At 66.4% G+C, this 57,671-nt stretch carries 43 protein-coding genes, 2 tRNA genes and 2 pseudogenes (2 of these 47 running past the window's edge); 16 read left to right on the top strand and 31 right to left on the bottom strand.

Going from position 1 to position 57,671, the window contains the following annotated elements; all coding sequences use genetic code 11:
• The 7 genes and pseudogenes from AC3X7Z_RS15085 to AC3X7Z_RS15055 form a co-directional block, all read left to right on the top strand.
• Positions 1-869 carry the 3' portion of a protein kinase domain-containing protein gene (locus tag AC3X7Z_RS15085; RefSeq protein WP_489976479.1) on the top strand. 673 nt of this gene lie to the left of the window's left edge, so 869 of the gene's 1,542 nt are visible here — the last part of the coding sequence; the start codon falls outside the window, past its left edge; it ends in the stop codon at positions 867-869.
• A gap of 641 nt (positions 870-1,510) precedes the next feature.
• Complete coding sequence (locus AC3X7Z_RS15080; RefSeq protein ID WP_489976435.1) at positions 1,511-5,776, top strand: hypothetical protein; 4,266 nt, start codon at positions 1,511-1,513, stop codon at positions 5,774-5,776.
• A gap of 561 nt (positions 5,777-6,337) precedes the next feature.
• A pseudogene (locus tag AC3X7Z_RS15075) lies at positions 6,338-6,748 on the top strand (P-loop nucleotide/nucleoside kinase family protein); the annotation flags it as partial.
• Positions 6,749-6,884: 136 nt separating this feature from the next.
• The gene (locus tag AC3X7Z_RS15070) at positions 6,885-9,494 is read left to right on the top strand and encodes a DEAD/DEAH box helicase (RefSeq protein WP_489976434.1); all 2,610 of its coding nucleotides are present in this window, start codon (positions 6,885-6,887) and stop codon (positions 9,492-9,494) included.
• 429 nt (positions 9,495-9,923) lie between these two features.
• Complete coding sequence (locus AC3X7Z_RS15065; protein ID WP_489976433.1) at positions 9,924-10,421, top strand: hypothetical protein; 498 nt, start codon at positions 9,924-9,926, stop codon at positions 10,419-10,421.
• 375 nt (positions 10,422-10,796) lie between these two features.
• The gene (locus tag AC3X7Z_RS15060) at positions 10,797-11,900 is read left to right on the top strand and encodes a DUF4062 domain-containing protein (protein WP_489976432.1); all 1,104 of its coding nucleotides are present in this window, start codon (positions 10,797-10,799) and stop codon (positions 11,898-11,900) included.
• A 261-nt stretch (positions 11,901-12,161) separates the two neighbouring features.
• Positions 12,162-13,862, top strand: coding sequence for a hypothetical protein (locus AC3X7Z_RS15055; protein ID WP_489976431.1), 1,701 nt, complete (start codon positions 12,162-12,164; stop codon positions 13,860-13,862).
• A gap of 298 nt (positions 13,863-14,160) precedes the next feature.
• Here the strand turns inward: AC3X7Z_RS15055 and AC3X7Z_RS15050 are convergent, their stop codons facing one another.
• From AC3X7Z_RS15050 to dnaA, 25 genes and pseudogenes are all read right to left on the bottom strand, one after another.
• A complete protein-coding gene (locus AC3X7Z_RS15050; RefSeq protein ID WP_489976430.1) occupies positions 14,161-14,358 on the bottom strand; it encodes a helix-turn-helix domain-containing protein in 198 nt (65 codons plus the stop codon).
• The gene (locus tag AC3X7Z_RS15045; protein ID WP_489976429.1) at positions 14,351-14,590 is read right to left on the bottom strand and encodes a hypothetical protein; all 240 of its coding nucleotides are present in this window, start codon (positions 14,588-14,590) and stop codon (positions 14,351-14,353) included. Before AC3X7Z_RS15045 ends, AC3X7Z_RS15050 begins: the two co-directional genes overlap by 8 nt.
• Positions 14,591-14,760: 170 nt before the next feature.
• On the bottom strand, positions 14,761-16,590 hold the full coding sequence (locus tag AC3X7Z_RS15040) for an ATP-dependent DNA helicase (RefSeq protein WP_489976428.1): 1,830 nt from the start codon (positions 16,588-16,590) through the stop codon (positions 14,761-14,763).
• Entirely contained in the window at positions 16,587-17,507 is a 921-nt protein-coding gene (gene mobF, locus AC3X7Z_RS15035; protein WP_489976427.1) for a MobF family relaxase, read from the bottom strand. The genes AC3X7Z_RS15040 and mobF overlap by 4 nt, the downstream gene beginning before the upstream one ends.
• Positions 17,508-18,059: 552 nt before the next feature.
• Positions 18,060-19,919, bottom strand: a complete 1,860-nt coding sequence (locus AC3X7Z_RS15030) for a DUF262 domain-containing protein (RefSeq protein WP_489976426.1) — start codon at positions 19,917-19,919, stop codon at positions 18,060-18,062.
• A gap of 8 nt (positions 19,920-19,927) precedes the next feature.
• A complete protein-coding gene (locus tag AC3X7Z_RS15025; RefSeq protein WP_489976425.1) occupies positions 19,928-23,008 on the bottom strand; it encodes a type III restriction-modification system endonuclease in 3,081 nt (1,026 codons plus the stop codon).
• Between the two features lie 4 nt (positions 23,009-23,012).
• Positions 23,013-24,935 (bottom strand): site-specific DNA-methyltransferase, encoded by a 1,923-nt coding sequence (locus AC3X7Z_RS15020; RefSeq protein WP_489976424.1) that lies wholly within the window; start codon positions 24,933-24,935, stop codon positions 23,013-23,015.
• Positions 24,936-24,943: 8 nt separating this feature from the next.
• A complete protein-coding gene (locus tag AC3X7Z_RS15015; RefSeq protein ID WP_489976423.1) occupies positions 24,944-25,645 on the bottom strand; it encodes a DUF4391 domain-containing protein in 702 nt (233 codons plus the stop codon).
• Positions 25,642-28,911, bottom strand: coding sequence for a helicase-related protein (locus AC3X7Z_RS15010; protein WP_489976422.1), 3,270 nt, complete (start codon positions 28,909-28,911; stop codon positions 25,642-25,644). Before AC3X7Z_RS15010 ends, AC3X7Z_RS15015 begins: the two co-directional genes overlap by 4 nt.
• The gene (locus AC3X7Z_RS15005; RefSeq protein WP_489976421.1) at positions 28,908-29,108 is read right to left on the bottom strand and encodes a helix-turn-helix domain-containing protein; all 201 of its coding nucleotides are present in this window, start codon (positions 29,106-29,108) and stop codon (positions 28,908-28,910) included. The genes AC3X7Z_RS15010 and AC3X7Z_RS15005 overlap by 4 nt, the downstream gene beginning before the upstream one ends.
• Before the next feature lie 620 nt (positions 29,109-29,728).
• The gene (locus AC3X7Z_RS15000) at positions 29,729-30,724 is read right to left on the bottom strand and encodes a DUF6884 domain-containing protein (protein WP_489976420.1); all 996 of its coding nucleotides are present in this window, start codon (positions 30,722-30,724) and stop codon (positions 29,729-29,731) included.
• The gene (locus AC3X7Z_RS14995) at positions 30,721-31,047 is read right to left on the bottom strand and encodes a DUF7662 domain-containing protein (RefSeq protein WP_489976419.1); all 327 of its coding nucleotides are present in this window, start codon (positions 31,045-31,047) and stop codon (positions 30,721-30,723) included. The genes AC3X7Z_RS15000 and AC3X7Z_RS14995 overlap by 4 nt, the downstream gene beginning before the upstream one ends.
• Before the next feature lie 210 nt (positions 31,048-31,257).
• A complete protein-coding gene (locus AC3X7Z_RS14990) occupies positions 31,258-32,517 on the bottom strand; it encodes a hypothetical protein (protein ID WP_489976418.1) in 1,260 nt (419 codons plus the stop codon).
• Positions 32,514-33,710, bottom strand: coding sequence for a hypothetical protein (locus tag AC3X7Z_RS14985; RefSeq protein ID WP_489976417.1), 1,197 nt, complete (start codon positions 33,708-33,710; stop codon positions 32,514-32,516). Before AC3X7Z_RS14985 ends, AC3X7Z_RS14990 begins: the two co-directional genes overlap by 4 nt.
• Positions 33,711-34,143: 433 nt before the next feature.
• Positions 34,144-34,219 (bottom strand) — tRNA-Ala (locus tag AC3X7Z_RS14980).
• Between the two features lie 26 nt (positions 34,220-34,245).
• A complete protein-coding gene (locus AC3X7Z_RS14975; RefSeq protein ID WP_222129345.1) occupies positions 34,246-34,371 on the bottom strand; it encodes a DLW-39 family protein in 126 nt (41 codons plus the stop codon).
• 35 nt (positions 34,372-34,406) lie between these two features.
• Positions 34,407-34,480, bottom strand: a tRNA-Ile gene (locus tag AC3X7Z_RS14970).
• A 70-nt stretch (positions 34,481-34,550) separates the two neighbouring features.
• Positions 34,551-35,096, bottom strand: coding sequence for a DUF3566 domain-containing protein (locus tag AC3X7Z_RS14965; protein WP_489976416.1), 546 nt, complete (start codon positions 35,094-35,096; stop codon positions 34,551-34,553).
• Positions 35,097-35,099: 3 nt separating this feature from the next.
• On the bottom strand, positions 35,100-37,850 hold the full coding sequence (gene gyrA, locus AC3X7Z_RS14960) for a DNA gyrase subunit A (RefSeq protein ID WP_186339691.1): 2,751 nt from the start codon (positions 37,848-37,850) through the stop codon (positions 35,100-35,102).
• A gap of 60 nt (positions 37,851-37,910) precedes the next feature.
• Positions 37,911-40,109, bottom strand: a complete 2,199-nt coding sequence (gene gyrB / locus AC3X7Z_RS14955; RefSeq protein ID WP_489976415.1) for a DNA topoisomerase (ATP-hydrolyzing) subunit B — start codon at positions 40,107-40,109, stop codon at positions 37,911-37,913.
• Positions 40,110-40,551: 442 nt separating this feature from the next.
• The gene (locus AC3X7Z_RS14950; RefSeq protein ID WP_489976414.1) at positions 40,552-41,148 is read right to left on the bottom strand and encodes a DciA family protein; all 597 of its coding nucleotides are present in this window, start codon (positions 41,146-41,148) and stop codon (positions 40,552-40,554) included.
• Positions 41,138-42,274, bottom strand: coding sequence for a DNA replication/repair protein RecF (gene recF, locus AC3X7Z_RS14945; RefSeq protein ID WP_186339689.1), 1,137 nt, complete (start codon positions 42,272-42,274; stop codon positions 41,138-41,140). Before recF ends, AC3X7Z_RS14950 begins: the two co-directional genes overlap by 11 nt.
• Before the next feature lie 6 nt (positions 42,275-42,280).
• A pseudogene (gene gnd, locus AC3X7Z_RS14940) lies at positions 42,281-43,264 on the bottom strand (phosphogluconate dehydrogenase (NAD(+)-dependent, decarboxylating)); the annotation flags it as partial.
• A gap of 66 nt (positions 43,265-43,330) precedes the next feature.
• Complete coding sequence (gene dnaN / locus AC3X7Z_RS14935) at positions 43,331-44,464, bottom strand: DNA polymerase III subunit beta (protein WP_186339687.1); 1,134 nt, start codon at positions 44,462-44,464, stop codon at positions 43,331-43,333.
• Between the two features lie 456 nt (positions 44,465-44,920).
• Entirely contained in the window at positions 44,921-46,363 is a 1,443-nt protein-coding gene (gene dnaA / locus AC3X7Z_RS14930) for a chromosomal replication initiator protein DnaA (protein ID WP_489976413.1), read from the bottom strand.
• A gap of 530 nt (positions 46,364-46,893) precedes the next feature.
• Between dnaA and rpmH the strand changes: the two genes are divergently transcribed.
• From rpmH to AC3X7Z_RS14890, 8 genes are all read left to right on the top strand, one after another.
• Positions 46,894-47,031, top strand: a complete 138-nt coding sequence (gene rpmH, locus AC3X7Z_RS14925; RefSeq protein WP_011758123.1) for a 50S ribosomal protein L34 — start codon at positions 46,894-46,896, stop codon at positions 47,029-47,031.
• Between the two features lie 23 nt (positions 47,032-47,054).
• Positions 47,055-47,408: a ribonuclease P protein component gene (gene rnpA, locus AC3X7Z_RS14920; RefSeq protein WP_489976412.1), complete on the top strand. Its 354-nt coding sequence runs from the start codon at positions 47,055-47,057 to the stop codon at positions 47,406-47,408.
• Positions 47,405-47,659, top strand: coding sequence for a membrane protein insertion efficiency factor YidD (gene yidD / locus AC3X7Z_RS14915; RefSeq protein WP_186339684.1), 255 nt, complete (start codon positions 47,405-47,407; stop codon positions 47,657-47,659). The genes rnpA and yidD overlap by 4 nt, the downstream gene beginning before the upstream one ends.
• Positions 47,660-48,634 carry a membrane protein insertase YidC gene (gene yidC, locus AC3X7Z_RS14910; protein WP_186339683.1) on the top strand — a complete coding sequence of 325 codons (975 nt, stop codon included), beginning with the start codon at positions 47,660-47,662 and terminating at the stop codon, positions 48,632-48,634.
• A 64-nt stretch (positions 48,635-48,698) separates the two neighbouring features.
• On the top strand, positions 48,699-49,298 hold the full coding sequence (locus tag AC3X7Z_RS14905) for a Jag family protein (RefSeq protein WP_489976411.1): 600 nt from the start codon (positions 48,699-48,701) through the stop codon (positions 49,296-49,298).
• 50 nt (positions 49,299-49,348) lie between these two features.
• Complete coding sequence (gene rsmG / locus AC3X7Z_RS14900; protein ID WP_489976410.1) at positions 49,349-50,047, top strand: 16S rRNA (guanine(527)-N(7))-methyltransferase RsmG; 699 nt, start codon at positions 49,349-49,351, stop codon at positions 50,045-50,047.
• A 313-nt stretch (positions 50,048-50,360) separates the two neighbouring features.
• A complete protein-coding gene (locus AC3X7Z_RS14895) occupies positions 50,361-51,299 on the top strand; it encodes a ParA family protein (RefSeq protein WP_489976409.1) in 939 nt (312 codons plus the stop codon).
• A 13-nt stretch (positions 51,300-51,312) separates the two neighbouring features.
• A complete protein-coding gene (locus tag AC3X7Z_RS14890) occupies positions 51,313-52,287 on the top strand; it encodes a ParB/RepB/Spo0J family partition protein (protein WP_489976408.1) in 975 nt (324 codons plus the stop codon).
• 134 nt (positions 52,288-52,421) lie between these two features.
• Here AC3X7Z_RS14890 and AC3X7Z_RS14885 read toward each other — a convergent pair whose 3' ends face one another.
• Both AC3X7Z_RS14885 and AC3X7Z_RS14880 read right to left on the bottom strand, forming a co-directional pair.
• A complete protein-coding gene (locus AC3X7Z_RS14885) occupies positions 52,422-53,225 on the bottom strand; it encodes a lysophospholipid acyltransferase family protein (protein WP_489976407.1) in 804 nt (267 codons plus the stop codon).
• Positions 53,226-53,272: 47 nt separating this feature from the next.
• Positions 53,273-54,487, bottom strand: coding sequence for a pyridoxal phosphate-dependent aminotransferase (locus tag AC3X7Z_RS14880; RefSeq protein WP_489976406.1), 1,215 nt, complete (start codon positions 54,485-54,487; stop codon positions 53,273-53,275).
• A 41-nt stretch (positions 54,488-54,528) separates the two neighbouring features.
• Here AC3X7Z_RS14880 and AC3X7Z_RS14875 point away from each other — a divergent pair, with 41 nt between their 5' ends.
• Positions 54,529-55,173, top strand: coding sequence for a GNAT family N-acetyltransferase (locus AC3X7Z_RS14875; RefSeq protein ID WP_489976405.1), 645 nt, complete (start codon positions 54,529-54,531; stop codon positions 55,171-55,173).
• 9 nt (positions 55,174-55,182) lie between these two features.
• On the opposite strand, the gene trxA is transcribed toward AC3X7Z_RS14875, so the two are convergent.
• The 4 genes from trxA to sigM form a co-directional block, all read right to left on the bottom strand.
• The gene (trxA, locus tag AC3X7Z_RS14870) at positions 55,183-55,506 is read right to left on the bottom strand and encodes a thioredoxin (protein WP_277395305.1); all 324 of its coding nucleotides are present in this window, start codon (positions 55,504-55,506) and stop codon (positions 55,183-55,185) included.
• Between the two features lie 88 nt (positions 55,507-55,594).
• Positions 55,595-56,614 (bottom strand): thioredoxin-disulfide reductase, encoded by a 1,020-nt coding sequence (gene trxB, locus AC3X7Z_RS14865; RefSeq protein WP_186339677.1) that lies wholly within the window; start codon positions 56,612-56,614, stop codon positions 55,595-55,597.
• A gap of 96 nt (positions 56,615-56,710) precedes the next feature.
• Positions 56,711-57,457 (bottom strand): hypothetical protein, encoded by a 747-nt coding sequence (locus AC3X7Z_RS14860; RefSeq protein ID WP_489976404.1) that lies wholly within the window; start codon positions 57,455-57,457, stop codon positions 56,711-56,713.
• Between the two features lie 89 nt (positions 57,458-57,546).
• Positions 57,547-57,671 carry the 3' end of an RNA polymerase sigma factor SigM gene (sigM, locus tag AC3X7Z_RS14855; protein WP_489976403.1) on the bottom strand. The gene runs 544 nt beyond the window's last position, so only the last 125 of its 669 coding nucleotides appear in the window; the start codon falls outside the window, past its right edge — the gene reads right to left on this strand; its stop codon occupies positions 57,547-57,549.

Genomic DNA, 57,671 nt, shown 5'->3' with positions numbered 1-57,671 from the left:
ACGACCCGACCGTGAGGTCAGACGTCTACTCACTCGGATGTACGTGCTATGCCGTCGCGACGGTCATCCGCCATTCTTGGGCACCGACGTCGCGGCTCAACACCGCAACCGCTGAACCCGATCTCGAGCAGATCGCTGACGAGCAGTTGGCTCAAGCCATCAGGTTCATGATGGCCAAAGACCCAGGTTCACGTCCCACTGCGCAGTGGGTAGTCGAGTTCCTCTCCGTCAACGTGAGCGATGCCGGCGACGCCGGCTTGCGGTCGCTGGCGGATGGTGCCTTGGCGCGGCAGGCGGTCCGGTCGGCGGCTGAAGCAGCGGCTGCTCGCCGCGCCCAGTGCGCAGCAGATGCGCTCGCTCGGTTTGACCACATATGGGCCAGTCCCGTGCGGTTGGTTAGCCGGGCGGCGCCTGGCGTGCAATCCGTGCGAGACGAATCAGTGTGGATTCTGACGTTCGCGGACACACGGCTGATGGCACAAATCTTTGAACCAGCCGACCGTTGTGCGGCTGTCCAACTCGGCGTCGTTTCGGTCCACACTGAGTCAGATGGGCCGCTGCAATATCAGAACGTCGCCAACATCGCCGCTTGGCCGGACGTCAACGGTGACCCTCAGTGGCGGCTGCTGATGATGGTTCGCAACGACATGGCTGTCAACCGGTTCGAGGTCTCATCAGCGCTTTCTGACGGGCTCGGTGCTGTGAGTTTCATGGACCTCGAACAAGTGCTCGCGCAACGTGAAATCAGAGTCACAGCTGCCTCAGCAACAGTCCGAAAGGAGACCGACCTGACGGCTGAGTCACTTCGAGACCTGTTCACTGCAGAGGCAGCCGCACTGCACGCCCACTCGGACATCACAGGCGGTTAGGTCGTACTGACGGGCGCGCCCCGATGACCGTCCAGCCGGCTGCGCCCTGATGGGCCGCGGGTCACATTCAACGAGGCGCCGGCCGACCAGAGTATTCAACGTGGCGCTCTCTCGGGTGTCGGTGGTCGTGCGTACGTTGCGTGTATGCATCTAGAGACAACACGGTTCACTGGCTCACGGGTTGAAGTGAAGCCAGGCGCTCGTGAACGATTCCATTCAAACTTGGAGAAGCTGGCGTTCAGTTTTTGGGCGGTGTGCGACTCCGTTAAGCCTGAGAGTTGGCATGGGGAGGTCAGGTTCGGGTCGACCACGGTGCTTGTCACAGAAGCGACGGGAGATGAGGTCGCAGCGGGTCGTCTCGCGGAGAAGGCGCTAGAGGCAAAGGTTGTGGCGCTCTTTGGTGGGACCTCAACTTAGGCCACCGGGAGGCCACCGGGAGGCCACCGGGAGGCCACCGGGAGGCCACCGGGAGGCCACCGGGAGGCCACCTTTGCGTCCAGAGAGCGATGTCGGTTCTGCAACTCACACTGTGGAATCCGTCATGGCAGACCACCGAACCCCGGCACCGTGTCAGTGCGTCTCCATATGGTGGATAGGGACACCGGCCGCCGCGATGACGATGCGGGAAGGAGATCCGATTGATGGACGACGACCGCATCTCTGAGGCCATCGCGACCGGTGAAGAGCACCTACTGGCCAAGCAGTTGATGGCTGACTTCTGCAGCCATGGTGAGGTCGCCATCGAAGGTGGCGGGACAAGCATGGTTGGCGCGATGCTTGGTTTGCCGATTGGTCTTACCCAGGTGCGCTGCGATTACGCGCCGCCGTTCGGAGTGATGTCCTTTCAAGCGTTGGACGTCGCCGTTGAGTTTCACGACACCAACTGCGTCACCTGCCCACACAGGGCAGCAACCGGGCGGTTGCCCACTATCGCGGATGAGGCGAGACGCCGCACTCAGCGCGACGAGCTCCTGGCGCAGCAGAAGGCGGACGCGGAGCAGTTGGCGGTCGATGCCTGGCAGCGTCGACGCGCCCAACGGCATCAACTACTGGCCGCTGCGTCTTACACGGTTCGCGACATTGTCGACGACCTGGACAGCCTCGACCCACGGCCAGGGACTACGCACGACGAGTCCGCCAACCGAGGCGTCCAACTGATTGAGGTCGCCCGGCGGGCCCCAGATCTTTTTGCGGGACGTCTGGCTCAGGTGGTCACGGAGATGGCGTCAGTTCAACACCATCCGGTCGCGTGCTCGATCGTGAAACACTTGGGTCGAGCGGGCCACGTTAGCCGTCGCGCCGCAGCAGCTGCAGGCGCTGCCGCTTTAACAAACAAGCCGACCCTGGAAGCCGGGCAGCTCGTAGCCGAGTTCGTCGAGTCCATCGCAGATGATGACATTGTCGGCGCCGTCGGTGGCGCCATCGCGTTGGCATGTCAACCTCGTGGCCCGTTCTCGCGCAACGTCGTGTCCGACCCGGTCCCTTTGCTGGCGCTGACATCACGTGATGTCGTCAAGGTTGCTGACACGATTTGTTCGATGCTTGCTGACGACGATCCGGATCGCCGGGCCGAAGCTGCCGACGCTGCGCATGCGCTCCTCGTCGACGATCCGAGCCGCGTCACGCTGTTGGGTCGTTCGCTGGTGTCGTCGGTCAGGGGACAAGACGGCCACTACGCCGGCGACTCCATGCCCGGGTCGAGTGCGGCACGCGCTTTGGCTGAGGCGTGGAGAGGTGCACCATCTGAGACGCGCCAGTTCGTTGAGCAGGCCAAAGGGCAACTCAGCGAAGATGGCCTCCACGAGGTGGCACACGTGGTGTGGCACCTCGAACGGTTCGAGAACGACACCCCTATCTCAGACGACGCGGCCGCAGAGGCGGTCCGGTTCTCGCTGGCGCGCTTGTCGGGTGACTGGGGTAGGGACACCGCGTATCAGGCCGCCCAGGACCTTGCGGCCTTGGCCACGAACGCTCCTGACGTTGTGAGCCCGTTCGCTGACAGTCTCATTGGGGTCCTGCTTGCGCCGCCGTCGTCATCTACGCGTACAGGGTTGATTCTTCCCGGCGACATTGGGAACGCGGACGGCGAGGCGGCTGCCGGGCGCCCCGACGACGGACTCGATTGGATGGACTCCGAGACGGACAGGATTAATCAGTCCGCGATAAGACGAGAAGTGGCGTCCGCTATTGGACGCGTCACTGAACGTGAACCGGATGGGATGCTGCCAAAGCTCGGCGCCCTGTTGACGGCAGACTCCGGAGACCCATCTGCCGACAGTCGCCTCCGGTGCGCGACCCTCGATGCGATGGCGAAAGCCGTCACGACCGAGACCGTCGCCGACGTGCTCCCAGCGATGTACACGGCACTGTTAGGTACCGATTCTGCCGCTCGCGAAGCGGCGATCGGCTTGTGGGCACAAGCCGCACGATGCACCGCCACGCTTCCTCACGACCTAAGCGAACTCGCGCCTGCAATCTTGTGCGACGAGTACAGAGTCGTTCACTCGAAAATGATCGCGACCATCCCGCAACTCGGGCTACCTGACGACACCATCCGAGCCCTCATCCCGATCGTCGAGGGATGGGTGCTTACGTACGACCGCAACCCTGATCCGTTGCTGCGTGTTGTGGAAGACGGTCTGTATGCGCTGCTTTGGGCCGCCGAACATCTTGACGACGACATCATGCGGCAGCGGGCTGCCGTTGCCGTCATGTCGTCCTCGCATTCGTTGAGCTGTCATGAGCGTGAACGGCTGCTCCTCGATCCGGGCATCGTCGATTACCGCGGCACCCGTGCGTGGGCGCGCGCGGCGTTAGACGTGCTGGGTGACCTCAACCATCACGACCGGTACAACCGGCGAGACGACCGGACCCTGGTGGCGCTACTTGCTACACCCAACGGGCTACGTGACGAAGAGTTGCAGACCTTCGTCAACATGGCGGTACAGCACCTGCCAGCAAATTTGCGTCCCGCGTCGGACCCGGTCGGGCTGCTGCAGTCGGCCGGTCGTTGGACTGACGCTGCCGAAGTTGCGCACGCCATAGCCGTGCGGGTGCCTGAGGTCCCAGAGCACGCCTACCGTCGCTGGTACCTGAACGGGTTGGCTGCCGCCGCCACCGCCGAGTCCCGAACGGTAATGGAGACGCTGCAACCCGTTCCACCACCGTTTGTCGCACAGACGAACGGTCAATCGGGTCCCGACTCCGAACCAGAGGATGAACCGTGGTTCGTCCAAGTGGCACGAGCGCGATACGACGCACGAACGCTACTTGCTGACCTCCCCACACGTTCACCGGAGAAGGCGGCTGAAGCGTGCCGAACGGCGAGCCGTCTCATGTGTGCCGCAGCACTACCCGGCCGAGACGTCTGGCTAGGCCGGGCGTTCGACATTGCTGCCGACGTCCTCGACTTCGACACCGCAACCCGTTCCGGCGCCGTCGAAGCACCTTGGCGTCATGCGACTGCGCGACGCAACGCGCAACTCCTCACCCGCGCCATTGTTGGCGCACCAGCTCACCTGCGTCCCGGCGGACCACGCGACAGCGTTGACGTTCTGAACTTCGCCGCCGCAGTAGCGAGCGACCAGTTTGGCGTCGACCGAATCGATGAAGTCCTGCAGTTGCTTCGCGACGTCCCGCATCGACTTCCCGTCTACATCAGAAGCGTGCGACACCCGATCGACCCGTCGTTCAACCATCCCGTTACCGGTGAGCCAGCAAGCATCCCTGGTTTGTCTGGATCAGCTCACCGGCTTACGGACGCCGAACACGCCGAGGAGCAGGTGGCCTCTGGTGAGGCCGCAGTCTGTGTGTTGACCGTCGACGGTCATGTCGTCGACGACGTGGTCATTTTGCGAAAAGGGCAGGTTCACGACCTTGGGGTGAGTCTTCGCCTCTCGCAGTGGCCTGAGTGGGCCGAAAGCTGCAAGGTGACGTTCCTGAGCGTGCACGGTCCGGACGCCGTGCACGTACCAACGTTCACTTTTGAGGGCCCCGATGCAATCGTCGACGCCGTCGGTATCCGTCTTGAACGTACGGGTTCGCTGCAGTGCAACTCCACGCGACGTGCCGGCGCGCCGGCCCTGGACCTCGCAGTGCACGTCCGGTTCTATGCATCCGATGGCGAGTCCCACGAGAGTGGCTCCGACATCCGGCGTAGGCGTACCGAACTTGTGCCTACCGCTGGAATGCGACGCCTGTTGGTGCGGCCCTATGACGCGACCACTGATTCACTTATCGGGCATCCCGTCGACGAACGACTGCACACCATGTACGCCCGCCTGCACGATGACCCCACTCTTGACCCGGTCGAGGTTCAAGAGTTTTGCCGCTTCTTCACCTGCCTGGCGCGGGCCGCACTCGACATCAACTATGACCAGGGATTCCGGGCAGGCACCCGCGTGAACGAAGCGAAGTTCCACAATGAGTTGGAGTCTCGACTGTTGCGAGACCCCGAGCTCGAGGGCCGGCTGACTCGCCGTGATCCGATTGCAGGCGGATTCGACGACCTCAAGCACGACCGCATCGTGGCGGAGCTGAAGGTCTTCAAACGGCGGACCATCTCGTTGGCCGACTGCGGCAAGTGGGCTGGGCAGCCAGCACAGTACGCGGCAGGCATCGGGAGCCGGCTCTCCATCCTGGTCGTGCTGGATCACTCATCGAAAAAGTCGCCAAGTGCCGTGCCGCAGAGCTATATCGGATGGGCAGTTCCTGAAGTGCATGCTGCCCCTAACACGACGTTTTCGTCGCTGGTGGGTGCGCTCATCCTGCAAACCAACTGGAAGCTTCCGAGCAGCTACTCGCGTGGCAGCGTTCCAATGAGTTCAATTGAGGGCGAGGCGTTCCAAGCGGATGCAGTGCTGCCGTCTGCCGCTAACGAAGGGCATCAGTCAGAAAGTGATGTGTGAATCGCCGGCGAGATTTACGCTTCCTCGTCAGCAGGGCGGGTCTTTTCGGGTTCGCGCAAAAACGAGTCGGTTCGACGGGCGTATCAGAAGCAACAGGACTTCGTCACGGAAACGCGTAACGATGTCGATTTGTTTGGCCATGACAGCCCATCTTAAGTAGGCAACGTCGCCTACGCGTCGAAGACATTCCATGACTTATACCGCTAGTACGGCTTGGCAGTCACAGCCTGGGGGCTGTGGCTCGTCCTGACCGGCAATGGCCCAGTCGTCGTATCAGTCGCTACTGCCACATTCGCACTGGTGGTATGTGTGGACTACAGCCTTAAATCTGCACGCACCGCGCGCGAGGTGCCCGCACGCAAGCTGCACCTGCATGCGCAGCGAGCGACAGTCCACTAGTACGTCCGCTTGGGGCCGACCTCACTCAGGGTCGCCAGAGCGCAGCCTCGCCATCGGCGTTAGTGGTCCGCCCCAACCTGACCGGATGGCAGAGAACGCAGCCCTACGACCGCGCGTAGTGATGATGTGCGGACCAGGCGGCGCCGGTAGACCACCTACGCCAAGCGCCTAGAACGCGAGGGGTGGACACGTTTGTCGTTCGAGGGGGAGTTTTGGGATCGCGGCATCAGAACGCTGCTTTCTGCCGAAGTGGTCGCTGAGGTCGCAGCAGACCTGAAAGTTCGCTTGCTGCGTCGTGTCGCGGACGGGAACGACGTCGTGCTCGACTTCGGATTCTGGTTCCGCAGACAGTGCGAAGAGTTTCGCGCGCTGCTCGCACCCCATATCATCACTCCCGAAACTGTCTACATCGCAACGAGTCGCGAGACCATTTTGAGTCGAGTCGGCCCCCGGCACGGCAAACAGGCGGACGATAAGCCACTGACTGAGCACATGGCAACGGACTACTTCGCACGGTTCGAGCCGCCGACGCCCGAGGAGGGACCACTTGAGGTGGTGAGACAGCCAGTATGAATTGCGGCAGTTGTCTCGTTAACGCTGCCGCGGCGCTTGTGCATGAATTGCTACACGTCCACGACTGCGCATCTGATCTGCGCGGGCAACCGCAAAACCCGGCGGACTTGTCGCACGTCTATGAGAACATCGTCCGATGGCCTTCAGTCGACGCTCTACTAAGCAGTTGCGTCCAACCGACCCGGAACACCTCTACCGGTTGCTCGCCGCCAGCAACCCCAGCGCACCCGAAAGTCTGTGGCTACATCAAGGAGACGTGCTGCGCTCGTGGCATGGAGACCATTTGGCGGCCCGTGACGTTGCAATCGAACTTCCTACCGGCGCCGGCAAAACACTCGTCGGAGGTCTCATCGCAGACTTCCAGCGGCGCGCCAACCAAGAGCGTGTCGCCTATCTGACCCCTACGCGGCAGCTTGCGAAGCAAACTGCTGAACGGCTCACTGACTACGGCATCCCTGCGGTGGCACTTACCGGCAAGGTCACCTCGTGGAACCCCGCCGATCGTGCGCGATACACGGCTGGGAAGGCGACAGCAGTGACCGCCTACTCGCACGTTTTCAACAACAACCCAGCCATCGATGACGCGAACCTGCTGATACTCGACGACGCCCACGCGGCCGCCGACCCCGTGGCCAGCCCATGGAGCGTCTCAATCCGACGAGATACCCACCTCGACGCATACATGGACGTGCTCGGAGTCCTCACCGACTGCCTCGACCCGCTCGTCGTAACCCGTCTCAAAGACCCCAGCCTCGACACGAAGTACCGAGCCACGACCTACCTCGCCTCGCCCGTCGGGCTCCGTGCAGTCGAGCACGAACTGGCACAAGTTCTGGCCTCAGCTGCAGCACTACGTGACCGACTGTCCCGCGACGCCAAATACGGCCTGACGATGATTGAGGACCACCTCAGCCAATGTCTGCTCTATGTGTCGTATCGCGAACTCCTGTTTCGACCGCTGGTCCCGCCGACCTCCACTCACCCCGCCTTCGATTCACCGCGGCGCCGCATCTACATGTCCGCAACCCTGGGCGCTGGCGGCGAGCTTGAACGCGCATTCGGTCGACGTCGCATCGAACGGATCCCGATCCCGGCCGGATGGGAAAAGCAAGGCACCGGCAGGCGGCTGTTCTGCGTGCCCGACCTCACGAACGACCTTGCCGGAGACTCAGACCAGGTCTCGACCTTCGTAAAGAACGAGATCACTCGACATGGGCGAGCCGTCATCATCACGCCGGACACTCGCACCGCCGACGCCATTACGAACGAAGTCGTTCCCAACACTCACACGATCCTGAAAGCCGATCAGGTCGAGGATGACTTGAGCGAGTTCACCGACGAACCAAACGCTGTGCTCGTGCTGACGAACCGTTACGACGGCATCGACTTGCCCGACGACGACTGCCGCCTAGTGATCATCAAGGACCTCCCCGCACAGGGCGACCTTCAGGAACGGTTCCTGTACTCCTCGTTGGGTGCATTCGAGGTGTTGCAAGAGCGCATTCGTGCTCGCATCACCCAGGGGGCCGGCCGGGCAACCAGGAACGCCCGTGACTACTCCACGGTCATCGTCTTGGGGCACAACCTCATCACTTTCATGACGCGAGGCGACGTGCGCGACGCCATGCACCCCGAGGTCAACGCCGAACTAGGCTTTGGATGGCAGTACAGCCTCGACACGGACAGCTCGGAGATGCGCGACAACATCCGGGTGTTTCTGGATCACGACACCGAGTGGCGTGAGATTGAGCAGGACATCACGGGCGAACGTGACTTGTTGGAGCGCCGCAACCCGCCGGGCACCGACGAACTGCAGAAGTCGGTCGCCTTCGAGGTCGCCGCTTGGCAGGCCATCTGGCAAGGCGAATTCGACGTCGCGCTTGAGCAAGCGAAGCGTGCTATCGACGCGCTGCGGGGCGGACAGGCGCCCCAACGCTACGCCGCACTGTGGAACTATCTGGCCGGCTGCTGGGCTGCACGACTGGCGGAGACCGACCTGACGTTCACACCTGCCGTGGACGCCTACTACGCCGCGGCCCGCAGTGCCGGACGAGGCACCACGTGGTTGTCCCACCTCGCCGCACCGGCCGACCGGAACGCCAGCACGACCCAACCAGTCCTGGACGAGCTCGACGAACTGGCGGTCACCACGATTCTTGATCGTCTCAGTTCCATTGGCCGCGCCGCCAAATTCGAGGCAACGGTCACCGAGATGCGCACCAACCTTGCCGGAACCGACTCTGGCCCGTTCGAGGCAGGTCTTGTAGTGCTTGGTGAGCTGTTGGGCGCCACTGTCAGTGACGGCGACAAGGGCGCCGATTCCGCACCCGATGCCAGTTGGCGGTTTGGGGACCTCACTTGGGTCACTGTGGAAGCCAAGAGCGAAGCTGCTGAGGCAGGCGAGGTTGGCTCCGAGTCGACGCGGCAGGCAGGTAGCCACCTGCGGTACGTCGCTGGCAACACCGGAACGTCCATTCCGAGCGGGTCGGTCGGCCTATTGGTCACGCCAGAGAAGCGGATTCACCCCTCTGTCCCGAAACTGGCTGAGCCGCACGTGTACCTGGTCCGTCCAGCCACCGTTCGCGATCTGGCGGACCGGACCATCCGAGGTTGGCGTGCTGTGCGCGCCGCCGCTGGAATTCACGTGGAAGCAGCGGCGGACCTGCTCCGGGCCGAACGCGCGTTGCCGTCGCAATGGATCTTGGACGTCTGCGCAGAGCCATTGACGGCGGAGCCCGACGCCTGAACAGCACTTAGCCTAGTCGTCAGCGGAATCGCGGAAAACCGCCGCACCGACAACCCGAACGCACCTATCGAATGATCACGCAGCGCAAACTTCGTGCTCATCAGCGTCAAGTCGAGAGTCTCATAGCGCCGCCTGTATGGGACGCAAGGATCGACCGGGCGCGCCCGCGCCCGCTGAAGAGACGCGGGCCTTACGTCGAGGCATCGCTGCCGTGGGTTCAGGGGCCTCAGTTTTCTACTGTCAGTCCGTTGGGTCGGCGCGGGGCATACACAAGCAGACCGCATGCGATCCAAGCCTCATCGAACGCTGCGCACCTCCTCGACCGCCATCTCGCTACCCATCACGTCAATCCCGACCGCGTCTTGTCGGTAGTCGTGCGTAGGGTCGGCATCCAGTGCATTAGCCACACTAAAACCCTAGGCGGAACTTGTGAGCGACCAGGATTGGAAAGAGACCAACACGCAGATTCTCAACCAGCGCGGAACGCCACCGCCGGCAGGCATCTTGGCGACCCTGGTTGCACTCTCTGGCCGAGCCCCCAAGCCGCTCGCCACCTTTGTCACTTCCGAGGACGACAGCACCACCTACGAGGTTGTGGGTATTACTGATGCGCACCTGATTCGCGTCGTCGGTCAGAAGCCAGAGAAGGACTGGCACGGTGGCGGCTTCCGGCAGGGTAAGGCCGAGGACGAGACGATCCAGGGCGACCTTTATCCGCTTTCGAGCCTTCTCTCGCTGAGCTATGAGCTCGACCGCGTTTACCTCGGTGAGGGCTCTTGGGCGGACTCATCCACCACCGGAAAGTGGACCGCACGATTCACTGGCGGAGGTGAGGTGACGTTCGGCAACACCGACCCCTACATCGGGTCGCTTGCTTCGGATGCGGTCGGGGTCATCGCTGATCGGCTGCGTTCTCACCTAGGTTGAGCCGTTGTCCGCCGCCGGCGACGTGCTGGCCGGCAATTGAGCCAATGCCGAGCACGCCTGCCAGGGATACGAGGCTTGCTACATCCAAGACGAACTCCTGTCGGGGGCACGCAAGAATCTCAGATTGCACGTACAGCTACCCGGACAATGGACACATCGCAGTACTGAGCGGACGTGCCTCTGCGCGCGAGTGAGTCACTCGGCCGCCTGCCAGGGACGTCCGGATCTGCCGTCATGTCATATTGCTCTATTTCTCGACCGTGACTTCGACGCGCCCCAGGTCCGCACCAGGGCCGAGCATCGATCCGGGCAACACGTCTTCCTCGCACGTGTCGTATGCATCAACTGTCAGCGCAGTCGTGCATCCTCGAAGGTATGCGAGTCTTCATCAGCAGCGTCAAGGTCTCTCTTGAGGAGGAGCGACGGGCTCTGCCCGGTCAGATCCGGGCTCTCGGTCACGAGCCTGTGATGTTTGAGGACTTCACAGCGCAGGCCGATCCGTCGCGCGAGGCCTGTCTGAAGGCCGTTCAGTCCAGTGATCTCGTCCTACTGATCCTTGGCGAGCGGTACGGCTACACCTTCCCGGAGACTGGTCAGTCGGCCACTCACGATGAGTTCATTGAGGCTCGTCGAAACGGCCAGACGATCTACGTCTTCAACAAGGCGATCGAAGCGCGCGAGGAGGAGCAGCAGGCGTTTGTCGAGGCCGTCGGAGACTATGCAAGTGGATCGTTCTGGAAGTCCTTCTCCGACACCGCCGACCTTCTTACGCAGGTGACAGCCGCGATCCGCGAGTTCGAGTCGGCTCCGTCGCCACTCACCTACGAGCCGCTTGCAGCCCAACGTTCGGTGGTCTGGCGAGGCGAGTGGGGCTCTGGGCAAGCTTGGGGCGGAGGCAGTGAGCCGACCTTCTTGGAGACGCATGTCAGCCCACTCGACAGCGCCGCTCGCTCGACCCGCGAGATGCACACATTGCCCGATGCCATCATCAGCAAGCTCAGGTCGTACGGAGCCGTGTCTTGGAGTGCGGCCGTCGAGCCCTTGGCAACCGACGACGACGTCACCATCACCGTGCCCGTACCCGACTCCCAGGGAAGTCGTCGCAGCTCAGTCCCTAGGCACTTTGCGGGGGTGCGAGTCGACAAGGGTGGGCAGGTCTCGGCATGGACGACCTTGGCCAGGGCCGACATCGGGTCGGTCGTGACTGCCGAGGAGTTGACCGCTGCTATTGGCGATCAGCTTCGGATCATTGGGACGATCAGTGTGATGTCGGGAGAGAGATTCGCTATCAGCGTGGGCCTCGGCGGCTCGATGATGATCAGTACGGGAACCTCCTCGGCCGTGTCCTTCGGGTTTGGAGGCAACGAGCCGGTCCGCATCCATCCCGACGAGAGCGTCTCGGCCGCAGCATTCGACGTGGCAGCCGACGAGGTGGCGCGAGGTCTGGCAGCACGGCTGATGAGGGCCCTCACGCGCTGAGCACAGGTCAGCCAGTTGCCTTGCGGAGACTCGCCTAGAGACGCCAATAGAGCGATACAACAACCAAGGTGCGTCTTACCGCCGCCTGCCGGCGCCGATCGATCAGTGCATCTGTCGAAGCGCGGACAACTTCTTAACGCAGTTATGAGAAACTCAATGCGCGTCTGCCCCTCGGCAGCCCTCGGATAGTCCAATTCGAAGTCGGCACTACCCCCACGTTGATGGTGCGGCTGGCCGGCCCTTGTAGCGCCAGGAGCCCACGTGTCGTACTTCAGTTGGACCCAATTCGAGTTCACTGACGTCTGGCACCAGCTCGGCAAGTGCGGCACGAGCGGCCACTACCTGCTGCCCGACGACCAACGTGCCCTCACTGAAGCGAAAGGTCGTGGTGCCCCGGACGACGAATACACCAGCTTGTGGGTCGCAGCCATGGGTCGCAGCAGGAAGTTCTGTCCCGCCGACGACGACTTCCGCGAGCTCATCGAGCATCTCGCTGTCGCAGACCCTGCGCGCCTCGACGCCTTCGCCACCGACGCGACCGGCACTGACGACCTGGTCAGTGTAAGCATCGAGAACATGCCCACGGCCTTCGCGGCTCTCGGGAGGAACCGGCCGCAGCAAGTGGTGATCGGGCTGATGTATCACTGGGGCGACGCACTCGCAGAACACGACCAGCACCCGGACCGTTTTGCGCAATGGCGAGACGCAAACCCGGGGAAATTGCCCGCGCCCCTCGACATCGCAGCTGCAGTTGCCGACGGAGTAGCCGCCGGGGTCGCGAATGCACAGGCACGCGCGCAGCACCGTGGCGGCAAGCACCTGTCTCCGCAGGACCCCCGGGTACGCATCGTCGCCGAGTTCACCGCCCTAACCTCTCCCATACTGAGGCGCCTTCCCAACCAGCGAGACGGATTGAGAAGCCGGCTGCGTGCAACTGTCCAGTCGTACCCCGACGCGTGGGAGACAGTCGTTCCTTGGGTGCTCCAAGTCGCCGGCGAAAGCCACCTGCCCACACAGGCCACGGGTTGGACGATGACCACGGACATCCAGCCCATGTTCGACCCGATACCTGCCGTGAAGGGTGTCGTCGCCGCCGACATCCAGCCGGCCGCGGACAGGGCCCGCGCCCTCCTGTCCATCCTCGAGGGTGAAGACGACCACGCGACCGCCATCGCCCGCCTCTCCCAAGAAACCGACCAGCGTCGAGAGCGGTTCCCCCGCCCACTCGCGCTACCCACCTCCACCTGGCTATCCGACCTGCAAGTCGAGGAAACCTTGCGCGAATGTGTGAGAACAGCCTGCATGGTGTTCGCAGACGACTTCGCACCAGGCCCGGCATCGGAGGAAGAGGGGCATGTGGGGTCCCTCATGACCCGTCTCATCACCGAGATCGAAGCGGTGCGAACCAGTCACGCACTGACCAGCCAGCTCGTACCTGTCGAGATGACCGGCCGCTACCGCGTCATCCCAAAAGGCGAGGAGAACACCGTCAACGCCGACTTGGCGCTTGTCATCCACATCGATGCGCCCGGCGCGCTCCGCGGCTCTCACGCCGACTTCGTTCAGGTCAAGAAGGCGAAGCTGAAGAAGGATGCGTCGTCGGCCGAGAAGTGGAGGATCGAGACCCGGCAGTTGTCATGGCTACTGGCCACCAGCCCCACCGCGGTCTACTGGCTCATCGAGAACACAGGCCTGATACGTGTCGTGCCCGCGAAGGTGCTCCTAGCCATCGCCGACGGAACTGCGCGACTCGCCAACGAGACCTTCACCATCGACTACTGCGATGTCCGGCACGCCGCGATCGACTTGCACTCCTACCTCGTCGACCTCGCGACTGGCGGATGGCTCGGCTCTCCCAACGACGACACCATTGCGCTCGCCACCGGCACGACCGGGGCCACAGGAGCACGGACGTTGTTCGAACTCTCCATCAGACGCGAGCTCGCCGTTGAGGACCGATGACCGGCAGCGCCCGGCGACGGACATGCCATCGGGAGATGCCAGTCGCTCACGCGTGTCTCGCGCACGCCAGTTCCGTTGACCGTGCGCCCCGTCCGGCCGACGGAGCCCAGGCGCGGGTGATCTAGTAAGGGCCGGGATCATCGATAGGTACTGCAATCACTCCTATGGAGACCGGCCGGGTCTGCTAACAATCAGGTTCCGAAGGACCTGTCCCATTCCGCCGCTTTCGGCGCCAGATGCCAGGCTCAGTGCGCCACATGCCGGGTGCGGGCGGCGTCCTGTTCGACGTTCTGCCCCTTTACCAGCGGGCTGACGGGATCTTCCGAGGCGCGGACTCGAGGTCCTCGAGCTTGATCCGGATGGCGCGCTTGCCGCAGCGGTACGCCGGCAGGGTGCCGGCGGCGATCCAGCGTCGGATTGTCTTGACCGAGACCGACATGGCCTCGGCCGCTTCCTCGAGGTTGAGGTAGACCGGGATGGCGGGTCGCTCAGCCATCGGAATTCACCTCGTCTCGCGTAACGGTGGCCGAGGCGAGGAAGCGACGGGCCTCGGCGACGGTGATGTAGAGCCGGCCGACTCCCTGGAAGCGGGTCCACCGTGGGCCGACGCCACGCTGGCGCCAGTCGCGGACGGTGCGCTGTGGTGTGCGGATGAGGTCGCAGAACTCCTCGAACAGGATCAGGTTGTTGTCGTCCCAGTCGTCTGGGATGCCGATGGGTGTCACCATCACGTCGCCTCTCGTCGTGGCCGCCGACGGGTTCGGCAACCGATCTGGAGAAGCAACCTCGTGCTCGGCGGTTCGGACGTCTGTGGCCGTTGCTGTCGAGACCGGAGCCTCTCCTGGTCACCTATGTCGACCGGGCCGCTCCGGGCGATCACTCGACGCGAGCAAGGTGGTCAGCGACCGATCCCGTGAGAAGTCGGCGAGGAGGTCGGGATCGGCTGGGGTGGGCGCCGTGGGCTGTCGCGGAGCGCGGCCGCCTGCAAGGCCGCCGAGGTCGGACGGTCGTTCGGTCCGTACCGGTCGATGTCGTCAGCGGCCCGCTGTGCGGCGTGCCGTGGTCCGAGGTCGGCACGGTCGCGGCTGAACACGTCGACCCATTGGCTGCGAGCGTCGTCGACGGACTCGGCGACGAGGTGGGCGGTGTTGTGGTGACGGCCCCGGGTCATGGCGACGTACGCCGAGGCGGCGCCGGTCGTCTCGCCGAGCACGAAGTGAGCGGTGCCGACGGTCTCGCCTTGGGCTCCGTAGGCGGTGGTGGTGAACGCGAGCTCGACGTGCTCGCGAACGTAACCGGCGGGGAGCGCACGTTGGCCGGCGCGACCGGTGACGAGCACGCTGCCGTCCTCGCCGATCCCGGCCACGGTCCAGGTGTCTCGGTTGGCGACAGCAAGGTCGCGGTCGTTGCGTCGGGTGGCGACTCGGTCGCCGAGACCGATCAGCTCACCACTGCGGGTGATGGGCTCACCAGGACGCTCACCAGCTTGCTCACCGAGGCGTGAACCAGCGTCCCAGCGGCGGTCGCGGATGGCTGCGTTGAGCGCACCGACCTGGTCGCGTGTGTCAGCGATGATCAACTGGTCACCATCACCAGCACGGTCGGCGCCGATGACGGCCAGGGCTGCAGTGCGTTCGACCTCGCTGGCATGCAGGACGATCTGGCCGCGCTCGAGCAGGGCGTCGAAGACCTCACCAGAGCGCTCACCAGAGCGCATAAGCAGGCTGAGGTCGGCGTACGCGGGATCGCTAAACCGGTGGACCGACTCGAGCTCATGGTGTGCTGCGGGTCGCACCCAGCGTGCGGCGAGGTCGAGGACGCCGCCGCGGCCGACGGCAGGCAGCTGGTAGCGGTCGCCGAGGAGCGCGACGGTCGCGTGTGCGCGGTCGGCGATCGCGAACAGCGCGCGGGCGGTGTCCTGGTCGAGCATGCCGGCCTCGTCGACCAAGAGGACGTCGCCCGGCAGCAGGCGTGCACGAGCGTCAGGACGGGACTCGGGCGCGGCGTCGGGTCCAGTGTCGACTCGTGACGAGTGGCCGTCTTCGTTCCAGCGGTAGCCGTGCTGGTGGATGAGCCAAGCGGCGGAGAAGGCGTCGGCGCCGACCTGCTGCTGCGCTGCCTGGGCAGCCTTGAGGGTGGGCGTGACGACCACGAGCCGACGGTCGGCGTCGTCGAGCGCGCGGCGTGCGGCCGCGAGGGTGGTGGTCTTGCCGGTGCCGGCGGCGCCCTCGATCACGAGCAGACGAGCGTCCCCGGCCAGGGCCGCGACGACGCGTCGTTGCGCCGGGTCGAGGTGCCGAATGCCGCGGAGTCGAACCGCATCTCTCACCGGCCGCGCGGCACGTGCGGCGATCGTGTCGACGAGGTCGGCTTCGACGGCGAGTACCCGTTCGGAGGTCAGGCTGCGGACGTGCTCGGGGACGTCATCGCGGTTCAGCAACGACACACATCGTGTCTGGGAACGCTCAGCGATGTCTTCGACCAGCTCGTGCCGGACCGCTCGTTCCGCGATGACGCCGACGGCGGCGATCAGTCGTTCGGCCTCGCCGCGGATGTCGTGGGCATTCCATGCCGACCGCTTGGCGCCGAGTCGGGTGAGCAGGAGGTCGGCGGCGACGTCGCGGTTGAGCCGGCCGATCTGCAGGCCCAGCTGTCTTGTCGGTTGGGTCGCCGGGTTGGTCGGTGGGGCGAAGCCGAGATCACTCAGTTCGTTGTTCCACGCAGTCACGAGGTCGGCGCCGCTGCGGGGTACGACCTTGTCGGGCCGCGCGTCCGCCCACGCGCGCCGGTCCAGGATCGGCGCAGACGCGGCCCGTGCTCCTGGCCGGAGTGCTCGGCTCGCCACGCTGCTTCGTACCGGTCGATGTTGCGGCTAATCTGTCCGGCGCGCTGGCTGAACCGGCCGGCGTACGGCGCGAGCTGCTGGATCTCGCCGTCGTCGCCGAGCGTATAGCCGCGCGCGGCGACTGCGGCCCGGAACTCCGGGTCGCACATCACGGCCGCGTGCCCGATCCCGTTGAGCGCTTCGATGCTGTCGACAACACCGACCGAGTGCAATCCACGCCACGACCCGCGCGCGAAGACGCGTGCGTTGATTTGCACGTGGAGGTGGCGGTGCGGGTCGCCGGCCCGGGAGGTGTAGTGACGAACGACAGCGGCCTCGACCTTCTCCACCGGGACCTGCACCTGCCGGCCACGGGGCCCGAGCCGCGTGGTGGCGTGCTCGGCCACCCAACCGATCACCTCGCTGGCTGCTCGATCCATCGCCGCGTCGTACGCCGCCGCGACGTCGGGATGGAGTGCGGCGGCGAGCGACCAGGACTTCGGCCCGTTGACGACGACCTCGACGAACCGCAGCGCATGCGCGTCGTCGCGCAACCGGCCCTTCGGCGCCGACGTCTCGACGTCGTAGCCGGCGACCCACCGCTCATAGGCGTCGCCGTTCAACGTCCCCCCGTGCTGAACTGCGCGAACACCGCGTCCCCCCGCCTCACCGAGACTGGTGGCGACGTGTCGCTCGGCCACCCCGGTGCCCTCGGCGAGGTAGTAGTCGTCGACTCGTGAGCGGTCCGCCTCGACGTACGAGCGCGCGGCGGATGCGGAGCCGCGGTAGAACTTGACCCCACCGTGCATCGCGCTCGTCACCGCCCGTCAGCACTCGTCACTTGACCTTGAAATGACGCTCGGCCCGCCCCGAGGGGCGGACCGATCTACGGACCTTCGTAGCATGCGTGCCGCTTGGTTTGAGGGCGTGAATGGCCTTACGGGGGAGTCGGATTCGGGACTCGTTGGAGTCCGTCACTCGTCGTCACGGCGGCGCCGATCAGGGGTTAGATCCAGTCGGGATCGAGCGGGTTGAAGATCCGGTCGATGCGGTCATGCACGTGCGGGATTGCGGCCCGGCCGACCTGCCCGCCAACCGGTTCATGCAGCCGCGCGCGAGCATCTCGTTGCCGAGCGCAGCCCGGTCTCCAAAGGCACCTCACCGGCGACCATCACCTCCCTTACGTAGCGCCACGACTCGGTGTTTGAGATGCGGCATCGGAGGGGCAGAGCCAGCACTCGATGCGGGTGTCGAAGGTCAGGGCGCGTCGATTTGGGAGCGGTCCGGCTGTCGTACGGCGAGCGGAACGCGCCCGTTCACGGACGCCGCAGTATCCGAAGCTTGTGGCAACCGGCTCCGCAGACCGGGCTGCGTCACTCAGATCCACCGGCTGCCGCAACGAGGAGATCGTCGGGATTCCAGAGCTGCTTGGCGATGTCACGGTAGAGGTTGCCGCGTTCGACGATGTCGGCTGCCTTGAACTCTTCGTGAGCATGGAAGGGCAGATTGGAGCTCTTGACGAACGCCATGAACCCGGGATTCTTCTCGTAAGCCTGAGGATCCAAGCTGGCGGCGAGCAAGTTCTGGCTGAAGTACCTCGGGCGCTTCTTGGCGTAGGTCTCGTCGTTGTAGCTGGCGTTGAACTGCTTGGGAAGGAGCAGCAAGTTACCAATTCGATTTCGGTGACGCGCGAAGTCAGCCTCGTGGCTGAACTCGTCCGTGTGCCGGTCGGGGTGGTCGGCCCAGATGTGCTCGACTTCGTACTTCACCTTCGCGCCGTTGGTCAGTTCGATGTAATTCGAGGCTTGGCCTGACTTCACGGTAATGTGGTCGGTGATGCGCGCGAGGAGCTTGTGGAGTTGGCTCCGATTTTGCTGATGGACGTAGAGGCCGTCGGTGTCGAAGGTCTCGTCGATCTTCAGCAGGTACTCGCGAAGCGATTCCGCGAGAGCATCCGGGCCGAGACCCCGGATGTCTCGCATGACGTTGAACATGGCGTACTGCATCGTGGAGTACGCCGTGGCGCGGAAGTTCCAGATGCGCCGCGCCAACAAGATGTCCGTGAAGCGACCGACCACCTCCAGCTTCCTGTTGACGCCCTCTGTGTTGTCGTTGACTTGCAAGGGCGCCAGGAGCAGCTGGTTCTGGAGCGTGAATCCGAGGTCTGAGTTGAACCGGATGAACCGCAGTGGGCTGTCCGGCTGGAAGGGGCCCGTCGACGCATTGAGGATGCGCGCGTAGTGGTGGCTGTAGAAATCGAGGTCTCCGACCACGAACTGGTAGAAGTCCACGCGGGACTTTAGTCCGACGCCGTCGTGAGATCCACGAAGCCAGCGGTGAAATTCGGTGCCGATCCGGTCCCAGTCCTCGGGGCGCGCGCCCTTCTTGCGCTCACGAATCTTCGTGGAGTACTGACTGCGAAGCCAGGTCTTGAGGAAGTCCGAGCTGGCGTCTTCAGCCTGTTCGTCGAGGTTGCGCAGGCGTTTGCGCCAGAGGTCGTTTGCCTCGGTGCGGGGCTTACCGTCCTCCATGTTCGCAAGCAAGTAGCCCTTGAGCATGTCGGCCGGGGTGAGCTTGAGGCCGCGGTCGTTCATCGTCTCGAAGATTGCGTACGCGTCATCGTCACTGTAGGCCGTGATCTGGACGAGCTGGACGCGATCCTTTAGCCAGTCGATGAAGAACGGAAGCGCCGCTTCTTTCAACTCGTCGGGGAAGAGTCCGTCTAGCTCCGCGTACCTGTCCACCAGAGTGTGCACGGACTCGGCAGCGTCCGACGGCGGCTCGTACTCGCCGGACTCGAACAAGGCCTCCATGCAGTCATTTCTGTCTGGAACATCGAGATTGAACGACTTCTCACCGAACTTCTCGGAGTAGATGAGTTCGTCGACGTTAACAACCTCACCGCGTCCCTCCTGAAGCCGCCGAAGGTACGTCAGAAACAGCGTCAGGCTCGTCAGCCGCTGCTGGCCGTCGACGACGAACGGCTGACCCCCCTTCTGCGAGATGATGATCGACCCGAGGTAGTAGCCGGGGTACTTCGCGACGTCCTTGCGGGCATGGTCCGGCTGATACAGGTCGAGGAACTTCGCGGTGAGGTCAGCGACCAGCTCGGCGATCTGCTTGGACTCCCACTTGTACTCGCGCTGGTAGTAGTCGATCGAGTACTTCTTCTTCTCAAGGACTTCAGCGATCGTCTTGGCGACGCCGTCGATGGTGCGGTCGATCTCGGTCACTGTCATCCCTACCCCGCCACGAGTTCCATGAGCTTGGAGTAACTGTCGGCTACGTCGTACTTCACTTGGCCCTCGAACTTCTTGTTGACGTCTGCGAAGAACTTCCGGGCGCACTCGATCTTCGCGTCCTCGACGCCCTTGAGCTGCAGGGTCGAGAGGGAGCCCTTCGTCTCGGCGACGAAGTACACGTGCTTGACCGAACCCTCGGTGAAGGCGATTGCCCAGTCGGGGTTGTAGTTGCCCACAGGGGTCGGGATGAAGAAGCCGCGGGGCAACTTGGCGTACACCGCGACCTCGGTGCTGGTGTCCAGTTCGGTGACGAAGTCGCGCTCGACCTTTGAGTCCGTGACGACGTAGTCGTACACGTGCTTCTTGAGCCTCTCGCCAGCCTTGGAGAAGTCCTGGGCAGTCTGGTTCTCCGTGAAGATGGCGGTGTCGAAGCGGTCCTCGAGCGCGTCGTACGCGAGATGCTCGACGATGACCGTGGCCTTCTGCTCGTTGATCAGGCGTGCGGCTTCGGTGATGAACTGCTCCGGGTTGAGGCGGAACTTGGCGAAGGTGTTCGGGTTGACCCGACCGAGGATGGCGGCGGCGGTGCGACGGGTGAGTTGGGTCTTCTCCGTGACCTCGCCCAGTAGGTCGTACTTGACCTGAGACCCGGCAGTCACCGTCTCCGTCTGGGTCGAGGTCGTGGAGACGTCGAAGCCCGTTCCCGTCGTCAGGTCGTCGGCGTCGAGTGAGTCGCGCTGCTTGCCGGCCTGGATGACGTACTGCATGGCAGCAACGTTGAGGTGGGTATCGAGCGAGGCCACACACTTTCCGATCAGCTCGGCCGAGTCGAACTCAACCTGGTACACGGCCTTGTGGTTGATCCGACCCCAGAGCTCCTGGAACTCCTTCTTCCTGAAGTTCGCCTCATTGAGTGGGATCTTCTTCGGCTTGCGGTCGTTCGTCGGCGCCGGGATGTCGATGTACAGCGTATCGACCAGCGGCCAGACGTAGTCGATCACCGGCTTGAGGACCTCCGAGGTCGGCTCCGCGAGAATCCCAGCTTCCTTGTCTTCCTTGTACTTCTGCGTCACGAGCCCGTCGTCATCGACGTAGTCGTTTCGTACGAGGTAGTTGTAAAGAGCCGTTGCGACCTGCTCCTCGACGACGCTCTCGCCGGACTCCGTGTGGATCGTTTTGCCGGTGAAGAACTTCACGCTGGCCTTGCGCGGGCGCGCCGCCAGAGACTCGGCAATCTCTTTCTGCAGCCCAGCCACAAAGTCGGTGTACGACTCATCAGTCACGACGGTGAGTTCGTTGATGTCGTGGACGGTGACGGGGTTGTCCATGCGCTCGCCGTACTGGTCCACCGCCAGCCGCAGGCCCCGCCCGATTTCCTGCCGACGCGAGATGGTGTTGTCGCTCTTCTTGAGCATGCCCATAACGAAGACGTTGGGGTTGTCCCATCCCTCGCGAAGTGCCGAGTGCGAGAATAAGAACCGCACCGGCTCCTCGAACGACAGGAGGCGTTCCTTGTTCTTGAGGATCAGGTCGTACGCCGCAACGTCCTTGGACTGCCCCTTCTCGTCGCCCGTCTTGTGCACATCGCCGTCGACGAGGCGCTTGCTCTTCTTATCGATCGAGAAGTAGCCCTGGTGCACCTCGCGGACGTCGTCTCGGCTGAGGTACGTCTTGTAGGCCGCTGTTGCTCCGTCGAGCTCCAACTCGCCGAGCACCTCCTGGACGAGGGCGGCGTACTCCTCCTCGAACAGTCGGGCGTAGTCGCCGAGGGTGTCCTCGCGGTCATAGTCGCGGTACTTGGCGACCTCGTCGATGAAGAAGAGCGAGAGGACCTTGATCTCTTGGCTGAAGAGTTCGCGCTCCTTCTCGATGTGCGCCCGGATGACCTCGCGGATCTGGATGCGCCGCTTGGTCTCCTCGGTGACGTCGCGATCAGCGAGCTGCCCGGCAGCGACGACGTCCCCACTGCTCAGCGTGACGGTGTCGTCGATCGCGCTAACGTCGGTGACCACGAGGTCCTTGTATGCCTCGATACCGTTAGCGAGATCGTGTAGTCGGGTGCCCTTGGTGACCCGCTTGAGCTGGCGCTTGATGGGACCGCCCTTGGTCTGGACTTCCAGCTCGACACGGGCGGTCGGCGGCTGGCCCTTCTTGACCTCGATCGCGTCGAGGTAGAGGTACGCGGTAGACCCGGCGAGCCCCTTGACCGTGATCCCACGCACCGCGATCTTCTTGACGAGCTTTTGGTTGTACGCGTCGAGCGCGTCGAGCCGATGGACCTTGGTGTGCTCGACCTTGTGGGTCGCGGAGTAGCGAAGCACCATCAGGGCGTTGAACCGCGACAGCGCCTCCAGCGACTTCGGAGCGCCGATCTTCTGCGGCTCGTCGATGATGACGATGGGTCGGTTGGCACTGATGACATCGATCGGCTTGCGGGACTGGAAGTCGTCCAGCACGTCGTAGATGCGCCGGTTGTCCCTCCCCGTCGCGTTGAAGGCCTGGATGTTGATGATCATGACCTGTACGCCGGCGTCAGAGCTGAACCGCTCGAGCTCTTGTAGTTGCGAGGAGTTGTAGATGAACGAGCGTGGTTTTGTGCCATAGATCTGCTGGAAGTGCTCGGCCGTGACGTCAATCGACTTCTTCACGCCCTCGCGGATCGCCACGGAAGGCACAACGATGATGAACTTCGACCAGCCGTAGCGCTTGTTCAGTTCCATGATCGTCTTGATGTAGACGTAGGTCTTGCCTGTGCCGGTCTCCATCTCGATGTCGAGGTTGGGTGCACCTGGCGCGGCCTTGCTGTCGATGACCTTCGATGCCAGTGGCAGGTTCCTGGATTTTTGAACTTGGTGGAGGTTGGCGAGCACCTGAGGCGGGGACAGCTCGATCTCGGCGTTGCGCAGCCCTGAGTCGGGAGTCGTCCTGGTCTCGAATAGTGCGGGCGTGGCGCTCGGTGTCACCATGCCAGGGTCGATTCTGTAGGACATGCCCGTACGTCGGGGCTGACCGGCGAACACCTCGACGACCGCGTCGACCGCGTCGGTCTGGTACGGCTGGATCTTGAACTGAAGTTTCATCGGCTCAAATGGCCTTGACTTCGGTGGCAGGCGAGAGTTCCTTGAAGACCTGCTCAGCATTGATTCGAGCGGCATCGGAAGTGAATGCCGAGTCTCGGAAGACGGCCCTGAGCGGCTGCCGCTTCGCCAAAGAACGCACCAGCGCGGGGCTCACTTGATCGTCGAAGCAGGCAACGAGCGAATCATCCTCGATTACGAAAACCTTGCAATCGTCCAAGTATTCCAGTTCTATGGACATAGTCAGGTCGAGCCCCCAATCAAGTAGGACCTGGAACAGCAGATCCTCCATTGTTCGATCAGCTTTGACGCTGCTCTCAAGACCAGCAAGTGCTTGCTGGTCGGTCTCGTCTGGTGTCTGAAGGACGTCCGCCATATTGGTGGTGTCCACACTCAAGACCCGAAAGCCGAGATCCGGCGACCCCAACTCCGGAGCAATTGCCTGCCGCGTTCGGGTGGCGGCACGACGCAAGCGCTCCTTCGCGACGTCGGCGATCGTCCTGTAGCCGGCATGCGCCGCGGGGGTACCGGGCGCGCAGCGTTCGCCCAGTTGCACAAGGACATAGGTCCGACGCCCTTGAGTCTCGGCGTTCAGTTGCATCACCGCCTCCCCTACCGATCCTGATCCAGCGAAGAAGTCGAAAACGATGGCCTCAGGGTCGTTCCAGGTCGCTGCGCGGATGAGGTACTTGAGAAACGACGTTGGTTTCGGATAACTCATAATTCCCTCGACGCCGAACAGCTCGATCGCTTCTTCGTAAGCGTCCTCGTTCGTGCCGGCCCCGACCCCCTTGTCGATGAGCGTCGACGGCCGCTTCACCTTCGAAGCCTGGTCATGTCTCAGTGCGTTGAACCCAAACTTCTTGGAGAGTGCGACACGACTCCCCAGGGCGAGTTCCTGGTCCAGCTTGTCTTGACCCCACACGAATGGTCCCTCGACTACGATTTGAGTCGACACCACGCTATTTGTGACCTCAAACGGATCACCGAACGCGAGCGCCGAGCTACCTTCGCCATAGCGACCTGCCGAGTAGTGACCGTCCGGAAGCGTTGTTTCCACCGTCCACTCGGGGAACCGGAGCACCTTGTGCGCGTTGGTTCGCTTAGCAAGCGGCTGCCACTTGTCGGTGTAGGCCGCCTCGCCCACCAGCTCCGCCTCATCGATGTCGCGCGCGAAGCACACAACGTACTCAGTCATGCTGCGAACGGTCCTTGAAAGGTGACTGCCCTTGCGCTTCTTGATCCAGGTGAAAGTCGCGACGTGATTGGCAGTCCCGAATATCTCCGCCATCAAGGAGGTCAGATTTGCGAGCTCAGCGTCGCTGATGCTCACCATGATTAGGCCGTCAGGACGCAAGAAGTTGCGAGCGAGCTTGAGACGCGGCGCCATCATGCTTAACCAGTCTGAGTGGAAGCGGCCATTGGTCTCCGGGTTGGCGACCAGCCGCTCACCGGACTCGGTCAGCCTCCCCGAGCGCAGCAAGTACTCCCGTGTCGACTGAGCGAAGTCGTCGTCGTAGAGAAAGTCATTCCCAGTGTTGTATGGCGGGTCGATGTAAATGACCTTGACTTTGCCGAGGTACGACTCTTGGAGCAATTTTAGTGCATCGAGATTGTCGCCCTCAATGAAGAGGTTCTTCGTGGTGTCGAAGTCCACAGACTGTTCACGAACCGGCCGCAGTGTTTTTGCTATTGGAGCATTCGCCGCGAACGCTGCTGCGCGCTTCCCGGGCCAGTCCAGCTGGTATCGCTCCTGCGGGCCTTCGACGACGTGGTCAGACAATTCCTGACGCAGAAGATCGAAGTCGACCGCGACTACCGGGTTCCCTTCCCGATCGAGGGTCTCGGTGATGACGCCTGGGAATAACTCGATGATCTTGGCAACGTTGCTCGCCGTCAAATCCGGCGACGTCATTCGGAGCTTCTCCACAATGGTCCTCAGTTCGCGTCGCCCGTGGCCGGGCTGGGGGTCGGGCTCGTGACGTCCACGAGCATTGCTTGCTTGGTCTTTAAGGTTCGTCGCAGCTCGACCTTTCGATTGAGCTGAGGTTCGTTCCGGAGCTTCCGCTCCGAGGCAGCGATCTCGCGCTCGAGCAACCTAACGGTCGCTAGTCTGCCGATCACGTCTGACACAGTTTCCCCAGCGCGCGACGCGACAGGCGTCAATGGCTGTAGCAGCGCGGTGTACAGACTGGTCAAATCGATGGCTGTCGGAAGGGGAAGTCGGTCGACGGATGCCGGTTGCCAAGCGGTGCTGAAGTAGGGGCCTATTTTCGGGGCACCGGTGCCAAGTTGCTTGTGAGCAGCGACCATGCGGGTGGTGCCTTCAGGGCCTTCGCCCCGGTTAATCTCGAAGACAATTGGCGTGCGGACCGCCTTGTCGATGGCAACGAGCACGCTCTCCGCAACGTCGTCGTCCTTAGCTGCGATCGTGAACACCTGAATTTCTCGCACATCCACGCTGCCCGGGAGGTTCATCGTGGACTCTGCGAGCTTGTAGGCCCAGGTGATCCGTCGTACGTCGGAGACGAAGCGTTCCTTCACCGTTGATCCGAGACTGGTGTGCTCGTAGAACTTGGTCTTCGGTACGACCCGCCCGAACTCTGCCGCTTTGGGCCACCTGTAAAGGAGCGCCGTCATACGCTCCCCTGCTCCGGATCAACGACCGCCAAGAAGGCGATGAGCTCGAAGTCCTCGACGCCGCCGATGGCCTGGCTGAGGGCTGTCGTCGGGCCATCGGTGAAGAGGCTGTCCAGATCGCGTTCGTCAGTGACCTCAATCATCGAGCGGATCGCCGCCGTGAGCAGTTCGGAGTACCTGCCCATCTCGGCACCTTCGCCGGTGGCGGCGTTGAACACACGCGTGACCGCATTGACCGGTTCGTCGTACGGGCGGCACCCCGCACGGATCACGTCGAGCAGGTGCTTTACCTCAGTGTGGTCAGCAATCACATTGCCACCCTCGTCCAGGTAGACGAGATAGTGCGGGTGCAGGCGATTGCCGCGATCGATGCTGTCATCGGCATCCACGTTGCGCAGCGCAAAAATGACCCCTGGCTTGAGTCCCTTAGCCCGGTCAGACGGGACGACGGCGTGGAGCCCCTTCGGGAGCGTGTCGAGTGCGCCGTGCTCGTTGATGTACCCGAGTAGGTCCATCCGGAAGTCATTGAGGCCGAGGTCAGTGATGGAGACGCCGGCGCGGACGTCCTCGAGCTCGATGACCTCGTCTTGGAGCTTGCGTAGCTGTTCCTTGCGGTAAGCCGCATCAGCGCTTGCTGGGTCAAGGATGTTGTCGTCGCCAACGGCGGCGAGGTCTGCGATGACCATCCGGTTCTCGACGCGTTCTTTGAGGTTGATGTATTCGTCGAGCGAGATGTCGGGCCAGAAGTTGACGAGCTGAATCTGCGCGTTGGTCGAGCCGATGCGGTCGACGCGGCCGAAGCGCTGGATGATGCGCACCGGATTCCAGTGGATGTCGTAGTTGACCAAGTAGTCGCAGTCCTGGAGGTTCTGACCTTCGCTGATGACATCTGTGCCGATGAGAACCTCGAGTTCGGCGGTCTCCTTCGGCATGGTGAGGTGGCGCTGCTTCGAGCGGGGCGAGAACAGCGTCAGGACCTGCTGAAAGTCGTGGCCGGGGCCGAGGGTTGTCCTGGCTGCGTGCGCGCCTCCGGTGATGATCGCGCTCTCCAGGCCCGCCTTGCTGAAGTAGGGCGCGAGCTCTCGGAAGAGGTAGTTGGCCGTGTCGGCGAACGCGGAAAAGATGAGCGCCTTGCGGTTGTGAGGGTTGATCGGGTTGGCGGCCTTGTCCTCAATCAGCTGCCTAATCCGCTGGAGCTTGACGTCGTGGTCGGGCGTGACCTTCTCCATCTCCTCCAACAACTCGCGGAGGGTTTCCCGGTCATGCCAAAGGTCGCGCTGCCAGGACTCGAGGTCGATGTCTTCGAGGTCGATCTTGATCTTCTCGCCGAAGGTCAGGGCTTCGACATTGGCGTCATCTTCGTCATCGACGTCGAGGTCGAGGTTGGCGAAGTCGACGTCCAGTTCTGACATCGCGCCAGCGCGCGTTTCGAGCCGGCCGAGCGTCTTGTCGACGGCGCCCTCAATCTTCCCGACGGTGAGCCTGAAGGCTTCCACCGAGCTCTCCAACCGCTTGAGCAGATTGACCGTCATGAGTTTCTTCAGGCCTTGCTCGCGACCGAGCTGACCGAGGTTGGACCGTGCCGTGCCGCCCTTGACGTTGTAGAGGTCTTCGTACTTGCTGAGCCTGCTCGGGAAGACATAGGCGAGCGGGGTGTAAACCGCGAGCGTCAGCGCCTGGATCTGTTCAAAGATCTCGTTGAAGGTAGCGACGCCGGGCAGGTCGGTGAGGGGCGCGCGGATCGAGACCGGTGGGAGCCGCTCGGGGAACGCTCCGATCTCGGTGGTGTCGTAGAAGGCCTGGATGTGTTTCCGTGATCGGGCGATAGTCACTGAGTCAAGGAGCTCGAAGAAGTCGAAGTCGAGCATCTTGAGGATCCGGTCGGTGGTTCGGGCCTCGGGTGGCAGTTTCGACCAATCGTTGAAGACCCGTTGCGCGTCGCTGAACACCTTCTCGACTGTGGTAGACAGGTTGAGATGCTGGGCGAGGTTCTCCGACTCGCCCTCGTAGGCGAGCTGAAGCTGATTCTTCAGGTCATTGAACCGGTTGTTGACCGGTGTTGCCGACAGCATCAAGACCTTGGTCTTGACGCCTTCGCGGATGACCTGGCGCATGAGGCGCTGATACCGGGACTCCCTCTCTTCCGCGTAGTCGGCGTTGCGGAAGTTGTGCGACTCGTCGATCACCACGAGGTCGTAGTTGCCCCAGTTGATCCGGTCGAGTCGGAGCCCCATCGACTCGCCGCGAGTGCGCGAGAGATCGGTGTGTGCGAGTACGTCGTAGTTGAACCGATCGCTGGCGAAGATGTTCGTCGTCAGGTTGGCGTTGTAGTTGGTCCAATTCTCCGAGAGCTTCTTTGGGGCGAGCACGAGGACGGACTTGTTGCGCAACTCGTAGTACTTGATGACGGCGAGCGCGGTGAAGGTCTTACCGAGGCCAACGCTGTCCGCGAGGATGCAGCCGTTGTGGGTCTCCAACTTGTTGATGATGCCGGTGGCGCCATCTCGTTGGAAGCTGTAGAGGCTCTGCCATACCTGGGTCTCTTGGTAGCCAGTGCGGTCGTTGGGGAGCACGTCCTCGTTGATGTCGTCGAGGAACTCGGCGAAGAGGTTGTAGAGGATCAGAAAGTAGATACGGGCTGGAGAGTTCTCGGCGTACACGCTGGCGATGTGCTCGACGACCGCGTCCGTCACGTCGTCGAGCTGTGTTGGGTTGTTCCAGATCTGGTCGAACAGCGCGATGTACTGCGACGTCATCGGAGTGTCGTCAATCCGGTGCACCATGTTCGAGACCGCGTTGCCCCGTTCGTAGCCCAGGTCCGCGGTCGTGAAGCCCTGGAGCGGCATGTACGCGGACTTGTCGTCCACGACGGCGAACTGTTGCATCGGGTTGCCGGTGGAATTTGATCGAAACCGGACCTTGCGCCGGACCCACTCAGCGCACTCCTTCGCGATCGCACGCTGGGTGAGCTTATTGCGGAGCCGAATCTCGAACTCGGAGCCGTAGAGGCTCGATTCGCCGCTGCCGGCTGCGGGGATAAAGAACTCCCGGCGTTCCTTACGCAGCTTGTCAGTGACCTTGTCTGTGACGAAGGAGGGCGAGGTGAAGATGAACTCCAACTCTCCCACCTGCTCGAGCTCCTTACGGAGCGACTCGAAGGCGAAGATCGAGAACGTCGACGCCGCGATGCGAACCTTTGAGCCCGGCGTGATCTCGCTCTTGAGATCGTCCCCCAGCAGCGTGTTGAGGTTGTCGATGATCTTCACTGGTCGACCTCCGTTCCCGAGGTCTCGTCGGCACCCGACCGGCGAACCCAGGCGTCAACTTCGGTCACCTGAAACTTCCAGAGCCGGCCGACCCTATGGGCTGGCATGTCCTTCTTGGCAATCCAGGTGTAGATGCTGTCCTTGGTCACGCCGAGGTGCTCGGCAATCGCGTCAGCAGACACCCACGGCTCAGTCACACCCAGCAGGCTAGCCCGATGTCGGCCGGTCTTTGCCGGTTACGGCGGAAGGCGATCGAGGCATCGACGTTGGCGGGGCCATTCTCTGGATCGCCGACGACGGGACGGTGTTCGGCACCTGACAGAGCGGAAGCGCCTCGACTGAAGCCCTCGAGCTCATCCCTTTCCCCACCAGTCCCCGTAGGAGCCGATCTCGAAGACGACCGGAACACTCCAGAATGCACAGCAACCGCAGGCTGACCTGCGGTTTCTTCAGCGGAGCCGACGAGACTGGGACTCGCAACCCCCTGCAGCAACACTGGATCCCGAACCGGCATCGCAGCGGGCGGCCGCGACCTACCTCTCACCCACCTGCACATGGCTGCGGCCACCCAAACATCGACGGGAGCGGCCGGGATTGTTTCTGGCTAGCTGCCGCCTGTGCCGGTGAGCTCTGCAACCGCCGGTCCGTTTAATCGCGCTGGCACGGATACCGCAATGGTGAGTCACCTCTGTGCCGCGTTCGCAAGAGGCTTCACGATGGCTGGTGAGACGCCGCGGCTCGTCGAAGCTTTGCGAAAGCCCCTTGAGGCCCTCCCGAGCTGATCCTGCTCGAGTGGTCTCCTCAAGACGCGTGCGTGCTACTTGCGCCCATGTGGTCGCCTTAGTTCGGTCAGGCGTCGCCTGGTCGGTGTTTTCGGCATGCCTTGAAGGTTCAAGGGTGGGTCGAGGCGGCGCAGCACGTCTTCTTCTAGTCGTCCCAGGGTGTCTGCGTCGTCGAAGGGCACTGCGATCACCTGGAGGTGATCGCTCATCCACGACGTAAGTCGGTCTTCGTCGATCGTCTCTTCCTGCCGCGCGTGGGCTAGTACGGAACCAAGCGTGCGTCGGAACGTGGAGAACTCGTGGCGCCCGCCTAGGTGCATACCGGAGATCCGTGACCATAAGGTGTTGGACGAGCGGCGACCGCTCGGCCAGCGGGTCGCTCCGGCTAGGCCTGCGTAGATGAGGCCCGGTTGGAGCGGGAGTCCCAGACCTAGAGATAGGTCTCGCGCGCCGTCTGAGTCGACCCACCAGCTGTACAGCCCCGGCACCTTCAGTCCCGCTGCACCGCGGGAGACGAACTCGCCGGGTGTGAGGGTTGAACTGGCGTCCGCGAGGCGCTCGCAGAACCCGGCAGCCGATCGGTGAGCCATGATCACCTTGGTCGATGGATCCTCGTCGTGCTTCTCTTCGGCGTGCGCCGATGCCTCGCTGTACCACGCCAAACGTTGTCCCATCGGAAGACCAGCGAGCGGCTCATGTATCGAGGCGCCCTTCGACGCGAGCGCGCTTCGGAGCGCATCGACGTACGTCGACCCGGCGTGGATCTCGATGACATGAGCATCGAGGTCTCCGACGAGAAGGGCGAGACGCTCAACCACCCAAGAGCCCCAGGCGCGCTGAAACGAAGGCGGTGTATCGGGGAGGTAGCGATCGTATGGTGCCAGCCACTCGTCTGGACGGACGAGGCCATGCTCAGCGGACAGGATGAACCACGGCAGACCAGAACGCTCCGCGTAGCTGCGCTCCTTCTGGAACAACGGGGACACATACAGGTCGCGAGCTGCCGCCGGAGTGGTGCGCTTCCGCTTCACGCACGCGACAGGAGCAGCGTCGGAGTGACCTCACCTACGACGGAAACAGGTCTCTCGGGGACCACGACAGCCGATGGTGGGGCGACGCCTTGCTGCCCGCTCACACGCTGGAAAGTGACTTCCCGCCCGGGGATGAGGTTGGTCACGGCGTAGCCGGCCGAGCGCCACGCATTCACGTGCGGCCGGTCTCCGGACCACCAGGCCCGGTGGTTCGTGGCCGAGGCGGGCAAGCCGCCGACCAAGGCTGCCAACTCCTCCCAGGTGTATCGAGCGGAGTCTCCGGCTGCACTCAACGCGCGACTTAGCAAGTTCCAGTCAGCCATGCCACCGAGTCTTCCTCGAACTGGCGCGCTCCGGTAGCGACATCCAGTCTTACGGGCTGCAGCGGCTCGGGTCGTGTGTTTCCCCAGTTCCGCCAGATGATCGACTCAGGCGCTGGCGAGGACGTGCCGATACGCACGACCTCGGAAAGTAGGTGTGCGGGCTGAGGGCGGGACTATTGCCTGACTGCCCTATTGGTAAGCCAACCTTCCCTAATTGGCCTCCGGGCGCTCGAGGATCTCAGCAAGGGCGACGGCTTCGGGAAGTGTCCAGGTCGCCGCTTCCTGCTCGAGGAGCTCGGACCAACCGGGGGGCGCTGTGTCGGCGCGAGTGGCCGCTTCTGAGCGCAGTTTCAGCGCCAACGTGCCGACGCGCATCAGCACCGGAACGTTGAGGTGGCGAGCGGCGACGACGGTCTCGCCGACGATCGCGGCCGCCGCGGTCTTCGACAGACTGACAGCTCCTGCCGCGGCATGGGCCGCGAGAAGCATCTCGGTGCGCTTGGCCGCGCTAGCCGCGGCGAGTCGAGGGCTTCCGGTCTCCCGGTAGGCGGCGAGATGTGTGTGCGTGCGAATGATGACCTCGGTGGCGACCATACCGAGACCGGGTGTCAGGAGGCCTGAGCGCAAGTTGAGACCGCTGCCGCGGTGGTTGCCGGCATAAGCCTCTTGGCCGAACGCGCGCAGCTCTCGATCGGGCATGTCGCGGAGGAGTGTCCATCCCGGCAGCGGGAGGCTCATCGGCGTGACGAAGTCGGCCACCCAGTGCTTGAGCAGCTGCGTGAGCGCGAGCGGCCATTCGACCTGTGGGTAGCGCGTCCCGAACGGCGTCGTTGTCGACTCCCTGACGAACCGCTCGCCGTACTCCCAGTAAGTGCCCTCGAAGGTGCCGGTGCGGACTTGATTGAGTGCGTTGAAGAAGCGGCCGACGTCGTGACCGGCCGAAAGGCCGCGGTGGGCCGGCCCGCCGAACTTGGAACCCATGTAGTCGATGGGCATGCCCTCGGCGTCTTGCTCCCAGCGAGTGACAAGGTCAGTCCTCTTCAACCAGGACAGACCTTCTAGCACGGCTGCGTCAAGCTGGGTGTTGTAGACGTTTCCAAGCGCGCCGATCAGGCCCGCTACCCCGACCACAACAAGGTCGCCGCGCTCCCACTTCAGTCGCTGGGCGGCCCGCCACTCCTCGAGCTGACGGATGGCAGTCGGGTCGAGGATGTCGGCCAGTTCCGCTTCACCCCACGCTTCGGTGCCGCGGCGCAGGTGGTTGTGCTTGGTGAGCGCGTCGTACCCGAGTCCGGAGGGAGCCTGCGCGATCCGGTCGACCGCACTCTGGTCGAGCGGTGCTCCGTCTAGGGCCGCCGCTGCCAGTGCCTCGATGTCGCCGAGGTCGCGGCCCAGAGCATCGAGGTTCTCGATGTACGTGTGATCGACCGGGGACGGCTCGTGGCCACGGTCGTCCTTCGGCGCCGTCACGCCGCGACCTCTTCGAGATCTTGCGCCAAGACGGCAACGCCTTCAGCGAGGGTCTCCGTTGCCTTCTTCTCGTCCTCGAGTTCGTCGAGCTCGACGAGCAGCTTCTGCAAGTCTTCGTCTTCGGGGCCCGTGACACGCTGCTTGAGGCGGTCAGCGACGGCGCGGAGGCGGACGACGCGATTCTCAGCCTCGAGCCGCTGCTCACGCTCTGCGTCGACCTCCGCCTGCTTGGTCTCGAGCTGGGTACGCAGGCTTTCGATTCGCTCAGCGAGGGCGGCGATGGTCTGACCCAGGTTCGCGACGCGTTCGCGCATGCTGACGATGACAGCCTTGGCGGCCTCTTCGTTGCCGTCGACGTCGCGTAGGACGAGCTGGGTGACGACGTGAAGTTTGACTGCGTCGGCGGCCACCTGGGCGACAGTGAATCCCGTGGCCCGGCCTCCGAGCGCGGCAGCGCCGGCGCCGGCTGCGCCGGTGACGCCGGTGATGAGCGCGGCGCCCCCGGCCATGCCAAGCCCACCGGCGGCGATGGACCCGCCGCCAAGGGCGGCCATCCCAGCGGTTGTGGCGACGGCCCCCGAATAGCCGAGAACAATCGTGCCGTAGGCGCCCGCGATTGCCGGGGCCGCGAGTCCGCCGGTCAACACGCCGAGGCCCAGGCCCGCTCCTGCCAGGAGGCCGTACTTGATCCATGACCCCGTCCGGGACAACTTCTTGATCGCTTCCTTGTAGGCGGTTTCCACGGCGGCGAGGTCTTCGGGGTGCAGTTGGTCCATTGCCCGGTGCGCCTCCGAGAGGCACTCAACTCGGGCTGCCTTGTTCCATTTCCCGTCGGTCCATGGCTCGAAGCCGTACAGGTCGATAAGGAGCAGCAGGGCCCGTGAACGCTTCGCGACGAGCGGGGAGAGCTTGGGTGCCGCGTCCTCGAGCGCTTCAAAGTCAGCGCCCTGGCCGTCGCCGGAGAGGGACCTAACGGCGACGGCGACGTCGGGCGACCAAGTTGCGTCCGTGCGCTGGAGGATGGACTCGACCACCGCAGTTCGAAACGAGTTCCGGGTATCGCGCTTGGCCGGCAAGTGATGGCCTTTGGACGCGGCGATGTCCCGCTGGATCATTCGGTACTGCCAGGCGGTGAGGATGAAGTCCTCGTCAGGGGAGAGTTCGAGCTTCTTCTGTACCTGCGCAGCGTCCATGCCGCAGACGCTAGCCTCAACCCCGACGCTCGCGGAACGGCGACTGGGCCTTCGAGGGTTGAGTCGCCCGTGAACAACTGAGGCCCTCTCAATCAGCACCCGAAAGACGCCACGGAGACGGAACCGCTGCCGCGGATGAGGAGACGACTCCCGGGCGTCAGTACATCGCACGAAGCGGTGTCCCGCGTCCGGGTTGAGCTACCGCGCGAGCCGGCGGCACGCCGATCTGCCCCGATTCCCTCGCGTTCAGGCTGCGGGCCTCGGATCCCTCATCGGACCCGTAACGCGTCCAAATGTTCCGGCGGCACCGATCTACTGCCGACTAGGGCGGTGCGCCCCATCTTTCCCCCACCAGTCCCCCTAGAGCCCGATCTCGAAGTCCACCGGAACACTCCAGAAATGGAAGAAACCGCAGGCTGACCTGCGGTTTCTCTGGTGGAGCCTACGAGACTCGAACTCGCAACCCCCTGCTTGCAAAGCAGGTGCGCTACCAATTGCGCCAAGGCCCCGTGAGCGCTTGGCGCTCGAGGTGGGCTCAGGCCTTCTCGACGGTGTCGGTGGCCTCGGCCCAGAGGGCCTGCTCGTTCTTGCCCTCGTCCATCTTCTTCTTCGCCAGGACCGCGCCGGCGGCAGCGAGGGCGACCAGCAGGAGCTTCTTCATGGACTCTCCTCGAGAGCGGAGCGAAGGGGATGGAGTGGGCCTAGGAGGACTTGAACCTCCGACCTCTTCCTTATCAGGGAAGCGCTCTAACCGTCTGAGCTATAGGCCCGTGCACGCCGCAAGCGGCGACGCCGAAGGTTACCTGACCGCGGTCAGGCCGTGCCAATCGAGGTCGCGACTCACTTCTCGTCCTCCGCGAGGGTCACCTCGATGCCGCCCAGGAGGGCGGCCGCGAGGTTGTAGAGGAAGGCGGTGAGGGTCGCGATCGCGGTCAGCAGGATGACGTCGACCACCGAGACGAGCAGCGTGAAGCCGAGCACCCGCGACATGCCGACGTAGTTGGTGACGTCGAAGGACGAGTTGCCGCTGTCGCCCTCGACGATGCTGCCGACGGCGGAGTTGATCGAGTCCCACACGCCGGCCGCGCCGAGCACCGACCACACCATGAAGATCGCGACGAACGTGACCACACCGAAGGCGACCGAGAGCAGGAACGCCGTCTTCATCACCGACCAGGGGTCGATGCGGGTCAGCCGGAGGCGGGCGCGGCGCGGCTGGCGGCCGGACGCACGCCGGGCGCGGCTGCTCCGCCCCGACGACGGTCCGGCGTTGGCCCGGTGCTCCTCAGCGGCGCTGGACAGCGTGTCCTGGAGCCGACCGGTCAGCGACCTCTTGGCGGGCTCTCCGCCGGAGGTGCGGCGGGGCGTCGCGGTGCGTTCCGACATGGATCACTCCTCGGTGTCGTCGTCGGAGGGGGCTGCTTCCACAGCGTCCTGACCATCGATTGTTGCACCGTCGACCACGTCGGGCGATTCCGCAGCGGCCTCGCGGGCGGCTGCCTCGACCTCGGCGGCGCTCTCGGCGGCCAGCTCCTCGACCTCCTCGTCCTCGCGGGCCTCGACCGACCGGGCGACGACGGCGACGGTGTCGCCCTTCTTGGGCGTCACGAACTTCACGCCCTGGCTGTCGCGGCCGGTGGCCCGGAAGTTGGCGTCGATGGGGCTGCGGACGACCTGCCCGCCGCTGGTGATCGAGAGGACCTCGTCACCCTCCTCGACGATGAACGCGCCGACCAGGCCGCCGCGGTCCTCGTTGGCGAGCTTGACCGCGCGGATGCCGACGCCACCGCGGTTGGTGGTGCGGTAGTCGGTGATCCGGGTGCGCTTGGCGTAGCCGCCGTCGGTGATCGTGAAGACGTACTGCTCCTTCACCTCCGGCAGGTCGCCGGCCTCGATGGCCTCCGGCGACGCACCTTCCTGGACCAGGCGGGCCTCGGCGGCCTCCTCGGCCGCGACCTGGGCGGCGCGGATCACCGAGAGCGAGAGCACCGAGTCGTCGTCGTGCTTGAACTTCATGCCGCGCACGCCGCCGGTGGCGCGACCCATCGGACGCAGCTGGTCGTCGTCGGCGCGGAACCGGATCGCCTGGCCCTTGCGGGAGACGAGCAGGATGTCGTCGTCGGCGTTGACCAGCTCGGCGCCGATGAGCTCGTCGTCGTCCTCGCGGAAGTTGATCGCGATCACGCCGGCCTGGCGCGGGCTGTTGTAGTCGCCGAGCTTGGTCTTCTTGACCAGGCCGGTGCGGGTGGCCAGGACGAGGTAGGGCGCCTGGTCGTAGTCGCGGATCGCCAGCACCTGGGCGATGTCCTCGTCGGGCTGGAAGCTCAGCAGGCCGGCGACGTGGCCGCCCTTGGCGTCGCGTGCGGCCTCGGGGAGGTTGTAGGCCTTGGTGCGGTAGACGCGACCGGCCGTGGTGAAGAACAGCAGCCAGTGGTGGTTGGTGGTGGCGATGAAGTGCTGGACGACGTCGTCGCCGCGCAGCGTCGCGCCGCGTACGCCCTTGCCGCCGCGCTTCTGCAGCCGGTACTGGTCGGCGCGGGTGCGCTTGGCGTAGCCGCCGCGGGTGATGGAGACGACCAGGTCCTCGTCGGGGATCAGGTCCTCCATCGACAGGTCGCCGTCGGCCGCGATGATCTGCGTACGCCGGTCGTTGCCGTGCTTGTCGACGATCTCGGTCAGCTCGTCGGAGATGATCTGCCGCTGGCGGGCCTCGTTGGCCAGGATGTCCTCGAGGTCGGCGATCACGCGCTCGAGCTCGGTGAGGCGGTCCATGATCTTCTGCCGCTCCAGGGCGGCGAGGCGGCGCAGCTGCATCTCGAGGATGGCGTTGGCCTGCACCTCGTCGATCTCGAGCAGGCTCATCAGCCCGCTCCGCGCCTCCTCGACGTCGGGGCTGCGGCGGATGAGGGCGATGACCTCGTCGAGGGCGTCGAGCGCCTTGGCCAGGCCGCGGTAGATGTGCGCCTGGCGCTCGGCCTCCGCGAGGCGGAAGCGGGTGCGCCGCTGGATGACCTCGATCTGGTGGGTGACCCAGTGCGAGATGAACTGATCGATCGGCAGGGTGCGCGGCACCCCGTCGACCAGCGCCAGCATGTTGGCGGAGAAGTTGCTCTGCAGCTCGGTGTGCTTGAACAGGTTGTTGAGCACGACCCGGGCGACGGCGTCGCGCTTGAGGATGATGACCAGGCGCTGACCGGTGCGTGAGCTGGTGTCGTCGCGGACGTCGGAGATGCCCTGGATCCGGCCGGAGTCGGCGAGCTCGGCGATCTTGAGCGCGAGGTTGTCGGGGTTGACCATGTAGGGGAGCTCGCTGATGACCAGCATCACCCGGCCCTTGGCGTCCTCGTCGATCTCGACGACGGCCCGCTGGCTGATCGAGCCGCGCCCGGTGCGGTAGGCCTGCTCGATGCCCTGGCGGCCGACGATCAGCGCGCCGTTGGGGAAGTCGGGGCCCTTGATCCGCTCGAGGAGGGCGTCCAGCAGCTCCTCCTTGGTGGCCTCGGGGTGCTCGAGCGCCCAGATGGCTCCCTCGGCGACCTCACGCAGGTTGTGCGGCGGGATGTTGGTCGCCATGCCGACCGCGATGCCGGCCGAGCCGTTGACCAGCAGGTTGGGGAAGCGGCTGGGCAGGATGGTCGGCTCCTGGGAGCGACCGTCGTAGTTGGGCTGGAAGTCGACGGTGTCCTCGTCGATGTCGCGCACCATCTCCATCGCCAGCGGCGCCATGCGGCACTCGGTGTATCGCATGGCGGCGGCGGAGTCGTTGCCCGGCGAGCCGAAGTTGCCCTGGCCGTTGATCAGCGGCGCGCGCAGCACCCAGGGCTGGGCGAGGCGGACCATGGTGTCGTAGATCGCCGAGTCGCCGTGGGGGTGGTACTGACCCATCACGTCGCCCACGACGCGCGAGCACTTGGAGAAGCCGCGGTCGGGGCGGTAGCCGCCGTCGTACATCGCGTAGAGGATGCGGCGGTGCACGGGCTTGAGCCCGTCGCGCACGTCGGGCAGCGCGCGCCCGACGATGACGGTCATCGCGTAGTCGATGTAGGACTGCTGCATGAGCGTCTGCAGCTCGATGGGCTGCACGCGGTCGGTGCCGCCGTCGCCGGGTCCGCCCGTGAGGTCGGTGGGGATCTCGGTCATCTCGTCTTCTCTCCTGCGTTCTATCGATGTCTAGGTCAGTTCTTAGATGTCTCTAGAGACCTAGATATCGAGGAATCGAACGTCCTTGGCGTTGCGCTGGATGAACGAACGGCGCTGCTCGACGTCCTCGCCCATGAGGATCGAGAAGATCTCGTCGGCCTGGGCGGCGTCCGCGAGGGTGACCTGCTTGAGCAGGCGCGCGTCGGGGTCCATCGTGGTCTCCCACAGCTCGTCGGCGTTCATCTCGCCGAGACCCTTGTAGCGCTGGACCGGGTTCTCCTTGGGGAGCTTCTTGCCCTGCGCCTGGCCGTCGGCGAGCAGCGCGTCGCGCTCGGCGTCGGAGTAGACGAACTCGTGCTCGGCCGGCTTGTTCCAGCGCAGCCGGTAGAGCGGGGGCTGGGCCATGTAGACGTAGCCGTGCTCGATCAGCGGCCTCATGAAGCGGAACAGCAGCGTGAGCAGCAGCGTGTTGATGTGGTGGCCGTCGACGTCGGCGTCGGCCATCATCACGACCTTGTGGTAGCGCAGCTTCTCGAGGCTGAACTCCTCCTGGATGCCCGTGCCGAGCGCGGAGATGATGGCCTGCACCTCGGCGTTGGCGAGCACCTTGTCGATCCGGGCCTTCTCGACGTTGAGGATCTTGCCGCGGATCGGCAGGATCGCCTGGATCCGCGGGTCGCGTCCCTGACGCGCCGAGCCGCCGGCGGAGTCGCCCTCGACGATGAACACCTCGCACTCGGCGGGGTTGGTCGACTGGCAGTCGCTGAGCTTGCCGGGCAGGCCGCCGCCGCCGAGGAGGCCCTTGCGGTTGCGAGCCAGCTCGCGGGCCTTGCGGGCGGCGAGGCGCGCGCTGGCCGCGGCCTGCGACTTGCGGACGATCTCGCGACCCTCGGCCGGGTTCTGCTCGAGCCAGGCGCCGAGCTGGTCGTTCATGACCCGCTGGGTGAAGCCCTTGGCCTCGGTGTTGCCGAGCTTGGTCTTGGTCTGCCCCTCGAACTGCGGCTCGCCGAGCTTGATCGAGATGATCGCGGTGAGGCCCTCGCGGATGTCGTCACCCGAGACGCGGTCCTCCTTCTTCTTGATCAGCCCCCACTCCTCGCCCCAGTTGTTGACCAGGGAGGTGAGCGCGGCGCGGAAGCCCTCCTCGTGGGTGCCGCCCTCGTGGGTGTTGATGTTGTTGGCGAAGGTGTGGACCGACTCGGTGTAGGAGGTGTTCCACTGCATCGCGACCTCGAGGCTCATGTGCTGCCCGCTCGCACCCTCAGCGGTCTCGGCCTCGAAGGAGATGACGGTCGGGTTGGCCACGGTCTTGCGGCGGTTGAGGTGCTCGACGTAGTCGACGAGGCCGCGGTCGTACTTGAAGACCTGCTCGAGGCCCCCGGTCTCCGCGCGCTTGATCGCGTCGTGGCCGGCGTCGACCTCGTCGGTGACGGTGTCGTCCTCGACCGCGTCGGCGCGCGCGTCGGCGTCGGGACGCTCGTCGCGCACGACGAACTCGACGCCCTTGTTGAGGAACGCCATCTCGCGCAGGCGCGAGGTGATCGTCTCGAGGCTGTAGGTGGTGTGCTCGAAGATCTCCTCCGAGGCGTACCAGGTGACCGTGGTGCCGGTCTGCTCGCCGGGCTCCATCGGGCGGACCTGCTCGAGGTCGCCCTCAGGCACGCCGAGGTGGAACGTCTGGCGCCACAGGTGGCCGCGGTTCTTGACCTCCGCGACCAGGCGGGAGGACAGCGCGTTGACGACCGAGACGCCGACGCCGTGCAGGCCACCGGAGACCTTGTAGCCGCCGCCGCCGAACTTGCCGCCGGCGTGGAGCATGGTCAGCGCCATCGTGAGCGCCGGCATGTCCTGCCCGGGGGCGGTGTCGGTGGGGATGCCGCGGCCGTTGTCCTCGACCCGCACGCCGCCGTCGGCCTGCAGGGTGAGCACGATGCGGGTCGCGAAGCCGGCCAGCGCCTCGTCGACGCCGTTGTCCACGATCTCCCAGATCAGGTGGTGCAGGCCGCGCTCGCCCGTGGAGCCGATGTACATGCCGGGGCGCTTGCGCACCGCCTCGAGGCCCTCGAGCACCTGGATCGCGGACGCGTCATACTCCACGCCCTCGTCGACGGCCGTGGTGGACCGCTTCTCGACGGTGGCCTCCACGGCGGCGGCGAGGGCCTCGGCGCGCTCGGCCTCCGTGGGCTGGGCGTCGGACGGATCGGGAGCAGAAGCGGAGTCGGGGGTGGCCGGGGTGGACTCGTGGTTCTGTTCGCTCAAGGCACAGCCTTCTGCTCATCGCCCCGGACCTGGCCCGGGGGCGCTCGACATGAGTCGAGTCGCGGCGGTTGCGGGTGCAACACGATCTGCGACTCGTACGCCCATATTACCCGTCAGGGCGCCCGGACCGAAGGACCAACCCCCGGTTGGGGAGGGATCCGGTCGGAAAATCGCGTCAGCGGGCCCGTGGGGGCCTGTCAGGCGCGCGAACGGGGGGGTCGGTGGGTCCCCATGTGGTCCGACGGCTGCCAGATCGGCAGAACGCGGCTCCGGCGCTCGCGTCGGCGGCGGGCGCGCCCCCGGGCTGACGGTTCATCAAGGTATGTCGCCGAACCCGCACATCCCATGGCGAGCTGAGCGAGGGAAGTGACGGTTCGCCTGCATACCTTGATGAACCAGCGTCGCGCAGGGGGCTCCGGCCGGCGAGCGGCGGCCCGGGTGCTCAGCCGTAGGTGTCGCGAGGTCCGCGGCCGTCGCGGCTGGACAGCCGGCCCTTGGTCCAGCTCGGCAGGTGCGGGCCGACCACCTCGATCAGCGTGACCGTGCCGTGGCCGAGCTCCTCGTTGAGCCGGCGGACGATCGTCGGCGCCAGCAGCTTGAGCTGGGTGGCCCAGGCGGTGGAGTCGGTGCGCACCACCAGCCGTCCGTCGGTGAACGACTCGGGCGCGCAGTGGTCGGCCACCTCGGAGCCGACCAGCTCGGCCCAGCGGCCGAACACCCCCTGCACCTTGAGGTCGAGCTCCCACCCGTGGTTGGCGATCAGCCGGCCCATCGCCTGGTCGATCGGTTGGGGGTCGCGGTCGTCGGGCCGGGCGCCGGACGCCCGCGGGGTCGTACGACGGCGTGGTCCCCCGGAGCGGCGCCGCGCGGGCTTCGAGCCAGGGCTGGCGGCGGCAGCACGTGCGGCAGCGCGGGCGAGGTCGAGGCCGTCGGCGCGGTGCTCGGCCACCGGGGCGGGAGCGGGATCGGCGCCATCGGTGGTGTCGGTGGTGTCGTCCCGCGCGGTCCCGGGGTCGCCGGGACGCTCGTCATCCGTCACGGGTCACCGCCCCGTCCGCGACGAGGTAGCGCACGCCCTGCAGCGACGCGGGCACGTCGGCGGCGACCGCGGCGGTGACCAGCACCTGCTCGGCTCCCGCGACGAGCTCGGCGAGCTGCTGGCGTCGTTCGGAGTCGAGCTCGGCGAACACGTCGTCGAGCACCAGGATCGGGTCGTCGCCGTCGGCGCGCAGCAGGTCGTAGGACGCCAGGCGGAGCGCGAGCGCGTACGACCACGACTCGCCGTGCGAGGCGTAGCCCTTGACCGGCAGCCGCAGCTGCGGGTCGCCGAGGGTGAGCAGCAGCTCGTCGCGGTGCGGGCCGACGAGCGAGATGCCGCGGTCGAGCTCCTCCTTGCGGCGTGCCGCGACCGCGTCGAGCAGCGCCTGCTGGAGGTCGCCGGTCGAGGAGGTCACCTCGACGCTCGCGCGGTAGTCGAGGTCGGCGTCGTCGCGGCTCGCGCCGCGCGCGACCGCCTCGTAGGCCTTGCCGAGGTAGGGGCGCAGGTCGTCGACCAGCCGCAGTCGGGCGCCGAGGATCTCCGCGCCGACCCGCGCCAGGTTGTCGTCCCAGATCTCCAGCGTCGACATCGCCGCGTCGCGCGCGGACCCACGCGCCACCCCGGCGGTCTTGAGCAGGCTGTTGCGCTGCTTGAGCACCCGGTCGTAGTCGGAGCGAACGCCGGCCAGGCGCGGGGTGCGCAGCACCAGCAGGTCGTCGAGGAACCGGCGCCGGTCGGACGGGTCGCCCTTGACCAGGGTCAGGTCGTCGGGGGAGAACACGACCGTGCGCACCAGGCCGACGATCTCGCGGGGGCGGGGGAGGGGGGAGCGGTTGATCCGGGCGCGGTTGGCCCGACCCGGGTTGAGCTCGACCTCGAGCAGCGCCGTGCGCCCCTCCTTGACGACCGAGGCCCGCACGATCGCCTGCTCGGCTCCGGCGCGGACGAGGGGTGCGTCGCTCGCCACCCGGTGGGACGACAGCCGGGAGAGGTAGTCGATCGCCTCGACCAGGTTGGTCTTGCCCTGGCCGTTGCGTCCGATGAACGCCGTCGCCCCCGGCTCCAGCGCGACGTCGATGTCGGCGTAGGAGCGGAAGTTGTGCAGGGTCAGGTGCGCGACGTGCAAGGGGACCTAGCTCTCGCTCGGCTCCTGGCCGCTGCCGGCGCCGGCCTTCTGCGCGGTCTCGGACTGGTCGGGCCCGGTGGCGCCCTCGGCGTCGCCGCCCTTGGGGGCCGGGGTGCGCACCGCGTGCCCGCCGAACTGGTTGCGCATCGCGGCGACCGCCTTCATCGCCGGGCTGTCGTCCTGCCGCGAGACGAAGCGGGCGTAGAGGGCGGCGGTGATCGCGGGGGTCGCGACGGCGTTCTCGATGCCTGCCTCGACGGTCCACCGGCCCTCGCCGGAGTCCTCGGCGTAGCCGGCGACCTTGCTCAGGCCCGGGTCGTCGTCGAGCGCGGCGACCATCAGGTCGAGCAGCCACGAACGGATGACGGTGCCCTCGCGCCACGAGCGGAACACCTCGGTGACGTTGTCGACCATGTCGACCTTCTCGAGCAGCTCCCAGCCCTCGGCGTAGGACTGCATGATCGCGTACTCGATGCCGTTGTGGACCATCTTGGAGAAGTGGCCGGCGCCCACCTTGCCCGCGTGGACGGAGCCGAAGTCGCCCTCGGGGGCGAGCGCGTCGAAGGCCGGCCGGACCTTGGCGATGTCGTCGCCGTCGCCGCCGTACATCAGGGCGTAGCCGTTGTCGAGGCCCCAGACGCCGCCGGAGACGCCGCAGTCGACATAGCCGATCTCCTTCTCCGCGAGCAGCTCGGCGTTGGCGATGTCGTCGGTCCAGCGCGAGTTGCCGCCGTCGACGACGACGTCGCCCGGACCGAGCAGGTCGGCGAGCTCGGCGATCGTCGCGCGGGTCGGGTCGCCGGCCGGGACCATGACCCACACGACCTTCGGGCTCGGCAGCGCCTCGACCAGCTCCTCGAGCGAGCCGACGTCGCTGACGTCGGGGTTGCGGTCGAAGCCCACGACCGTGAGTCCCGCGCGGCGCATGCGCTCGCGCATGTTGCCGCCCATCTTGCCGAGCCCGACGAGTCCGATGTCCATGTCGGTGAGCCTAGCCGCAGTCCGGTCCGGTCCGGCCGGTCCGGATCCTGTGGGATCCGACGGCCGGGCGCGCGATCAGCCGAGCAGGCGCCGGGGCATCAGCAGGTAGCGGAAGGAGCCGGTGTCGTCGGTGTCGGTGCCGGAGATGACGACCGGCTTGGTCGCCTGGGTGAACGCCAGGTCGACCATCTCGCCGTCGATCGCGCTCAGCCCGTCGAGCAGGAACTGTGGGTTGAAGCCGGTCGTGAGGTCGTCGCCGGTGATGTCGGCGTCGACCGCCTCGGTCGCCATCGCCTCGTCGCCGGAGCCGGCGTCGAGGACGATCTGGTTGTCGCCGAACTTCATCTGCACCGCGGTGTTGCGCTCGGCCACCAGCGCGACGCGCTTGACGGTCTCGATGAGCTCGGCCTTGTTGACCTTCGCCACCGTGAGGTGCTCGGACGGGAACAGCGAGCGCACCTTGGGGAACTCCCCGTCGAGCAGGCGCGTCGTGGTGCGGCGTACGCCGCCGAGCCCGGTGCCCTCGAACCCGATCAGGCCCTCGCCGGCGCCGCTGGCGCTCAGCGCGATGGTGATCTCCGCGCCCGAGGTCAGCGACTTGGCCGTGTCGCCGAGCACCTTGGCCGGGACGAGCGCGGCGACCGACACGTCGGGCGACTGCGGGTTCCAGGTGAGCTCGCGGTGCGAGAGCCGGAACCGGTCGGTGGCCAGCAGCGCCATCGTGGAGCCGTCGATCTCGATGCGGACGCCGGTGAGGACCGGGAGCATGTCGTCACGGCCCGCGGCCGTCACGGCCTGGGCGACGGCGTGGGCGAAGTCGGCGCTGGAGACGGTGCCGGTGGCCGACGGCATCTCGGGCAGCGTGGGGTAGTCGGAGACCGGCATGGTCTGGAGGCTGAAGCGCGCCGACCCGCAGGTGAGCGAGACGCGCGGACCCTCGAGGGTCAGCTCGACGGGCTTGGCCGGCAGGCTGCGGCAGATGTCGGCGAGCAGGCGGCCGCTGACCAGCGCACGGCCCTCGTCGTTGACCTCCGCGGAGAGGGTGGCGCGGGCCGAGGTCTCGTAGTCGAACGTCGAGAGCACCAGCCCGGCGTCGCTCGCCTCGATCAGCAGGCCGGCCAGGACCGGCGAGCTGGGACGGACCGGCAGGCTGCGGGCAGCCCAGGCAACGGCATCGGCGAAGACGTCGCGTTCGACGCGGAACTTCACAAGGGTCTCCTCGACGAGAGGTGGTGGTGCGGGCAACGAGTGACTGCACGCAGACGAGAACCACACGCGTGCACGTGGGAAGTGCATCCTGCCACGCGCTGTCGGCGCGGCGGCAGGGTTCTCCCCAGAGGGAGGGTTGTCATTCGTTGGTGGGTGATGAGTCCCATGGTGAGGTTCATAGTCGTCATAGGGTCCGTGGAAACTGTGGATGGGATGCGTTGGTGCAGGTCAGGGCGCCGGAACGCTGTGGATGACGGGTGTGGACGCCGGACCGACGACTCGCGGGGTGGTGTGGACGAGCCGGCGGTTCGTGTCGTTCGTCCCATGAAGTCCACAGGGGCTGGGGACGACGCGGCGGACCGAACCACAAGTTCTCCACACACGAGCGACCTCCACGCGGGTGCGCCGGTGCGGGCACGGTGTCGAGCCCGGTGTCGAGCCCGGTGTCGAGTCTGGTCAGCGCTGGCGGGCCTGCATCTTGATCCGGTTGGTGAGCTCGCTGACCTGGTTGAAGACCGCGCGCCGCTCGGCGAGGAGCTGACGGATCTTGCGGTCGGCGTACATCACCGTGGTGTGGTCGCGCCCGCCGAACTCGCGGCCGATCTGCGGCAGCGACATCGACGTGAGCTCGCGGCACAGGTACATCCCGATCTGGCGGGCCATGACCAGGTGCCGGCCGCGCGAGGGCCCGGTGAGGTCCTCGAGGCTGACCCCGAAGTAGGCCGCGGTCTGGGCGATGATCAGCGGGTGGGTGATCTCGGGCTCGCCACCCTCGGGGATCAGGTCCTTGAGCACGATCTCGGCCAGGGTCATGTCGACCTCCTGGCGGTTGAGGTTGGCGAAGGCCGTCACCCGGATCAGCGCGCCCTCGAGCTCGCGGATGTTGGTCTGGATCTTGGAGGCGATGAACTCCAGCACGTCGGGCGGCGCGGTGAGCCGGTCCATCGCCGCCTTCTTGCGCAGGATCGCGATGCGGGTCTCGAGGTCGGGCGGCTGGACGTCGGTGATCAGGCCCCACTCGAAGCGGTTGCGCAGGCGATCCTCGAGCGCCTCGAGCCGCTTGGGAGCGCGGTCGGAGGTCAGCACGATCTGCTTGTTGGCGTTGTGGAGGGTGTTGAACGTGTGGAAGAACTCCTCCTGCGTCTGCGTCTTGCCCTCGAGGAACTGGATGTCATCGATCAACAGCACGTCGACGTCGCGGTAGCGCCGCTTGAACCTGTCCTGGCGGTCGTCGCGGATCGCGTTGATGAACTCGTTGGTGAACTCCTCGCTGGAGACGTAGCGCACCTTGGCGTTGCTGTAGAGGCTGCGCACGTAGTGGCCGATCGCGTGGAGCAGGTGGGTCTTGCCCAGGCCCGACTCGCCGTAGACCAGGAGCGGGTTGTAGGCCTTGCCGGGCGCCTCGGCGACGGCGACGGCGGCCGCGTGCGGGAACCGGTTGGACGAGCCGATGACGAACGTCTCGAAGGTGTACTTGGGGTTGAGCCGGGTCTCCAGCGCGGAGGGGCGACGCTCGGCGGCCCCGCCGCCCATCGGCTCGTAGGCCTCCGGCGCTCGTGGCGCAGGCGGCTCGTAGACCGCCTGCGGGTTTGTCGACAAAGAGACAGATCGATCTGTCGATTCGTCGATCTGGGACGGCGTCTCGCCCTCGAGCGCGGGGTTGACCGTGACGAGCATGCGGATCTCGCGGCCGAAGCCCTCGGAGAGCGCGTCCTCGATGTGGTTGCGCAGCCGGCCCTCGAGCTGGTTGCGGGTGAAGTCGTTGGGGACCGCGATGATCGCGGTGTTCTCGTGCAGCGTCATCGGCACGCTCGTCCTCAGCCAGGCGCGCTGGTTGGGCTGGAGGTCCTCGACGATCTGCTGCCACGCCGTCCCGAGATCTACCTGCTGGTCGTCCACCCGGTCCGCCTTCGCTTCCACCATGTCGTCATGCGCGTGTTGCTGCTCGAAAATCCCCCGCCTCGCACGGACGCGCCACCGATCCGACGGTGAGGCTTCCACAGAGTTGTCCACAAGCTGTGAACGGCCGGTCGCGACCCGGGGGGCCGATCCCCGTGGCCTCCTCCTGCGTCGGGCCCCCACCATCGTCTCCGCAGGTCACGGGGCTGTTGGCGGCCGTCGTGGCCCGGGTCGCACGACCTCGTGGACCCTGGGGGGACCGTGGCCGGACGAGACCGCGGACACAGGGAACGTAACAACCGAGCGAGCCGTGGAGCAAGACGTCATCCACAGGGTCGGCCCCCGGGAGGGCTCGCGGGTTTGACCCCCCGTTTGCCCTCCGCGTACCGTTGGCCGGTCGCTCCCTGTCGACGGGTGCGGCATGTCCACGATCCGCCGCCTGGCGGCTGCGTGGGTGCGCGGTGCCGGCCGAACGCCTGCACCGACGCCGTGTGGAGTGGACATCCCTCGAAACCTTCGGAGAAATAGCCGTGAGCAAGCGTACGTACCAGCCGAACAACCGTCGCCGTCACAAGGTGCACGGCTTCCGCCTGCGCATGCGGACCCGTGCCGGTCGCGCCATCCTGTCCAGCCGGCGCCGCAAGGGCCGCAAGAGCCTGGCCGTCTGAGGCCGGGGCCCACGGCGCCCGCCGTGCTCTCCGCTGCCCACCGCCTCACCACCGCTGACGGCTTCCGTCGCACGGTGCGCCAGGGGCGGCGTTCCGGCTCCTCGACGCTCGTCGTCCACCTGTGGGTGGATCCCGACGCGACACCGGCGCCGGTGCAGGTGGGGTTCACGGTCGGCAAGTCCGTGGGCAACGCCGCCACGCGCAACCGTGTGAAGAGACGACTTCGGCACCTGACCCGGGAGCACCTCCCCGCACTGGAGGGGCTCCCGGGTCGTGCTGCGCTCGTGGTCCGGGCGCTCCCGGCCGCGGCCGATGCGTCGTACGCCACCCTCGGCGCCGATCTGGCCCGTACGCTGAGCAGGGTGAGCACCCCATGAAGCACCTCCTCATCGGGTTCATCCGCGCCTGGCGCTTCGCGATCAGCCCCCTCTACGGCCAGGTCTGCCGCTACCACCCGAGCTGCTCGGCCTACGCGCTCGAGGCCGTCACCGTGCACGGCGCCCCGCGTGGCACCTGGCTGGCCGCACGTCGTCTGGTCCGCTGCCACCCGTGGGCAGCCGGCGGCTACGACCCTGTTCCCTCCCGCGCCGGCTCGGCCGCGGAGTCCCCTGCAACTCGAGGAGCATGAGTGCTCGACTTCTTCGGTGCCATCGGCGGCGCGATCATGGCCCCGCTCTACTACGTCATCTCGGCGGTGCTGGTCGGCTTCCACAAGTTGTTCGGCTCCCTGTTCGGCGAGACGTCGGGCGTCGCGTGGGTCCTCTCGATCATCGGGCTGACCCTCGTCATCCGGATGGCGCTGATCCCGCTCTTCGTCAAGCAGATCAAGTCCAGCCGCAACATGCAGCTCATCCAGCCCAAGGTGCGCGAGCTGCAGAAGAAGTACGGCCACGACCGTGAGCGTCTCGCGCAGGAGACGATGAAGCTCTACAAGGACTCGGGCACCAACCCGTTCGCGTCCTGCCTGCCGATCCTGCTGCAGATGCCGATCTTCCTCGCCCTGTTCCGGCTGATCGACCAGGCCGCCAAGGACCCCTCGCACGAGCGCGGCCTGATGACCGAGCAGCTCAACACGCAGTTCGGCGACGCGATCTTCCTCGGGGCCAAGATCTCCGACACGTTCCTCAACACCGACGACATCGGCGTTCGGGTGCTCGCCGCGTTCCTCGTGCTCGCCATGACGGCGACGACGTTCCTGACCCAGCGCCAGCTGATGAGCAAGAACATGCCGGCCGACGCGCTCTCCGGCCCGTACGCCCAGCAGCAGAAGATGCTGCTCTACGTCCTTCCGGTCGTCTTCGCCGTGGGTGGCATCGCGTTCCCCGTCGGCGTCCTCTTCTACTGGACGACCTCCAACCTGTGGACGATGGGCCAGCAGTTCTACGTCATCCGCAACAACCCCGCGCCCGGCACGCCCGCGGCCGACGCCAAGGAGCAGCGCGACCGCGCGAAGGCGGCCCGCAAGGGACAGAAGACGCCCGCGCAGCTCGAGGAGGAGCGGCTCGCAGCGGAGGCGGAGGCCAGGCGCGCGGAGAAGTCGCAGTCCCGCCAGCAGCCGCAGCGCCAGACCAAGGCCCAGCGCAACCAGAAGAAGAAGCGCTGACCAGACTTCCCGGGACGGCGACCCTGCGGACGCCGTCCTCCGTGATCGAGACCAGGAGACACACGTGAGCGAGCAGCTGACCGACGGCGAGACCACCGAGGCCACCCCCGACGGCGGGGCCACCACCCACGTCGACGCCGCACCCGTCGACGCCGCCGGTGCGGACGAGGCCGGTGCGGACGAGGCCGGTGCCGCGCGCCCGTCCAAGGTGCAGCGCCTCGAGAACGAGGGTGACATCGCCGCCGACTACCTCGAGGAGCTCCTCGACATCGCCGACCTCGACGGTGACCTCGACATGGACGTCGAGGGTGACCGCGCGAGCGTGCAGATCGGCGGCGCGGACCTGAGCCTGCTCGTGGGGCGCAACGGCGAGGTGCTGGAGGCGCTCCAGGAGTTGACCCGTCTCGCGGTCTACCGAGAGACCGGCGAGCGCTCGCGCCTGATGCTCGACATCGACGGACACCGCGCCCAGCAGCGCGAGCGCCTCGTCGCCCTGGCCGAGACGTCCATCGCCCAGGTGAAGGAGTCGGGCCAGCCGGTCTCGCTCGACCCGATGAGTGCCTTCGAGCGCAAGGTCGTCCACGACGCGGTCGCCGCCGCCGGCCTCACCTCGGAGTCCGAGGGCGCGGAGCCCAGGCGACACGTGGTGATCCTCCCGGCGTGAGTGACGACGTTTCACGTGAAACACCCTCCGTGCCTCCCGAGGCGCGGGGGGTGTTCGCGTCCGACCGGCTGCCGCTTGCGGAGCGCTACGCCGAGCTCTTGGCGACCGAGGGCGTCGTGCGTGGGCTGATCGGCCCGCGGGAGGCGCCGCGACTCTGGGATCGGCACCTGCTCAACTCAGCCGTGCTCACCGAGGCGATCCCGGACGGATCGACGGTGTGCGACATCGGCACCGGAGCAGGCCTGCCCGGTGTCGTGGTCGCGATCGCACGTCCCGACCTGGCGGTGACGCTGGTGGAGCCGCTGCTACGGCGCACGACGTTCCTCGACGAGGTGGTCGCCGAGCTCGGGCTGACGCACGTGCGCGTGGTGCGGGGACGGGCGGAGGAGCTGCACGGCATCGAGACGTACGACGTGGTGACCTCCCGCGCGGTGGCCCCGCTCGACCGGCTGCTGGGCTGGTCGATGCCGCTGGTGGCGCCGGCCGGCGCACTCGTGGCGATGAAGGGTCGGTCGGTGCACGACGAGATCGCGGCCTCCCGTGCGGTGCTGCGTCGCTGGCGGTGCGGCGAGCCCGAGGTGTTCGAGCTCGGCGTCGGCGTGCTCGATCCGCCGACGACGGTCCTCCGGGTGCCGTGGGCCGATCCGGGCCGGATAGGTTGGCCTCTTGCCCGCGGGCACCGGACCACGCCCCCCACCAAGCGGCCCGCGCGCGGGGACCGACGAGCGACCAAGCGAGAGGTGAGCTGAGTTGAGCCACGGCCCCCATGACGATCCCACCGTCCACACTGATGGCACCGACGACGGGCGCGGCGGCGTTCCCGAGGGCGGTGAGCACTGGCGTGCCGGCGATCGGCCGTACCCGTTTTCCACCGACGCGGCAGGGGGGGGTGAGCGCAATTATCCACAGTTTGGTGCGGGTCATCCACAGAACGGGGACAACCGGCCCGTGCCATCCTCGCCGTCTGAGGACGATGTTTCACGTGGAACCAGCAAGCGCCCGGCGACGGAGCCGCCCGCCCCGACCCGCGGTGTTTCACGTGAAACCAAGCCGGCGTGGCAGGTGCGCACCGCCGGCGAGCTCGCGGGTCAGGACACCGACTTCGCGGGCGAGGCGACCCCACTGGCCCAGGCCGCCCAGCACTCGGTGCTCGCGCGGACCGGCGGACTGCGCCGTCAGGGTGTCGCACGTCCCCCGGCGACCCGGGTGATGGTCGTGGCCAACCAGAAGGGCGGGGTCGGCAAGACGACGTCGACGGTCAACGTCGCGGCGGGCCTGGCCCAGCTCGGCCAGAAGGTCCTGGTCATCGACCTCGACCCGCAGGGCAACGCCTCGACGGCCCTCGGCATCGACCACCACCGTGGCGTCCCGTCGACCTACGACATGCTCGTCGAGGGCGCTCCGCTGGCCGACGTGATGACCGAGTGCAGCGACCTCCCCGGCCTGTGGGTCGTACCGGCCACCATCGACCTGGCGGGGGCCGAGATCGAGCTCGTCAGCGTGGTGGCGCGCGAGCAGCGGCTCGACCGCGCCATCACCGCCCACGCCCTCGTGGGGAGCGCGGCCGACGCGGGCGAGGAGCGGTTCGACTACGTCCTCGTCGACTGCCCCCCGTCGCTCGGGCTGCTCACCCTCAACGCGCTCGTGGCGGGGCGGGAGATGTTCATCCCGATCCAGGCGGAGTACTACGCGCTCGAGGGCCTCGGGATGCTGCTGGAGACGGTGGAGATGGTGCGTCAGCACCTCAACCCCCGCCTGACCATCTCGACCATCCTGCTCACGATGTACGACGCCCGCACCCGGCTCGCGGCCGGCGTGGCCGAGGAGGTCCGTGGACACTTCGGCGACCAGGTGCTCAAGACCGCCGTCCCGCGGTCCGTGCGGGTCTCGGAGGCGCCGTCCTACGGGCAGACCGTGATGACCTACGATCCGGCGTCGGCGGGAGCACTCTCCTACCTGGAGGCCGCCCGTGAGATCGCGACCAAGGGAGCATCTACATGATCGAGGTCCAGGCATGAGCGCCAACGCACCGCGCCGCGGGCTGGGTCGTGGCCTGGGCTCGCTGATCCCCACGACGCCCAGCCAGCCCGCTCCTTCGACGCCCGGCGCCGCCGCTGCGCCGTCGTCCGACCGTGGCGGACCGGCCGCCGCGGACTCGGGCGCCGCCGCCGCTCCCGTCGCGGGCGCCTACTTCGCCGAGCTGCCGATCGCCCAGGTGCGGCCCAACGCCCGCCAGCCGCGGCAGGTCTTCGAGGAGGAGGCACTCGCCGAGCTGGTGCACTCCATCCGTGAGGTCGGTCTCCTGCAGCCGGTGGTGGTGCGGCGCACGGGCGAGGAGAGCTACGAGCTCATCATGGGCGAACGCCGGTGGCGGGCCTCCCAGCAGGCCGGCCGCGACACGATCCCCGCGATCGTGCGCGAGACCGACGACGAGGACATGCTCCGCGACGCGCTGCTGGAGAACCTCCACCGCTCCCAGCTCAACCCCCTCGAGGAGGCGGCGGCCTACGGTCAGCTGCTCGAGGACTTCGGCTGCACCCACGAGGAGCTGGCCCAGCGCATCGGTCGCTCGCGACCGCAGATCTCCAACACCCTACGGCTGCTCAAGCTCTCTCCCGCCGTCCAGCGCCGCGTCGCTGCGGGAGTGCTCTCGGCCGGGCACGCACGCGCGCTCCTCTCGGTCGACGACGCGGCGCTCCAGGACAAGCTCGCTGCACGGGTCACCGCCGAGGGCATCTCGGTGCGCGGGCTCGAGGAGATCGTGTCGGTCGGCGTCGAGGAGGCCGCCCCCCGGGTGCGGCGCAACAAGCCCGTCGCGCCCGGTCTCGGCGAGCTCGCCGACCGGCTCTCCGACCGTCTCGAGACGCGCGTCAAGGTCGATCTCGGCAAGGCCAAGGGCAAGATCACCGTCGAGTTCGCCAGCCTCGACGACCTGCGCCGGATCGTCGACATCATGGACCCGCGCAACCGGGACGACCGCCCGATCTGACGGTGGGCGGGCCGACACACCACGTCCGATCCGGGGCCGGTGTGCGCGGTCTCGACAAGGCGGTCGACCAATGTCGACAAAGCGACATGTCGCTCAAGCGATGTAACGATGTGGCGACCTAGCGACAGATCGATCTAGCGCTCTGGCTGCTTGTCCGCCGGCATCGCTGCCTGCGTGGAGGCACGCTTCTCGGCGCGGCGCCGGGCGCGCTCGCGCTTCTCCTCGGCGTCGAGCCGCGCGGCCTGCTCGAGCGTGGGGGCACCGCCTCCCATCGACGCGGGCAGCCACCACGAGCCCGGCGGCTGCTCCGCTGCCGGGTGGGCGGCGATGGTCTCGCGCAGCAGCTCGGACATCCGGTCGTGGAGCTGCGCGGTCTCACCCACCGGGTCGTCGCCCGTCGGGTGCAGGGGCTCGCCCACGGTGATCGAGATGGCGCGCCCGCGGGAGAAGTCGCGCGGGTGGTCCTTGGTCATCATCCGCTGGGTGCCCCACAGGATCACGGGCAGGAGCGGAACGTCGGCCGCGGCGGCGATGCGGACGGCACCGGTCTTGAACTCCTTGAGCTCCATGGCGCGCGAGATGGTGGCCTCGGGGAAGATCCCGACCGCCTCCCCGCGGCGGAGCAGGTCGACGGCCTGGTGGAAGCTCTCCACGCCCTCGCCCCGGTCGACCCGGACGTGATGCATCGAGCGCATGACCGGACCGCCGATGCGGTGGTCGAAGATCTCGCGCTTGGCCATGAACCGGACCAGCCGTCGCGACGGGTGGGCGGCGAGCCCGCCGTAGATGAAGTCGAGGTAGCTGACGTGGTTGAACGCCAGCAGCACGCCCCCCTCGCGGGGCACGTGGTCGGTGCCGCAGAGCCTGATGTCCTGGCCGAGGAGGCGGAAGGCCGTCTTGGCGGTGACGATGATCGGCGGGTAGGTCACATCGCGCATGGCGAGGAGCCTAGGGGTCGCCCGAGCGGCGCGGCGACCGTTCGTGATCAGCGTCGCGTGGCGAGGAAGTCGGCGATGCGCCCGATGGCCTCCTCGAGCACCGACGCCTCGGGCAGCGTCACCAGCCGGAAGTGGTCGGGCTCGGGCCAGTTGAACCCCGTGCCGTGCGTGACGAGGATCTTCTTGGCCCGCAGCAGGTCGAGCACCAGCTCCTGGTCGTCCTCGACCGCGTAGACGGCCGGGTCGAGCCGCGGGAAGCAATAGAGGGCCCCGCGCGGCTTGACGTTGCTGACGCCGGGGATCTCGTTGAGGAGCCGGTGGGAGAGCATGGACTGCTCGTAGAAGCGTCCTCCGGGGCCGATGAACTCCTCGATGGACTGGTAGCCGCCCAGGGCGGTCTGGATGGCGTGCTGGGCGGGCACGTTGGCGCACATGCGCATGTTGGCGATGAGCGTGAGCCCCTCGAGGAAGTCGGTCGCGATCTCCTTGGGCCCCGAGATCATCACCCAGCCGGCGCGGTAGCCGCACACCCGGTAGGCCTTGGACAGCCCCGAGAACGTCAGGCACAGCACGTCGTTGCCGCCGTAGGTCGCCGCGTGGTGGTGCTGGGCGTCCTCGAACAGGATCTTCTCGTAGATCTCGTCGGCCATCACGACGAGCTGGTGGCGCCGCGCGATGTCGACGAGCGCCTTGACGGTCTCCGCGCTGTAGACGGCGCCGGTGGGGTTGTTGGGGTTGATGATGACGATGGCGTGGGTGTTCTCCGTGATCCTGGCCTCGATGTCGGCGAGGTCGGGGTTCCACTCGTTGGCCTCGTCGCACCGGTAGTGCACGGGGACGCCACCGGCGAGCGTCACGGCGCCCGTCCACAGCGGGTAGTCGGGGGCCGGCACGAGGATCTCGTTGCCGTCGTCGACGAACGCCTGGAGCACCATCGAGATCAGCTCGGACACGCCGTTGCCGATGAAGACGTCCTCGACGCCCACGTCGCGCAGCCCGCGCGACTGGTAGTAGTGCATGACGGCGGTGCGCGCCGACCAGATGCCCTGGCTGTCGGCGTAGCCCTGCGACTGGGGCAGGTGGTGGATCATGTCGGCGAGGATCTGCTCGGGCGCCTCGAACCCGAACGGGGCGGTGTTGCCGATGTTGAGCTTGAGGATCCGGTGGCCCTCGGCCTCGAGCCGCTGCGCCTCCAGCAGGATCGGGCCGCGGACGTCGTAGCGGACACCTTGCAGCTTCTTGCTCTGTCGGATCGGGCGCACGCCTCATCCTCTCAGGCGCGGTCGCGGTCTAGCATCGAGACGTGTCCCGCAAGACCGCGTACCTGACGCTCGACCACCTCCGCGAGCTGGCCGACCCGGTGCGTTCGTGCGTGTTCTGGGAGCTCACCCCGGTCGAGCGCTCGCGCCTCGACGACGCCGACCGGATCGCCGAGAAGGAGCGCTGGCTCGCGTCGGTGACACGCGAGTGGGGTCCGTGCGGGCGGGTGGTGCGCATCGACGGTCGTACGGTCGGGCACATCGTCTACGCCCCGGCGACGCGGCTGCCCGGTGCCGCGGCCCTGCCGACCGCCCCGGGCTCGCCCGACGCGATCATCGCGGCCACCGCCTGGGTCGAGCCGTCCCTGCGGCGCAGCGGGCTCGGACGCCTGCTGGTCCAGTCGATGGCCGCCGACCTGGTCGAGCGAGGTCACACCACCATCGAGGCCTACGGCGACACGCGGGGGCACACCGTCGGGTGCGTGCTGCCGGCAGACTTCCTCGGCCGGGTGGGCTTCACCGTCCAGCGGGCGCACCCGACGACGCCGCGGCTGCGGATGGACCTGCGCACGACGCTGAGCTGGAAGGACGAGGTCGAGCTCGCCCTCGAGAAGGTCTGGGGGGTGGTGCGCCCCACGCAGAAGGCGACCCGCCCGATCGGATCGGTGCGGGTCGCCTCGCGCGACTAGAGGTGGGGCTCAGATGATGCCGTCGAGCTCCTTGAGCAGCGCGGCCTTGGGCTTGGCGCCCACGATGGACTTCACGACCTCGCCGCCCTGGTAGACGTTGATCGTCGGGATGCCGGTGACCCGGTAGGACGACGGCGTCACGGGGTTCTCGTCGACGTTCATCTTGAGGAACGTGAGCTTGTCGCCGTGCTCGGCGTTGAGCTCGTCGAGGATCGGGGCGACCTGGCGGCACGGGCCGCACCACTCGGCCCAGAAGTCCACGAGGACCGGCTTGTCAGACTTCAGGACCTGCGCCTCGAACTCGGCGTCGGTCACGGCGGCGATGTTGCCCACGGGTGTGCCTCTCTCTCGATGCTGTTGATGCGACGGAAGTCAGTGCCGTCCCAACACGGGGTCGGGGGCAGATGTTCCCGGGCGCGCCTCAGAGGCCGGCGGTCTGCACCTGGTCGGTGAGCGCGTCCATCGCGACGTCGTCCTGGGCCTGGCGGGCCGTCGCCCCGGTGTGGTCGAGCTCGGCGAGGTAGCGCTCGGCGTCGAGCGCGGCCGAGCAGCCGGTGCCGGCGGCGGTGATCGCCTGGCGGTAGTGGTGGTCGACCAGGTCGCCGGCGGCGAACACCCCGGGCAGGTTGGTGGCCGTGGAGGGGTGCCGGACCAGCACGTAGCCGTCGCCGTCGAGGTCGACCTGCCCGGTGAGCAGCTCCGAGCGCGGGTCGTGGCCGATCGCGATGAACAGCCCGGTGGCGGGCAGCTCGCGGGTCTCGCCGGTGACGGTGTCCTTGAGGGTGATCGACTCGAGACGGTCGCTGCCGTTGATGCTCTCCACGACCGAGTTCCACTCGATCTCGAGCTTGGGGTCGGCGAACGCCCGCTCCTGCATGATCTTGGAGGCGCGCAGCTCGTCGCGGCGCACGATCAGCGAGACCTTGGAGCCGAAGCGGGTCAGGAAGGTCGCCTCCTCGATGGCCGAGTCGCCACCGCCGACCACCGCGATGTGCTGCTCGCGGAAGAAGAAGCCGTCGCAGGTCGCGCACCACGACACGCCGCGCCCGGAGAGCTCCTCCTCGTTGGGCAGTCCGAGCTTGCGGTAGCCCGAGCCGGTGGCGAGGATCACCGCGCGCGCGGTGTAGGTCTCAGTGGCGGTCTTCACGACCTTCACCTCACCGGTGAGGTCGACCTCGACGACGTCGTCGGAGACCAGCTCGGCGCCGAACCGCTCGGCCTGGGCGCGCATCTCGTCCATCAGCGCCGGACCCATGATGCCGTCGCGGAAGCCGGGGAAGTTCTCCACCTCCGTGGTGTTCATCAGCGCGCCACCGGCGGTGACCGAGCCCTCGAGGACGAGCGGGTTGAGCGAGGCGCGGGCCGCGTAGACGGCGGCGGTGTAGCCCGAGGGGCCCGAGCCGATGATGATGACGTTGCGCGTCTCGGTGCTGGTGCTCATGAGTGGTCAGTGACTCCTGCGGGATCGACTGGGGGGTGGGCGGTACGCCATCCTCAACGGATCGTAGGGGAGTGTTGTTCCGCAGCGGAGGGGCGCTCAGGGCGCGGGCAGCGTGAGGGTGCGCACCGGGGCGGTGATCCCGCACACGTAGACCTCGGCCTGCTGGGCAGCGCCGTCGGGGCGACGGAACACCACCACGCCGGGCTGGCCGTCGACCTCGACGAGCAGGCGGCGCCCACGGCCCAGGTCCGGCAGGTCGCAGCCGTCGACGGCGTCGGGCGAGCCGACCACCCGGTGCCGGGCGGAGGCCTGCGGGCGCAGCGCCAACAGCTCGTCGTCGAGGCGGGAGTCCGCTGAGGAGAGAGTGGGACGACCCGCGAACGCCGTCGCACCGCCGCTCTTGAGCGACTCCGGCGCGGACTCGGCCGCACCGGCCCCGTCGTCGGCCCCGTCGTCGGCACTGTCACCGGCACTGTCGCGGGCGCTCGGGTCGCGGCTCGGCGCGGGGGCCCCGGCGATCGAGCTCTCGGAGGAGGACCCGGCGCTGGCGTCGTCGGAGCCGACACGGGGGAGGGCCTGGCCGATCGCGACCCCGGCGACCACGACCGACGCGGCGGCCAGCAGCCCGATCCCGGCGCGGCGCCGCCGGCGCGAGCCGATGTCGACGATCCTCCCGGGCGACGACGCGGCCGTCGCGTCCGCACCGCGCTCGGCGACGAGCGAGGCCAGGGTGTCGTCGAGGCGCGCGACGACCTCGGGAGGCGTGGACTCGTCGTGACGCGCGTCGGCGAGGAGACGGCGTACGGCCTCCTGCTCGGGTGGCAGCCCGGAGGGATCGGGCATCGGGGCTCACCTCCTCGGGCGGCGCGGCGTGGTCACGGTCGGGGTCGGGCGACCCGGTCACGGACCAGGGTCGGGATCGGAGAACGGGGTCAGGGCGGGGGCGGTCCCCGCGGCCGCACGCTCGGTTGGACGGGACCGTCGGGCGGCGGGTTCCCGTGGGGCGGGTCACCGGCGGGGTGCTGGAGGTCGGCGAGGATCCCGGCCAGCTTGGTGC

Source organism: Nocardioides sp. Z24_21, assembly GCF_058134345.1.
The sequence above is the reverse complement of the archived record's forward strand: the minus strand, read 5'-3'. Positions and strand labels throughout refer to the sequence as shown.

Coding starts and splice junctions, on each gene's coding strand:
- AC3X7Z_RS15080 (WP_489976435.1), top strand. CDS start 1,511: ATGGACGACGACCGCATCTCTGAGGCCATCGCGACCGGTGAAGAGCAC.
- AC3X7Z_RS15070 (WP_489976434.1), top strand. CDS start 6,885: ATGGCCTTCAGTCGACGCTCTACTAAGCAGTTGCGTCCAACCGACCCG.
- AC3X7Z_RS15060 (WP_489976432.1), top strand. CDS start 10,797: ATGCGAGTCTTCATCAGCAGCGTCAAGGTCTCTCTTGAGGAGGAGCGA.
- AC3X7Z_RS15050 (WP_489976430.1), bottom strand. CDS start 14,358: ATGGCTGAGCGACCCGCCATCCCGGTCTACCTCAACCTCGAGGAAGCG.
- AC3X7Z_RS15045 (WP_489976429.1), bottom strand. CDS start 14,590: ATGGTGACACCCATCGGCATCCCAGACGACTGGGACGACAACAACCTG.
- AC3X7Z_RS15025 (WP_489976425.1), bottom strand. CDS start 23,008: ATGAAACTTCAGTTCAAGATCCAGCCGTACCAGACCGACGCGGTCGAC.
- AC3X7Z_RS15015 (WP_489976423.1), bottom strand. CDS start 25,645: ATGACGGCGCTCCTTTACAGGTGGCCCAAAGCGGCAGAGTTCGGGCGG.
- AC3X7Z_RS14995 (WP_489976419.1), bottom strand. CDS start 31,047: ATGGCTGACTGGAACTTGCTAAGTCGCGCGTTGAGTGCAGCCGGAGAC.
- AC3X7Z_RS14985 (WP_489976417.1), bottom strand. CDS start 33,710: ATGGACGCTGCGCAGGTACAGAAGAAGCTCGAACTCTCCCCTGACGAG.
- AC3X7Z_RS14975 (WP_222129345.1), bottom strand. CDS start 34,371: ATGAAGAAGCTCCTGCTGGTCGCCCTCGCTGCCGCCGGCGCGGTCCTG.
- AC3X7Z_RS14965 (WP_489976416.1), bottom strand. CDS start 35,096: ATGTCGGAACGCACCGCGACGCCCCGCCGCACCTCCGGCGGAGAGCCC.
- gyrA (WP_186339691.1), bottom strand. CDS start 37,850: ATGACCGAGATCCCCACCGACCTCACGGGCGGACCCGGCGACGGCGGC.
- yidD (WP_186339684.1), top strand. CDS start 47,405: ATGAAGCACCTCCTCATCGGGTTCATCCGCGCCTGGCGCTTCGCGATC.
- AC3X7Z_RS14890 (WP_489976408.1), top strand. CDS start 51,313: ATGAGCGCCAACGCACCGCGCCGCGGGCTGGGTCGTGGCCTGGGCTCG.
- AC3X7Z_RS14885 (WP_489976407.1), bottom strand. CDS start 53,225: ATGCGCGATGTGACCTACCCGCCGATCATCGTCACCGCCAAGACGGCC.
- trxB (WP_186339677.1), bottom strand. CDS start 56,614: ATGAGCACCAGCACCGAGACGCGCAACGTCATCATCATCGGCTCGGGC.
- AC3X7Z_RS14860 (WP_489976404.1), bottom strand. CDS start 57,457: ATGCCCGATCCCTCCGGGCTGCCACCCGAGCAGGAGGCCGTACGCCGT.